This is a genomic window from Quadrisphaera sp. RL12-1S, from assembly GCF_014270065.1.
Lineage (GTDB): Bacteria > Actinomycetota > Actinomycetes > Actinomycetales > Quadrisphaeraceae > Quadrisphaera.
In genome coordinates this window covers 340,554-398,224 of record NZ_JACNME010000004.1, presented here as the reverse complement: position 1 = coordinate 398,224, position 57,671 = coordinate 340,554, and the positions used below count along the sequence as shown (strand labels likewise).

Here is a 57,671-nt window from a genome sequence, read left to right as displayed (position 1 = left end):
CCCTGCTCGACTTCGTGGTGGCGCACAGCAGCCGCAAGGACTCCGGCATCTGGGAGATGCGCGGTCCCGAGCAGTACTACGTCCACTCCCGGGTGATGGTCTGGGCCGCGCTCGACCGCGGTGTGCGCGCCGTGCGCGAGCGGGGCCTGGACGGCCCCGCGGAGCAGTGGGAGGCCCTGCGCGACCAGGTGCGCGAGGAGGTGCTGCAGCACGGCGTCGACGCGGGGACCCCCGACCGGCCCGGCCGCGGCTGCTTCGTGCAGCACTACGGCTCGCGGGAGGTGGACGCGTCGCTGCTGCAGCTGCCCCAGGTGGGCTTCGTGGAGGCCAACCACCCGGTGATGCTCGCCACGGTCGCGGCCATCGAGTCCGACCTGGTGCCCGACGGCCTGGTGATCCGCTACCGCACCGAGGCCTCCTCCGACGGGCTGCCGCCCGGGGAGCACCCCTTCCTGGCGTGCTCGTTCTGGCTGGTGGAGCAGTACGCGCGCAGCGGGCGCGCCGCCGACGGCCACGCGCTCATGCGCCGGCTCCTGGAGCTGCGCAACGACGTCGGGCTGCTCTCGGAGGAGTACGACGTGCGCGAGGGCCACCAGCTGGGCAACACTCCCCAGGCGCTCTCCCACCTGGCGCTGGTCAGGGCCGCCGACGCCCTCGCGGCGGCGGACCACCGGGACGGCGCGCCCGACGGACAGGAGCTGGTGCGCTGATGCTGGACCTGCGGACGGTCTCGGTGGGGCCGATGGACAACCGCTGCTACCTGCTGACCGACCCCGTGGCCACCGGGGGCAGCGGCGGGTGGCTCCTCGTCGACGCCGCTGCGGAGCCCGAGACGCTCCTGGCCCTGCTCGACGACGCCCTACCGGCGCGGGAGCGGGGGCGGGGCCTCGTGGTGACGACCCACCGCCACGACGACCACACCGGCGCGCTGGTCCGTGTCGCGGAGGTCACGGGCGCCACCACGGCAGCCGGGGACGACGACGCCGACGCGCTGCCGCTGGCGCCCGACCGCCGCCTGCGCCACGGCGACGTGGTCGGCGTCGGGCAGCACGAGCTGGGGGTCATCGCGCTGCGCGGGCACACCCCGGGGTCCGTGGCCCTGCTGCTGCCGGCGGGCGCCCTGTCCGGCGCCGACGGGGAGGTGGCCCACCTGTTCACCGGCGACTCGCTCTTCCCCGGCGGCCCCGGGAAGACGTGGTCACCGGAGGACTTCACCTCGCTCATGGACGACCTCGAGGAGCGGGTCTTCGCCGTCCTGCCGGACAGCACCGTGGTGCACCCCGGCCACGGGGAGACCACGACGATCGGCGCGGAGCGCCCGCGCCTGGCGGAGTACCGGGCCCGGGGCTGGTGACCGCCCGCTGAGGTCGGCCGACGTCGACCGCTCGGGTTGGCTCCGGCTGGCGTGGCGGGTGGGCCTCATGCCTGCCCGCGGCGCTCCAGCTGGCGGCTGCGGAGCAGGCTGGCGACCGTGGTGATGGCGAGCACGGCCACGATGAAGACCAGTGAGACCCAGATCGGGACCTCCGGCGCCCAGGAGAACCCCTCACCGCCGTTGAGGAAGGGCAGCTCGTTGGTGTGCAGCGCCTCCAGCACCAGCTTCACCCCGATGCCGCCGAGGACCACCGCGAGCCCGATCGACAGGTACACCAGCCGGTCCAGCAGGCCGCCGAGGAGGAAGTACAGCTGCCGCAGGCCCATGAGGGCGAAGATGTTGGCGGTGTAGACGAGGAACGGGTCCTCGGTGAGCCCGAAGATCGCCGGGATGGAGTCCAGCGCGAAGAGCAGGTCGGTGCTGCCGATGGCGAAGAACACGATGATCATGGGCGTGAACAGCTTCTTGCCGTCCACCTCGGTCCGGACCTTGGCGCCGTCGTAGGACTCGGTGAGGGGGAGCACCTTCCGCATGCGGCGGATCAGGGCGTTGTCCTCGTACTCCTCGTCGTCGTTCCTGTCGAGGACGAGCTTGACCGCGGTGTAGATGAGGAACGCGCCGAAGATGTAGAAGACCCAGCTGAACTGCTCGATGACGGCCGCGCCGAGCAGGATGAAGATCCCCCGCAGCACCAGCGCGATGAGGATCCCCACCATGAGGACCTTCTGCTGGTCCTCCGCGGGCACCGCGAACCTCGACATGATGATGACGAAGACGAAGAGGTTGTCGACGCTGAGCGAGTACTCGGTGATCCACCCGGCGAAGAACTCCGAGGAGGGCTCCGTCCCTCCTCCGGGGATGAGCAGCATCACCACGCCGAACACGACGGCGAGGGCCACGTAGAAGCCCACCCACAGGGCGCTCTCCTTGGTGGACGGCACGTGAGGCCGCCGCCCGACGACCAGCAGGTCGGCGAGCAGCAGCCCCACGAGCGCGACGAGGGTGCCGACCTCGAACCAGGTCGGCAGCTCCTGCACCGTCAGCCGTCCTGGCGGGTGGAGCCGGGTCCGGCTCCGGTGGTGCTGCTCACGGTGTTCCCCTCGCGGTCGGCGTGCTGGCTGTCGACGTCCTGCTCGTCCTTCTTCGACTTCCGCAGGCTCAGCACCGTGGTCAGTGCGAGCGCGACGACGATGAACCCTAGCGAGACGGGCGTGGAGATCTCCGGGATGGCGGTGATGTGCTCGCCGCCGTTGAGGAACGGCAGCTCGTTCTCGTGCATCGCGTGGATGATCAGCTTGGCGCCGATGAACGCGAGGATCGCGGCCAGGCCGTAGTGGAGGTAGACCAGGCGGTCGAGCAGGCCGTCGATGAGGAAGTACAGCTGGCGCAGACCGAGCAGCGAGAACGCGTTGGCCGCGAAGACCAGGTAGGCCTCCTGCGTGAGGCCGAAGATCGCCGGGATCGAGTCGACCGCGAAGATGAGGTCGGCGGTGCCGATCGCGATGATGACCACCAGCATCGGCGTGACGAACCGCTTGCCGTCGACCTTCACGGTGAACTTGTCGCCGTGGTAGTCGTCGGTGGTCGGGAGGATGCGCTTGGTGAAGCGCAGGACCGCGTTCTCCTTGTACTCCTCGTCGTGGTCGTTCTGGGCCCTGACCTGGGCGATCGCCGTGTAGATGAGGATGGCGCCGAAGATCCAGAAGATCCAGGAGAAGTTCTGGATGGCCGCAGCGCCCACGGCGATGAAGATGCCGCGCAGCACGATGGCGATCGCGATGCCGATGAGGAGCACCTTCTGCTGGTACTCGCGCGGCACGCCGAAGCTGGACAGGATCAGCACGAAGACGAAGAGGTTGTCGACGCTGAGCGCCTTCTCCGTGATGTAGCCGGCGAAGTACTCACCGCCGTACTGGCCGCCGTAGAAGACGAGGATGAGCAGGCCGAACACGACGGCGATGCCCACGTAGGCCGCCGACCAGACCGCGGCCTCGCGGATCGACGGGGCGTGCGGTGTGCGCACGTGCCCGATGAAGTCGTAGGCGATCATGGCGATGATGACGGCGAGGGTGACACCCCACAGCCAGAGGGGGACGTCCACGGGAACCTCCGGGTTTCGATCTGACGCGAAATGACCGGAGGTCTCTCCCACTGCCGGCGCAGGCCGGTCAGCCGCAGGCCCGGGTCCCGGCCGGGGCCGGGATCCGTGATGACGAACCTGCGCGCAGGGATACTCCCCTCACGTTCTCTTTACCGTACCTTGACCTTTCCACGCCCGCACGCCGTGGAGGCCGGGTGGCGAGCCGCCCGCGGCCGTCCTGATCTGCCGCCCTGATCTGCCGCCCTGATCTGCCGCCCGTCAGACGGTGGTGGCCCGCTGCATCCCCCGCAGCTCGCGCTTGAGGTCTCCGATCTCGTCACGCAGCCGCGCGGCGAGCTCGAACTGCAGCTCCGCCGCCGCCGCGTGCATCTGGTCGGACAGCTGCTGGATGAGGTCGGACAGCTCCGCCCCGGCCATGCCCGCGGTGGCGCGTCCCGCGCCGCCCCCGGCCGACGCCATGCCCGGCACGGGCGCCTTGCCGCGCGACTGCTGCCGCCCGCTGCCGCCCAGCAGCGCCGCCGTGTCGGCGTCCTCCCGGGCGATGAGGTCGGTGATGTCGGCGATCTTCTTGCGCAGCGGCATCGGGTCCACGCCGCGCTCGCGGTTGTAGGCGATCTGCTTCTCGCGGCGCCGGTTGGTCTCGTCGATGGCCTGCTCCATCGACGGGGTGACCCGGTCGGCGTACATGTGCACCTGGCCCGAGACGTTGCGGGCCGCGCGGCCGATGGTCTGGATGAGGGAGCGCGCCGAGCGCAGGAACCCCTCCTTGTCGGCGTCGAGGATGCTCACCAGGCTCACCTCGGGCAGGTCGAGGCCCTCGCGCAGCAGGTTGATGCCCACGAGCACGTCGTAGTCGCCCTGGCGCAGCTCGCGCAGCAGCTCCACGCGGCGCAGCGTGTCGACCTCGGAGTGCAGGTAGCGCACCCGCACGCCCTGGTCGAGCAGGTAGTCGGTGAGGTCCTCGGCCATCTTCTTGGTCAGGGTGGTCACCAGGACGCGCTCGTCCTTGGCGGCCCGCTCGCGGATCTGCCCGAGCAGGTCGTCGATCTGGCCCTTCGTGGGGCGCAGCACCACCTGGGGGTCGACGAGCCCGGTGGGGCGGATGACCTGCTCGACGAACTCGCCCTTCACGCGCGACATCTCGTAGTCGCCGGGGGTGGCCGAGAGGTAGACCGTCTGCCCGATCCGCTCGAGGAACTCCTCCCACGTCAGCGGCCGGTTGTCCATGGCGGACGGGAGCCGGAAGCCGTGGTCGACCAGGGTCCGCTTGCGGCTCATGTCGCCCTCGTACATCGCCCCGATCTGCGGCACCGTGACGTGCGACTCGTCGATGACGAGGAGGAAGTCCTCGGGGAAGTAGTCGAGCAGGGTGTGGGGCGCGGTGCCGGCGGCGCGACCGTCGATGTGGCGGGAGTAGTTCTCGATGCCGGCGCAGGTGCCCACCTGGCGCATCATCTCGATGTCGTACGTGGTCCTCATGCGCAGCCGCTGCGCCTCGAGCAGCTTGCCCTGCGACTCCATCTCCGCCAGGCGCGAGGCCAGCTCGGCCTCGATGGTGCCGATGGCGCGCTCCATGCGCTCCGGGCCGGCGACGTAGTGGGTGGCCGGGAACAGGTGCATGGTCGACTCGTCGCGCAGGACCTCGCCGGTGAGCGGGTGCAGCAGGTAGAGCTTCTCGATCTCGTCACCGAACATCTCGATGCGGATCGCGTGCTCCTCGTACACGGGGATGATCTCGATGGTGTCGCCCCGCACCCGGAAGGTGCCGCGCGTGAAGGCGAGGTCGTTGCGGGTGTACTGCATGGTGACGAACTGCCGGAGCAGGTCGTCCCGCTCGACGGTGTCGCCGACCTTCAGCGTCACCATCCTGTCGACGTACTCCTGGGGCGTGCCCAGGCCGTAGATGCACGAGACCGACGCCACCACGACCACGTCGCGGCGGGTCAGCAGCGAGTTGGTGGCCGAGTGCCGCAGCCGCTCGACCTCCTCGTTGATCGAGGAGTCCTTCTCGATGTAGGTGTCGGACTGCGGGACGTACGCCTCGGGCTGGTAGTAGTCGTAGTACGAGACGAAGTACTCGACCGCGTTGTTGGGCAGCAGCTCGCGGAACTCGTTGGCCAGCTGCGCGGCGAGGGTCTTGTTCGGCGCGAGCACCAGGGTGGGCCGCTGCAGCTGCTCGATCGTCCAGGCCGTGGTGGCGGACTTGCCGGTGCCGGTGGCGCCGAGCAGCACGACGTCCTTCTCCCCGGCCTGGATGCGGCGGGTGATGTCGGCGATGGCCGTCGGCTGGTCACCGGCGGGCGAGAACTCGGACTCGACGGTGAAGGGCGCGACGCGACGCTGGAGATCGGTGACCGGGCGCATGGTGACAGTCTGAACGCCGGGTCTGACACCCGCTGTTCCTGAGCGGCCCTGCACCGCTCGCCGCGGTCACGACGAGCGGGCGAGCACCTCGGCGATGAACTCCGTCTTGCCCGCCGCGTAGCCGTCGATGTCGTGGTGCTTGGCCGCCAGACCCCGCTTGAGCAGGGCGTACGCCTCGCGGGCGCGCGGGTCGGCGCGCAGCGCGTCGCGGAAGGCCAGCACCTCGCGCACCTCCGGGTTGGCGGCGTCGCGCACGTGGCAGTCGACGCGCCTGCCCGGGTCGGCGTTGACGGCGAACGCCTTCGGCACCCGGCGGTAGTCCTCGCCCCCCTGCCCGCGGCGCGAGGTCGGCTGGTCCCACCACTCCCCCGGGGGCGCCACCAGCCCGGCGGAGCGCAGGTCCCCGGCCACCTCCCGCGCCGTCACCAGGTCGGGGCAGACCACCTGCAGGTCGATGCAGTCCTTCGCGAGCAGCCCCGGCACCGCGGTGGACCCGGTGTGCTGCACGTCGAGGGCCCGGTCCCCCGCGGCCCGCGCCACGCGTGCCACGAGGCGCTCCCCCGCGGCCGCCCACGCCGGGTCCGGTGGGACGAGGACGGGGCGGTGGGGACGAGGGGCCTGCTCCCCGCGCCGCAGGTGCTCCTCGAAGGGCACCAGGCGCTCGGTCCACAGCGCCCGCAGCTGCTCGGCGAGCTGCTCCGGGGAGCCGGACCCGTCCAGGAGCACGTCGGCCGCGGCGCGGCGGGCGTCGTCGTCGGCCTGGGCCGCGACGCGGGCGCGCGCGTCGTCGTCGGACATCCCCCGGCCGCGGGTGAGCCGGCGCAGCCGCACCTCCTCGTCCGCCATGACGGCGAGCACCAGGTGGTACCTGTCCGTGCGGCGCAGCTCGACGAGCAGCGGGATGTCGTGGACGACGACGGCGGACGGGTCCTCCGCCTGCGCCCGGGCCACCAGCTGCTCCGTCCGCGCCAGCACGAGGGGGTGGGTGACCGCCTCCAGGGCCCGCCGGCGCGAGGGGTCGGCGAAGACCACCCGGCCCAGCGCGGGCCGGTCCAGCGCACCGTCGGCGCCCAGCACGCCCTGCCCGAACTCGGCGACGACGGCGGCGAGCCCGGGCGACCCCGGCGCGACCACCTCGCGGGCGATGGCGTCGGCGTCGACCACCACGGCCCCCAGGTCCCGCAGCACAGCGGCCGCCGTGCTCTTGCCCGCTCCCACACCGCCGGTCAGCCCCACGTACAGCACCCGGCGACCCTACGGCGGGGACAGCCGGACACGGACGAGGCCCCGCACCCCCCGGAAGGGGTGCGGGGCCTCGTCGTGCGTGAGCGAGCGCTCAGCGGCGCATCAGCCGCCGGTGAGCTTCTCGCGCAGGGCCGCCAGCGCCTCGTCGGAGGCCAGGGTGCCCTCCGCCGCGGGGCCGTTGGAGCGGCTCGAGCTGGCCTCGACCGGGGCCGAGCTGGAGTAGCTCGTCGGGGCCGACTCGCCCGAGCTCGCGGCCTCGGCGTCGCGGGTGCGCGCCTCGGCGACCTGCTTGCGGTGCGCCTCCCAGCGGGCGTGGGCCTCGGCGTACTGCCGCTCCCACTCCTCGCGCTGCGCCTCGAAGCCCTCGAGCCAGTCGTTGGTCTCGGGGTCGAAGCCCTCGGGGTACTTGTAGTTCCCCGCCTCGTCGTACTCCGCGGCCATGCCGTACAGCGACGGGTCGAAGTCGTCCGACTCGGTGTCGACGCCCTGGTTCGCCTGCTTCAGCGACAGGGAGATGCGGCGGCGCTCGAGGTCGATGTCGATGACCTTGACGAAGATGTCGTCACCGACGTTGACGACCTGCTCCGGCAGCTCCACGTGGCGCTCGGCCAGCTCGGAGATGTGGACCAGGCCCTCGATGCCCTCCTCGACGCGCACGAACGCACCGAACGGGACGAGCTTGGTGACCTTGCCGGGGACGACCTGGCCGATCGCGTGGGTCCGGGCGAACTGCTGCCACGGGTCCTCCTGGGTCGCCTTCAGCGACAGGGAGACGCGCTCGCGGTCCATGTCGACGTCGAGGACCTCGACCTTGACCTCCTGGCCCACCTCGACGACCTCGGAGGGGTGGTCGATGTGCTTCCAGGAGAGCTCGGAGACGTGCACGAGGCCGTCCACGCCGCCGAGGTCGACGAAGGCGCCGAAGTTGACGATCGAGGACACGACGCCCGGGCGGACCTGGCCGCGCTGCAGGGTCTGCAGGAAGTTCTGGCGGACGGCCGACTGGGTCTCCTCCAGCCAGGCGCGGCGCGACAGGACCACGTTGTTGCGGTTCTTGTCGAGCTCGATGATCTTCGCCTCGAGCTGCTGGCCCACGTAGGGGGCCAGGTCGCGCACGCGGCGCATCTCGACGAGGGAGGCGGGCAGGAAGCCGCGCAGGCCGATGTCGAGGATGAGGCCGCCCTTGACGACCTCGATGACGGTGCCGGTGACGACGCCGTCCTCCTCCTTCAGCTTCTCGATCGTGCCCCAGGCGCGCTCGTACTGAGCCCGCTTCTTGGACAGGATGAGGCGGCCTTCCTTGTCCTCCTTCTGGAGGACGAGGGCCTCGACCTCGTCGCCGACGCCGACGACCTCGCTGGGGTCGACGTCGTGCTTGATGGACAGCTCGCGCGAGGGGATGACGCCCTCGGTCTTGTAGCCGATGTCGAGGAGGACCTCGTCGCGGTCGACCTTGACGATGGTGCCGGAGACGATGTCCCCGTCGTTGAAGTACTTGATCGTCTCGTCGATCGCGGCGAGCAGCTCTTCGGCGGTGCCGATGTCGTTGATGGCGACCTGGGGAGCGCTCGACGTCGGGAGGGTGGCGGTCATGAAGGGGTGGGCTCCGATGCGGACAGGGAATGAGTGGTGGGCGGTTGACGGGAGCGTCGCGCGCACGAGCACCACGGGGACCAGCACCAGGGAGCCACCGGACCTCCGCCGGCGGACCAGCGTGCGGACCGGCGTGAGTCTCAGCCTCATCACCGCGGCGGCCGGCGCCGCTGGCCTCGGCCCCGGGGAACGGGACCTCCGACAGCGCACGACACACCCAGCAGAGAGACTACCGGAATGAGCGGACCCCTTTCCAGCGCGGGGTACGGCCCCGCGGGCGCCGACGAGAGCGTGCGCGCCAGCCGCAGCCACTGGGACGGCGCCTCCACCACCTACCTCGAGGACCACGGGGCCACCCTCGGCACTGACGTGCTGGTCTGGGGCCCCGAGGGCCTCACCGAGGACGAGGCGCACCTGCTGGGAGACCCCGCCGAGCTCGCCGGCGCCGTCGTGCTCGAGGTCGGCTGCGGGGCGGGACAGGGCTCGCGCTGGGTCGCCCGCCAGGGGGCGCGCGCGGTCGGCGTGGACCTCTCGGCCGGCATGCTCGCCCGCAGCCGGGCCCTCGACGCCGCCGGCGGGACGGCGGTGCCGGTGCTCCAGGCCGACGCGGGCCGCCTGCCGCTGGCCGCCGCCAGCGCGGACGTGGCCTTCTCCGCGTACGGGGCGCTGCCCTTCACCGCGGACGCCGCCGGGGTGCTGGCCGAGGTGCACCGCGTGCTGGTGCCCGGCGGGCGGTGGTCGTTCTCGGTCAGCCACCCGGTGCGCTGGGCCTTCCCCGACGACCCCGGGCCGCGCGGTCTCGTGGCCGACCGCTCCTACTTCGACAGGGCCCCGTACGTGGAGCGCGACGACGACGGCGCGCTCCTGTACGCGGAGCACCACCGCACGCTCGGCGACTGGGTGCGGCTCCTGCGCGGCGCCGGCTTCGGCCTCGTCGACCTCGTGGAGCCGGAGTGGAGCCACCCGGAGCAGCCCACCTGGGGCGGGTGGAGCGCGCTGCGCGGCGAGCACCTGCCGGGCACCGCCGTCTTCGTGTGCGAGCGGCTCAGCGCGTGAGGCCCGCCGCGGGGCGCTCCTCCGGGGAGGCCGCCGAGCAGACCCGGTCCCGTCCGTCGGCCTTGGCCCGGTAGAGCAGCGCGTCGACCTCGGCGACCGCGCCGCCCCACCCCGACCCCGCCGCCGCCCCTGCCGGGGGGACGGCGGCTCCCGCGCCGACGCTCAGGGCGAGCACGCTCAGGGGGTCGTCCGCCGGGACGCTCGTGCGCAGCGCCCGGACGTCCGCCAGGAGCGCGTCGGCGATCTCGCGGACGGCCTCCAGGGGGGTCCCGGGCAGCACCACCGCGAACTCGTCGCCACCCAGGCGCGCCACGAGGTCGCGGCCGCGCTGGGCGCGGGCGGACAGCAGCTGCGCCACGCGGCGCAGCACGTCGTCCCCGCCGGAGTGGCCGAAGCGGTCGTTGACCGCCTTGAACCTGTCGACGTCCACGAGCAGCAGGCCCACCGGCGAGCCGTCGCGCCCGCACTCCCGCCACGCGGCGTCGAGCTGCTGCTCCCACCGGCGGCGGTTGGCCGCCCCGGTGAGCGGGTCGGTGGTGGACAGGCGCTGGACGTGCTCGCGCTCGGCGAAGAGCATCCGCTCCCCCACCGCGGTCCGGTGCGTCGAGACCAGACCGATGGCGTTGATGATGACCATGAGGACGCCGCCCTCCACGAGGACGTCCCAGCCGCCGCGCGGGTCGCCCGCGGGGAGCCGGGCGATGGCCACGGCGATCGCCCCGGTGCTCACCAGCGTCCACAGGCCCGTGAGCGCGGCGGTCGCCGCGACCGGCAGCTGCGCGTGCAGGTACAGCACCGCCACCGACATCACCGCGATGAGGACGGCGGACTGCGGTGGGAAGACCTGCCCGACCACGCTCGCCACGTTGACGACCGTGTAGACCCCCACGCCGCAGACGAGCACCGCAGCGGCCCCGACCCAGGTGCGCACGCGCCGCACCACGAGGACGGCCGCCACGCAGGCGACCAGCAGGACGGCGTTGTTGGCGACCAGGCCCAGGCCCCCCGCGGAGGCCGGCGCGTCGAGCAGCTTCTCACCCGCCGACCACGCGTTGTAGGCGATGAGGGCCACGGCGACCACCTGCACGTCCCGCCGCATGACGTGGGCGCGGGCCGCGCGGAACCGCCGCTCCTGCCGGGCGTCGGCCAGGACCGCGGTCCAGCGCGTCACGGCGCTGCGCCGCGAGGGGGCGGCGTCCAGCGGCGCGGTGGTCTCCACACCCCTCCATCGACCGCGGCGACGCCGTCAGGAGGGGTGGGGGCCGCTGTCACCCCTCCGGGGGATCAGTGGCCGGCCTCGTGCCAGGACGCCCCGGCGCCCACCGACACGTCCAGCGGCACGCTCAGCTGCGTGCGCTCCTGGACGCGGGCCCCCATCTGCTCGCGCAGGAGGGCCTCCACCGCCTCCCGCTCACCGGGGGCGACGTCGACGACGAGCTCGTCGTGCACCTGCAGCAGCAGCCGCGAGCGCAGGTCCTGCTCGCGCAGGGCCCGCTCCACCCCCAGCATCGCCAACTTGATGACGTCCGCCGCGGAGCCCTGGATGGGCGCGTTCAGCGCCATCCGCTCGGCGATCTCTCGCCGCTGCCGGTTGTCGCTGGTGAGGTCGGGCAGGTACCGGCGACGCCCCAGGACGGTCTCGGTGAAGCCGGTGGCCCGCGCCTCCTCGACCACGCCGCGCAGGTAGTCGCGCACGCCGCCGAACCGGGCGAAGTAGTCGTCCATGAGGCCGCGGGCCTCGTCGACGGGGATGGTGAGCTGGCGCGACAGGCCGAACGCCGACAGCCCGTAGGCCAGGCCGTAGGACATCGCCTTGATCTTGGCGCGCATCTCGCCGGTGACGTCGGCGGGCTCCACCCCGAAGACGCGGGCGCCCACGAAGCGGTGCAGGTCCTCACCGGAGCGGAAGGCCTCGATGAGGCCCTCGTCGCCGGACAGGTGCGCCATGATCCGCATCTCGATCTGGCTGTAGTCGGCGGTGAGGAGGACCTCGGCGTCCCGGCCGACGACGAACGCCTCGCGGATCCGGCGGCCCTCGGCGGTGCGGATCGGGATGTTCTGCAGGTTCGGGTCGGTCGAGCTCAGGCGACCGGTGGCCGCGATGGTCTGCTGGAAGGTCGTGTGGATGCGCCCGTCGTCGGCGACGGCCTTGAGCAGCCCCTCGACGGTCTGGCGCAGCCGCGAGGCGTCGCGGTGCCGGAGCAGGTGGTCGAGGAAGGGGTGCGGCTGGCGGACGTTGAGGTCGGCGAGGGCCTCGGCGTCCGTGGTCCAGCCGGTCTTGGTGCGCTTGGTCTTGGGCATGCCCAGCTGCTCGAAGAGCACCACCTGCAGCTGCTTGGGCGAGCCGAGGTTGATCTTCTGCCCGCCGATGGCCGCGTAGGCCTCCTCGGCGGCGTCGGCCACCACCTCGGCGAACTCGCCCTCGAGACGCTCCAGCGCGGCGGTGTCGACGGCGATGCCGTCGGCCTCCATCTGCGCGAGCAGGGGCACCAGCGGCAGCTCGAGCTCGCCGAGCAGCTGGGTGCCGCCGCGCTGCTCGACCTGCTCGGCCAGCACCGCCGACAGCTCCAGGGCGGCGGCCGCGCGCACGCAGGCGAGCTGCCCCTCGTCGGGACCGGCGGCGTCGCCGTCCAGGTCGAGCACGCCCTGCTGCTCCCCGGCGCCGGCGGCGTCCTCGTCGACCTTGAGCTCGCGCTGGAGGAACCTCACGGCGAGGTCGGCGAGGTCGTAGCTGCGCTGGTCGGGCTGGCACAGGTACGCCGCGAGCGCGGTGTCGGCCACCAGGCCGGCCAGCGGCGTCCCCCGCTCGGCGAGGGCGTGCAGGGCGGGCTTGGCGTCGTGGAGGACCTTCGGGGCGTCGGCGTCGGCGAGCCACGCCGCGAGGGCGGCCTCGGCGTCCGGGGAGAGCTCGCGCAGGTCGAACCAGGCGGTGGCGCCGTCAGCACCGGCCAGGGCCAGGCCCCAGGCGTCACCGGACCCTCCGCTCCACCGGCCCAGCACGGCCACGCCGGAGGCGGGCCCGCCCGGGGCGGCGTGCGCGGCGATCCACGCGGCGGCGTCGGACCCGGCGGGGCGCTCGGCGCTGACGGCGAAGCCGCCGTCCACCTCGGGCTCGTCGGCGGACAGGGTCGCGAACAGCCGGTCGCGCAGGACGCGGAACTCCAGGCCGTCGAAGACCCGGTGGACCTCCTCGCGGTCCCACGGGCGCACGGCGAGGTCGTCGACGACGACGGGCAGCTCCAGGTCGCGCACGGGCGCGTTGAGGCGCTTGTTGCGCAGCACCTGGTCGAGGTGGTCGCGCAGGGACTGGCCGGCCTTGCCCGTCAGCGACCCGACGCCGGCGACGAGGCCCTGCAGGTCCCCGTGGGCGGTGAGCCACTTGGCGGCGGTCTTGGGCCCGACGCCGGGCACGCCGGGCAGGTTGTCGCTGGTCTCGCCCACCAGGGCGGCGAGGTCCCCGTAGCGCTCGGGGCGGACGCCGTACTTCTCCTCGACGGCCTCCGGGGTCATGCGGGCCAGGTCGGACACGCCCTTGCGCGGGTAGAGCACCGTCGTGGCCTCGTCGACCAGCTGGAAGGCGTCGCGGTCACCGGTGACCACCAGCACCTCGGCGCCCTGGGCGCGGGCGGCGCCGGTGAGGGTGGCGATGACGTCGTCCGCCTCGTAGCCCTCCTTGGTCACCACCGCGATGCGCAGCGCGGCGAGGACCTCCTTGACGAGGTCGACCTGGCCGGTGAACTCGGTCGGGGTGGCGGAGCGGCCGGCCTTGTACTCGGGGTACTCCTCGGTGCGGAAGGTGCGCTTGGAGACGTCGAACGCCACGCCGACGTGCGTGGGGGCCTCGTCGCGCAGGAGGTTGATGAGCATCGAGGTGAAGCCGTACACGGCGTTGGTGACCTGCCCGGTCGAGGTGGAGAAGTTCTCCGCGGGCAGGGCGAAGAAGGCCCGGTAGGCCAGCGAGTGGCCGTCCACCAGCAGGAGGCGGGGACGGGGCCCCTCCAGCACGGCGTCCACGCTGGTGGCGCTGCTCGTCGTCGTCACGTCTGCCAGCCTAGGCGGGGTGACCGACAGCCCCACCTCCCCGACCGGCGTCCCGGAGCACCTCACCGGCAACGCCGTCCTGTCCACCGCGGGGACGCTCATCGAGCGGATGGGCATCCGCCTGGACCTGAGCGACCCCGCCCGCCCCACCGGCACCATGCCCGTGGAGGGCAACACCCAGCCCTACGGCCTGCTGCACGGCGGCGCGTCGGTGGTGCTGGCCGAGACGCTCGGCTCGGTGGCCGCCGCCCTGTGCGCCGGCGAGGGCCGGGTGGCCGTGGGCGTGGACATCAACGCCACCCACCACCGGGCGGTGCGCTCCGGCGTGGTCACCGGACGCACCGAGCCGCTGCACCAGGGGCGCACCACGGCCACCTACGAGGTGGTCATCACCGACGAGCGGGGCCGGCGGGTGTGCACCTCCCGCATCACCTGCCAGCTGCGGGACGCCCCTCCGCGCTGACGGCGGCGCTCGGGGGCTGGCGCCGGGTCAGCCGGGTGCGCGGTCCAGCTGACGGCGGCGGCGGGCCACCAGCTCGTCCAGCGCGGCGCGGCGCCGGTCGCGCCGCCCGCCCCCCGCGGCTCCCGCGGCGGCCAGGCGGGAGCGCAGCACCGCCAGCGGCGCCGAGCGCACCACCACCGGCCGGGCGAACCCGAGCCGGGCCAGGAACCGCTGCACGTCGCGCTGCCCGCTCGCGGCGGCGGCCTGGACCTCCTCGGCCCCGGCGGCCTCGGCGGAGGCCGCCACGGCGGCCAGCAGCTGGTGCCCGACCCCGCGCCGGCGCCACGCGGGCGCCACCCACAGCTGCTCGACGTGGACGACGACGGCGGGGGCCGGCAGCACCACCCGCCCGCGGCGCAGCACCGCCAGCCCGACCGCCTCGGGGCGCTCGCCGTCCGGCGACACCGCCACGAGGACCTCGACGTCGGGGTGCGCCAGCAGCGCGGCGACGGCCTCGTCCGAGCCGCCACCAGCAGCCGGTGCGGCGGGGCCGGCCGGGTCCGCCGGCTCCAGGGCTGCCGGCGCGGCGGCCGCGAGCGGCTCCCGCTGGGCGGGCACGGGGGTGCCGCCCGGAGCCGAGGCCACAGCGGCCTGCAGGAGCGCGAGGTCCGAGGGGTCCGAGGGGTCCGCGCGGCGCACCACCACGGTCCTGCTGGCCACCGCGCCTCCTGCCCCTGGTCCGCTCCGGTCCGGTTCCTGCCGGGAGAGTAGCCCCGCGACCTGGGTGCGGACCCCCGGGCCGGGGCCCCGCAGGCGCCCGCCCGGGGCGAGCGCCGCCGCCGCGGCGGCGGCGGCTTCCATCACAGGCAGGTCACGGCTGGTCCACCACGCCGACCTGGAAGTTATGCTCGCCCGCCCCTGACAAGTGGCTGAGTGCACTGCACGACGACGTGCGCGCACCACCCGACGCAACACCACCTGGAGGTCCGCGCCGTGCGGAGAACACCCCGACGAGCAGCCCGGGTGGTCGTGGGCATCGTGCTCGCGGCGGCAGCCCTGGTGGCCGCGCTGGCGGTCGGCCTGGCCGGCGCGAGCCCGGCCGCCGCCGCCGCGTCACCGACGGCGAGCCCGTCCGCAGCGGACCCGTCCGCCAGCGCGAGCGCCTCCGACGGCGCCTCCGCCGCGAGCGGCCTGTCCATCACCGTGCGGGTGCGCACGGGCGACGGCGACGACGTGCCCGGCGCCACCGTCCAGCTGCTGCAGGGCGGCCAGCAGGTCGCCACCGCGCAGACCGACGCCCGGGGCACCGCCGCGCTCGCCGCGCCGTCCCCCGGCGACTACCAGGTCAAGCTGGACGTGACGTCGCTGCCCTCGGCCGCCAAGGGCCTGGAGCCGCGCAGCGACACCATCGCCACCACCGTGCAGGAGGGCCTGGGCCGCACCGTCGCCTTCCGCCTGTCCGAGCCCGGCAGCGAGCAGGCCGCCAGCGGCGTGTCCAGCAGCCAGGTGCTGCAGCGCGTCGCCACCGGGCTGCGCTTCGGCCTGGTCATCGCGCTCGGGGCCATCGGCCTGTCGCTGATCTTCGGCACCACGGGCCTGACCAACTTCGCCCACTCCGAGCTCATCACGCTCGGTGCGCTCACCACCTACCTGTACCAGGCGGTGGCGGGGCTCCCGTTCCTGCTGGCGGCGGCGCTCGGCCTGGTGAGCAGCGCCGTCTTCGGCTACGTCAACGACAGGGTGCTGTGGCAGCCGCTGCGCCGGCGCGGCACCGGGCTCATCGCCATGATGATCGTCTCGATCGGCCTGTCGCTGTTCCTGCGCTACGCCTACCTGTACCTGTTCGGCGGCGGCGTGCGGACCTTCCCGGGCTACGCCGGCCAGGCGGGCGTGCAGGTCCTTCCCGGGGTGCTGCTGCGCCCGCTGGACCTGTGGACGATGGGCCTGTCCGTCGTCGTCCTCGTGGCCGTGGCGCTCGCGCTGGTCAAGACCCGGCTGGGGAAGGCCACCCGCGCCGTCGCCGACAACCCGGCGCTCGCGTCGGCCTCCGGCATCGACGTCGACAAGGTGATCCGCACCGTGTGGATCGCCGGCTCCGCCCTGGCGGGCCTGTCCGGCGTCGTCCTGGGCCTGCAGCAGGGCATCAGCTTCCAGATGGGCTTCCAGATCCTGCTGCTGGTCTTCGCCGCCGTGACGCTCGGAGGCCTCGGCACCGCGTTCGGCGCGGTGCTCGGCTCGCTGGTCGTGGGGCTGTTCGTGGAGATCTCCACGCTGGTCATCCCGACGGAGCTCCAGAACCTCGGGGCGCTCGTCATCCTGATCCTCATCCTGCTCGTGCGGCCCCAGGGCATCCTCGGCCGCGCCCAGCGGATCGGCTGAGAGGCCACCATGGACATCTCGATCGTCAACAACGCCCTGGCCGCGGCCATCGGGCTCGACACCGTCATCTACGCCCTCGCGGCCCTGGGCCTGAACATCCAGTTCGGCTACGCGGGGCTGCTGAACTTCGGCCAGGCCGCGTTCGTGGCCATCGGCTCCTACGGCATCGCCACCATGGTGAGCATCGCCGGGCTGCCGTTCGGGGTGGGCGTGCTCGTGGGCCTGCTCGGCTCGGTGGTCTTCGCGCTGCTGCTGGGCGTCCCGACGCTGCGGCTTCGGGCGGACTACCTCGCCATCGCCACCATCGCGGCCTCCGAGGTGGTGCGCCTGCTGGCGCGCTCGAACAGCCTGGGCGCCTACACCGGTGGCTCCAACGGCCTCACCGGCTTCGCGAACGGCTTCTACGACCTCAACCCGTTCCCGCAGGGCACCTACGGCTTCGGCCCGTGGCAGAACAACGAGCGCACCACCTGGATCCTCCTGGTGGGGTGGCTGCTCGTCGCGTTCGTGGCGCTGGCCACCTGGGCGCTCATGCGCAGCCCGTGGGGCCGCGTGCTCAAGGGCATCCGCGAGGACGAGGACGCCGTGCGCGCGCTCGGCAAGAACGTCTACGCCTACAAGATGCAGGCGCTGGTGCTGGGAGGCCTCGTGGGCACCCTCGCCGGGTTCGTCTTCTCCATCGGCCGCGCCGCCGTGCAGCCGGACAACTACGCCACCGCGTTCACGTTCTTCGCCTACACGGTGCTGCTGCTCGGCGGCGCCGCCCGCGTGCTCGGCCCAGTGGTCGGCGCGGCGATCTTCTGGGTGGTCCTGTCCCTCACCGACGGCGTCCTGCGCGGCGCCATCGCCGAGGGCTGGGTGCCCGCCGGGCTCATGACCACCACGCAGGTCGGCCAGGTCCGGTTCATGCTGGTGGGGCTGGCGCTCATGCTGCTCATGATCTACAGGCCGCAAGGCATCTTCGGCGACCGGAGGGAGCTGGCTCTCGATGGCCGGTAAGTCATCCACCCCCGCTGCGGCAGGGGTCACCCAGCCCGACCAGCAGGGCACCCGCAAGGACGCGGCGACGCGCGCGCTGGCCGACGTCCCCCGCGTGCCCGGGGCCAAGAAGCCGGACCCGGTGCTCGTCGCCGACGGCGTGGTGCGCCGCTTCGGCGGCCTCGCCGCGGTGTCGGTGGACCACGTGGAGGTGCAGCGCGGTGCCATCACGGCGCTCATCGGCCCGAACGGCGCCGGGAAGACCACCTTCTTCAACCTGCTGACGGGCTTCGACAAGCCGGACGAGGGCACCTGGTCCTTCGACGGCACCGACCTCGCGCGGGTCCCCGCCCACAAGGTGGCGCGCCGCGGCATGGTGCGGACGTTCCAGCTCACCAAGGCGCTCTCGCGCCTGACGGTGATGCAGAACATGCTGCTGGGGGCCTCCGGGCAGAAGGGCGAGAGCCTCCTGAGGGCGGCCTTCGCCGGCATCTGGCGGAACCAGGAGAAGGCCAACACCGAGCGCGCCATGGAGCTGCTCGGACGGTTCAAGCTCGACGCCAAGGCCGACGACTTCGCCGGGAGCCTCTCCGGCGGCCAGCGCAAGCTGCTCGAGATGGCCCGGGCGCTCATGAGCGACCCGCAGGTGGTCATGCTCGACGAGCCGATGGCCGGCGTGAACCCGGCGCTGACGCAGTCCCTGCTCGGCCACGTCAAGGACCTGCGGGAGCAGGGCATGACGGTGCTCTTCGTCGAGCACGACATGGACATGGTCCGCGACATCGCCGACTGGGTGGTGGTCATGGCCCAGGGCAAGGTCGTCGCGGAGGGCCCGCCGGACTCGGTCATGGCCGACCCCGCCGTCATCGAGGCCTACCTCGGTGGCCACCACGACGTCTCCCTCGCCGACGACTCGGCGGCCGCGCAGCTGGAGGAGACCGTCGAGGCCGAGGTCGAGGCGGAGATCTCCGCCCAGCACGACGACGAAGCGAAGGGCAGGCACCACGCATGAGCGGCGCTCGCGCTGGGTCCACCACCATCGAGGACCGGTCGGTGCACGTGGCCGCCGCCGAGGGCGCGGTCCTGCGGGCCGACGAGCTGGTGGCGGGCTACTTCCCCGGCGTCAACATCCTCAACGGCACCGACCTGTACTGCCACGCCGGTGAGCTGGTGGGCATCATCGGCCCCAACGGCGCCGGCAAGTCGACGTTCCTCAAGGCCCTGTTCGGGCTGGTGAAGATCCGGTCCGGCAGCGTCACGCTCAAGGGCGAGGAGATCGCCGGCCTGCGCGCCGACAAGCTGGTCCGCCAGGGCGTCGGCTTCGTGCCGCAGAACAACAACGTGTTCCCCTCGCTGACCATCGAGGAGAACCTGCAGATGGGCTGCTACCAGGCGCCGTCGCGCTTCAAGGAGCGCTTCGACGTGGTCACCGAGCTCTTCCCCGCCCTCGGCACCCGCCGCGCCCAGCGCGCCGGGTCGCTGTCCGGCGGTGAGCGCCAGATGGTGGCCATGGGCCGGGCCCTCATGATGGACCCGTCGGTGCTGCTGCTGGACGAGCCCAGCGCGGGCCTGTCCCCGGCCATGCAGGACGAGGTGTTCCTGCGCACCCGGCAGATCAACAAGACCGGCACCTCGGTGGTCATGGTCGAGCAGAACGCCGCGCGCTGCCTGCAGATCTGCGACCGCGCGTACGTGCTGGACCAGGGCCGCAACGCCTACACGGGCACCGGCCGCGACCTCGCCAGCGACCCGAAGGTCATCGAGCTCTACCTGGGCACGCTCGCCAAGAACTGAGCGGCCCGCACCGACGACGAGGGGCGCCACCCGGCCGGGTGGCGCCCCTCGTCGTCGTCCCCGTCGTCCCCGACGTCCCCCTCCCCCGCACGAGCCCTCCGACGCAGCGAGGGCGCCGCCCCCGGGTGGGGAGCGGCGCCCTCGGCGCGGTGGCTACCTGCGGGTCACAGGGAGCCGGTGATGTAGTCGACGTTGGTGTACTTGTTGTCGTCGCCGTACTGGTAGATGCCGATCGTCGCCTTGGTCGGGTCACCCTGGGCGCTGAAGTCGATCGGGCCCGAGTAGCCGTCGTAGTCGATGTCGGTGCCCTTGTCCATGAGGTCCAGGCACTCCTTGTAGGAGGTGCACTTGGTGCCGCCCTCGGAGACCTCCTGCATCTTGGAGGCGATGCCGGTGCCGCTGTCGTTCTTGGCGGCGTGCGCGGCGAGGGCCACCAGCACGGTCGCGTCGTAGGACTCGGGCGCGTAGCTGAAGTCCTTCAGGGACGGGTCCACCTGCAGCAGGCGCTGGCGGAAGTCGTCGCTGGTCTTGGCGCCGGGCAAGGTGCCCTTGACGCCCTTCAGCTGGCCGGCGGAGAAGTTGCTGGAGTAGTCGGCCAGGTTGCCGTCCACGAAGTAGATCGGCATCTTGTCCGGGCCGATGCCCTGCGTGATCATCGCCTGGACGATCTGCACGGTCTGCTGGAAGCCGATGACGACGACGGCCTCCGGCTTCGCGGCGGCGATCTCGGAGACGTTGGAGTCGAACGTGGCGGCGTCCGGGTTGAAGACCGAGTTCTTGACGATCTTGCCGCCGCCGGCCTCGAGCGACTTGGCGATGTTGGTCTGCAGACCCGAGCCGTACGGGTCGTCCAGGGTGATGGTGGCGACGTCGAGGTGGTTGTCCTGCAGGAGCAGGTCACCCATGACGCGGCCCTGGAGGACGTCCGACGGCGCCGTGCGCCAGTACAGGCCGCGGTCGGGGTAAGTGGTGAAGTCCGGCGAGGTGTTGGCCGGGCTGATCTGCAGCACGCCGGCGCCGGTGATGGCGTCGATGACGTTCTTGGACACGCCCGAGGAGGCGGCGCCGACGATGGCGTCGGTCTTGGCCGACAGCAGCTTCTGCACCGACTGCGAGGCGATGTCGGTGGTGGTGTCACCGGAGTCCGTCTGGTTGTAGACGACGTCCTTGTTGTTGAAGCCGCCGGCCGCGTTGATGTCGTTGATCGCCAGCTGCACGCCGGCGAACTCCGGCGGACCGAGGAAGGCCAGCGATCCCGTCTGCGGGAGCAGTGAGCCGATGGTCAGCGTGCCGTCACCGGGCTCGACGGGAGCCTGCTCCGTGCTCTTGTTGCTGCTCGCGGACGCACTGGTGCTCCCGGACGCGGTCGAGCTGGCAGCGGGGTCGCTGCTGCCACCGCCGCACGCGGCGAGGGTGAGGGAGGCGACACCGAGCACGGCGAACACGCCGGCTCCGCGCAGGGATCGGATCATGGAGGTCCTCTCGGGGGTGCGGCGCTCACGTGCGGCGCCGCGCGGGTCTGGCGACCGTAGACGCCGTGGTGCCCGCCCGTGGAGGTGCTGACCTCGGTTGTTGTGCATCCGTGACCTACACGGACCTCAGACGCGACTGCGGGCGGCCTCCGAAGGTGCTGTGAGTTGCGCTCCGCACCCCCGGTGACCGCCCGTCACCGCGCGTCAGGCCCGGGTCAGCTGCTGACCTGGCTCAGCACGGCGTCCGCGACCTCGCGCATGGTGAGGCGGCGGTCCATCGAGGTCTTCTGGATCCAGCGGAACGCCTCGGGCTCGGACAGGCCCATGCGGGTCATGAGCAGGCCCTTGGCCCGCTCGACGCGCTTGCGGGTCTCGAAGCGCTCGGTCAGGTCGGCCACCTCCTCCTCGAGGTCGGCGATCTCCTGGAAGCGGGAGACGGCGATCTCGACGGCGGGCAGCAGGTCAGCGGACGTGAACGGCTTGACCACGTAGGCCATGGCGCCGGCGTCCCGGGCGCGGTCCACGAGCTCGCGCTGGGAGAACGCCGTGAGGAGGACGACGGGCGCCAGGCGCGCCTTGCCGATGCGCTCGGCGGCGCTGATGCCGTCCATGACGGGCATCTTCACGTCCATGACCACCAGGTCGGGCTGGAGCTCCTCGACGAGGCGGACGGCGCTCTCGCCGTCGCCGGCCTCCCCGACCACGTCGTAGCCCGCCTCGCGGAGGATCTCGACGACGTCGAGGCGGATGATCGCCTCGTCCTCCGCGACGACGACGCGCCGACGCGGCCCTGCGCCCGGCTCCGCCTGGGTACCCTGCTCACTCACGACCGGTACTTTAGTGGGCGTCGCGCAGCGCCATGACATGGTGATCCCGCGACAGACGCCGGGTTGGTGGAACGGCAGACACCGAGACCTCAAAAGTCTCTGCCCGAGAGGGCGTGCGGGTTCGAATCCCGCACCCGGCACGCAGGTCCTCAGGCACTGTCGGTGGTCGCGTGTTCGATCTTCCTGTGCCCGCCCCGACCCCCTGGCCCGTGCTCCAGGAAGCCGCCCGTCTCCGCGAGGCCGGCTCCACCGACGCCGAGGTCGCCCAGCAGCTCGGCATCTGCGTGAACACGATCCGGCGGTGGCGACGGCGCATCCGCCGGGAGGAGCTGACCAGCGCTCCAGGCCGCACCGGATCCGCTCCCTGCCCGCGCTGCGAGGGCGGCGCGCTGGACGAGTCCGCGTACGCCCACCTCCTGGGCTGGTACCTCGGCGATGGGCACATCGCGCTCGCTCGCGGGACGTCACGGCTCCTGGCGATCTACAACGACGACCGCTACCCCGCGCTCAACGAGGAGGTCGAGGCGTCCATCCGGGCGGTGAAGCCCGGCACGAGCGTCTGGCGGCGGCGCCTGAAGGGGTGCAGCGCCATCAGCGCCTCGTGGCACCACTGGCCGTGCGTCTTCCCCCAGCACGGGGAGGGGCGCAAGCACGACCGCCCCATCGTGCTGGAGCCGTGGCAGCAGGAGATCGTCGACGAGCACCCCGGGCGGTTGCTGCGCGGCCTGTTCCACAGCGACGGCTGCCGCGTGCAGAACTGGGCGGTCGGGGCGAACGGGCAGCGCTACGAGGGCTACCCCCGCTACCTCTTCAGCAACGCCTCGACCGACATCATCGGCATCTGCTGCGCCGCACTGGACCGGCTGGGGGCTGCGCACACGCACCCTCGCCGCGACGTGGTCTCCGTGGCCCGGAGGGCGTCCGTGGCGCTGCTGGACGAGCACGTCGGCCCCAAGAGCTGACCGCTCCCCCGCCGGGCCAGCCCCAACGCCCCTCGGCCGTCGTCGTCCTACTGGTTCTTGGCGTCGCCCACGCGGTGCACGCGGATGGCGTTGGTGGACCCGACCTTGCCCGGCAGCGACCCGGCCACGATGACCACGGTGGAGCCGTTCTCGACGCGGTGGATGTCGAGGAGGGCCTTGTCCACCTGGGCGACCATGTCGTCGGTGGTGTCGACGAAGGGCACCAGGAACGGCTCCGTGCCCCACGTCAGGGCGAGCTGGTTGCGCGTGGCGGCGTCGGGCGTGAACGCCAGCGCGGGGATCGGGGAGCGCAGGCGGGCCATGCGGCGCGCGGAGTCGCCCGAGACCGTGAACGTCACCAGCTGGCTGGCGCCGATGTTCTCGGCGATGGCCCGGGCCGCCCAGGTGACGGCGCCGCCCTGGGTGTGGGGCGTGGTGCCGAGGGGGCGGATCCGGTCCAGCGCCTCCTTCTCGGTGTTCGCGATGATCCGGGCCATCGTCTGGACCGTCTCGATGGCGAACTCGCCGACGCTGGTCTCCCCGGAGAGCATCAGCGCGTCGGCGCCGTCGAGGACGGCGTTGGCGACGTCGCTGGCCTCGGCGCGGGTCGGGCGCGGAGCGCTGATCATCGACTCGAGCATCTGCGTGGCCACGATGACCGGCTTGGCGTTGCGGCGGCACAGCTCCACGGCGCGCTTCTGCACGATCGGGACCTGCTCCAGCGGGAGCTCCACGCCCAGGTCGCCGCGGGCGACCATGACGCCGTCGAAGGCGGCGACGATGCCCTCGAGGTCGTCCACGGCCTGCGGCTTCTCGACCTTGGCGATGACGGGGCGGCGGACGCCCACCTCGTCCATGATCGCGTGCACGTCGACGATGTCGGCACCGGAGCGCACGAACGACAGCGCGATGAAGTCCACCCCGGTCTTCAGCGCCCAGCGCAGGTCGTCCGCGTCCTTGTCGGACAGGGCGGGCACGCTGACGGCCACGCCGGGCAGGTTGATGCCCTTGTTGTTCGAGACCGGGCCCGGCACGACGACCTTCGTGTGCACGCGGGGCCCGTCGACGGCGACGACCTCCAGACCCACGCGGCCGTCGTCGATGAGCAGCGGGTCACCGGGGGCCACGTCACCGGCGAGGCCCTTGTAGGTGGTGGAGCAGATCTCCTTGGTGCCCGGGACGTCCTCGGTGGTGATGGTGAAGCTGTCACCGACGGCCAGCAGGTGCGGGCCGTCCGTGAAGCGACCGAGGCGGATCTTGGGGCCCTGGAGGTCGGCCAGGATCGCGACCGCGTGGCCGGCGGCGTCGCTGGCCTTGCGGACGAGGTTGTAGCGACGCAGGTGGTCGGCCTGGTCACCGTGGGACATGTTGAGGCGGGCGACGTCCATCCCGGCCTCGATGACGGCTGCCATCCGTTCCGGGGTGTCCAGTGCAGGCCCCAGCGTGCAGACGATCTTCGCGCGGCGCATGGACCCAACCCTAGGCCCGCGCCGAGCGGCGCTGACCTCGGGGGCACCCACCACGGGTCCGGGTGTGAACGTTCACATCCCGTTCACCTGGGCCGGGCGCCGGGCGACTGGCGCCCGGCGGTGGGACCGTCGGTCCCACCGCCGGACGACCCGTCAGACGACGAGCGGACGGGCGGACGGGGTCACGGGCGCCGGCAGGGTGCTCGGGCGCCCCGTGAGGAACTCGTCGACCGCCGCCGCGCAGGCGCGGCCCTCCGCGATGGCCCACACGATGAGGCTGGCGCCGCGGCCGGCGTCGCCCACCACGAACGTGCCGGGCCGCGAGGACTGCCAGCCCGCATCGCGCACGAGGGCACCGTCACGGCCGACCTCGAGGCCCAGCTGCTCGACCATGGGCATCTTCTCGACGCCGGAGAAGCCCAGCGCCAGGAGCACCAGCTGCGCGGGCAGCTCGCGCTCGGACCCCTCGACCACCGTGTACGACCTGTCCGGGTGGCGCACGACCTCGACCATGCGCAGGGCCTTCACGCCGCCCTCGCCGTCGTCGACCAGCTCGGTGGTGGACGCGGTGTAGACGCGCTCGCCGCCCTCCTCGTGGGCCGAGGAGGTGCGGAACACCAGCGGGTAGGTCGGCCACGGCTGGTTGCCCGTGCGGTCCGGCGGCGGGGTCGGGCCGATCGCGAGCTGCGTCACCGACCTCGGGTTCTGCCGCAGCACGGTGCCCAGGCAGTCCGCACCGGTGTCACCGGCGCCGATGATGATGACGTCCTTGCCCTCGGCCGTCAGGCGCTTCTCCGCGGGCACCGAGTCGGGCACGGGCTGACCCAGGGCCAGCTTGTTGCCCTGCGGCAGGAACTCCATGGCCTGGAGCACGCCGCGCAGGTCCCGGCCGGGCACGTCGAGCTCACGCGGCTGCAGCGCGCCGACGGCCATGACCACGGCGTCGTACCGGTCGGCCAGGCGGGCGGCGTCGACGTCTCCGCCGACGTCCACCCCGGTGCGGAAGCGCGTGCCCTCCGCCTCCATCTGCGCCACGCGCCGGTCGATGTGGCGCTTCTCCATCTTGTACTCGGGCACGCCGTAGCGCATGAGGCCGCCCAGGGCGTCGTCGCGCTCGTAGACCGCCACGGTGTGCCCGGCGCGCGTGAGCTGCTGGGCGGCCGCCAGCCCTGCGGGACCGGAGCCGATGACGGCCACGGTCTTGCCGGTGAGGCGCTCGGGCGGCAGGGGCTGCACCCAGCCCTCGTCCCAGGCGCGCTCGATGATCGACTCCTCGACCAGCTTGATGGTCACCGGGTCCTGGTTGATCCCCAGCACGCACGCCGCCTCGCACGGGGCGGGGCACAGCTTGCCGGTGAACTCCGGGAAGTTGTTGGTGGCGTGCAGCTGCTCGATCGCCTCGCGGAAGTCGCCGCGGCGCGTGAGGTCGTTCCACTCGGGGATGAGGTTCCCCAGCGGGCAGCCGTTGTGGCAGAACGGGATGCCGCAGTCCATGCAGCGACCGGCCTGGCGGGACAGCACGCCCGGCTCGACCGGCTCGTAGACCTCGCGCCAGTCCTTGATGCGCACGGGCACCGGCCGGCGCGGGGCGTTCTCGCGGGTGGGGGTGGTGAGGAACCCTCGGGGGTCAGCCACGGACGGCCTCCATGATCTGCTGCCAGACGTCGGCGCCGTCGGGGTCGTTCCCCTCGGCGATGGCTGCCTCGCGCAGCGCGGTGACGCGCGCGAAGTCGCGCGGGACGAGTGCCGTGAACCTGCTGAGCGCCTCGCCCGAGAGCGCGCCGCCCTCCAGCAGCGACGCGGCGACGGCGGAGCCGGTCTCCTCGACGTGGCGGGCCAGCAGGCGGGCGACGAGCTCGCGCTCGGCGTCGCTCCCCTCGGCCAGGGGGCGCGAGGTCAGCTCACCGCTGCGGACGGCCGCGGCGTTGAGCTTGTCCGGCACGAGGTCGAGCACGTAGGCGGTGCCGCCGGACATCCCCGCACCGACGTTGCGGCCGGTCTGCCCGAGGACGACGACGACGCCGCCGGTCATGTACTCGCAGGCGTGGTCGCCCGTGCCCTCGACGACGATCGACGCGCCGGAGTTGCGCACGGCGAACCGCTCCCCCACCCGGCCGGACAGGAACAGCTCCCCGGAGGTGGCGCCGTAGCCGACGGTGTTGCCGGCGATGACGTTCTCCACGGCGCCCGCGCCCGCGAACGGCGCGGACTCGTGCGGCGTGACGACCACGCGACCGCCCGAGAGGCCCTTGCCGACGTAGTCGTTGGCGTCTCCGACGAGGCGCAGCGTGACGCCGGCCGGCAGGAACGCGCCGAACGACTGGCCCGCCGAGCCCACGAGGGTGAGGTCGATGGTGCCGTCCGGGGCGCCGTCGGGCCCGAAGGCCTTGGTCACCTCGTGCCCGAGCATCGTGCCCACGGTGCGGTTGACGTTGCGGATGGCGAACGTCGCGCTGACGTGCTCACCGCTGTCGAGCGCGGCCCGGCTGGCCGCGATGAGCTGGTGGTCCAGCGCCTTCTCCAGCCCGTGGTCCTGCGCGGACGTCTGGCGGCGGGCGGCGCCGTCGGCCACCTCCACGTCCGCCAGCACCGGGGACAGGTCCAGCCCGGAGGCCTTCCAGTGCTCCACGGCGCGGCGCACGTCGAGCGAGCCGACCTGGCCGACGGCCTCGTCGAGGCTGCGGAAGCCCAGCGCGGCGAGGTGCTCGCGCACCTCCTCGGCCAGGTACTCGAAGAACGTCACGACGAACTCCGGCTTGCCCGTGAAGCGCTCGCGCAGGACGGGGTTCTGCGTGGCGACGCCCACCGGGCAGGTGTCGAGCTGGCAGACGCGCATCATGATGCAGCCGCTGACCACGAGCGGGGCGGTGGAGAAGCCGTACTCCTCCGCACCGAGCAGCGCCGCCACGACGACGTCGCGGCCGGTCTTGAGCTGGCCGTCCACCTGGACGCTCACGCGGTCGCGCAGGCCGTTGAGCAGCAGCGTCTGCTGGGTCTCGGCCAGGCCGAGCTCCCAGGGGGCGCCGGTGTGCTTGAGCGAGGTGAGCGGCGCCGCACCGGTGCCGCCGTCGTGCCCGGAGATGAGGACGACGTCGGAGTGGGCCTTCGCCACGCCCGCCGCGACCGTCCCGACGCCGACCTCGGACACGAGCTTGGTGTGCACGCGAGCCGCGGGGTTGGCGTTCTTGAGGTCGTGGATGAGCTGGGCGAGGTCCTCGATGGAGTAGATGTCGTGGTGCGGCGGCGGGGAGATGAGGCCGACGCCCGGCGTCGCGTAACGGGTCTTGGCGATGTTCGGGTAGACCTTCGGGCCGGGCAGCTGGCCGCCCTCGCCGGGCTTGGCGCCCTGCGCCATCTTGATCTGCAGGTCGGTCGCGTGGGTCAGGTAGGCGCTGGTGACCCCGAACCGGCCCGAGGCGATCTGCTTGATGGCGCTGCGGCGCTCCGGGTCGAGCAGGCGGTCGACGTCCTCGCCGCCCTCGCCGGTGTTCGACTTGGCGCCGAGCTGGTTCATGGCGATGGCGAGGGTCTCGTGCGCCTCGGCGGAGATGGAGCCGTAGCTCATCGCCCCCGTGGAGAAGCGCTTGACGATCTCGCTGACCGGCTCGACCTCGTCCAGCGGCACCGGCTGGCGCCCCGTCGCGGCGGCGTCCTTGAAGGAGAACAGGCCGCGCAGCGTCATGAGGCGCGTCGACTGGTCGTCGACGCGCTCGGTGTACTGGCGGAAGACGTCGTACCGGCGCGCGCGGGTGGCGTGCTGGAGGCGGAAGACCGTCTCCGGGTCGAACAGGTGCGGCTCGCCCTCGCGCTTCCACTGGTACTCCCCGCCCACGTCGAGGCGGCGGTGCGCGGGCGCCGCGCCCTCGACCGGGTAGGCGCGGGCGTGGCGGGCAGCCACCTCGGCCGCGACCACGTCGATGCCGACGCCGCCCAGCTGGGTGGTGGTGCCGGTGAACCAGCGGTCCACCAGCTCCTGCGACAGGCCGATGGCCTCGAAGACCTGGGCGCCGCGGTAGGAGGCGACCGTGGAGATGCCCATCTTGGACATCACCTTGAGCACGCCCTTGCCGAGCGCGTAGATGAGGTTGCGCACGCACTGCTGGGGGTCGGTGCCCTCGAGCACCCCGTGCCGGGCGAGGTCCTCGACGGACTCCATGGCCAGGTAGGGGTTGATGCAGGCGGCGCCGTAGCCGATGAGCAGCGCGACGTGGTGCACCTCGCGCACGTCACCGGCCTCGACCACGAGGCCGACCTGGGTGCGGGTCTTCTCGCGGATGAGGTGGTGGTGCACGGCGCTGGTGAGCAGCAGCGACGGGATGGGCGCCCAGACGGCGTCGGAGTCGCGGTCGGACAGCAGCACGAACCGGGCGCCGTCGGCGATGGCGGCCGACACCTCCGAGCAGATCTGGCCCAGGCGGCGCTCGAGCTCCTCGCCGCCCCCGGCCACGCGGTACAGGCCCCGCACGCGGACCGTGGCGAAGCCCGTGCCGTCGCCGTCGGCGTCGAGGTGGGTGATCTTCGCGAGCTCGTCGTTGTCGATGACCGGGAACGGCAGCCGCAGCTGGCGGCAGTGCTCCGGGGTGGCGTCCAGGGCGTTGGACTCCGGGCCCATCTCCACGCCGAGGCTGGTGACGACCTCCTCGCGGATGGCGTCCAGCGGCGGGTTGGTCACCTGCGCGAAGAGCTGGGTGAAGTAGTCGAAGAGGAGGCGCGGGCGCTCGGACAGCACCGCGATGGGCGTGTCGGTGCCCATCGAGCCCACCGGCTCGGCACCGGAGGCCGCCATCGGCGCGAGGATGAGGCGCAGCTCCTCCTCGGTGTAGCCGAACGCCTGCTGGCGGCGGGTCACCGACGCGTGGGTGTGCAGCACGTGCTCGCGCTCGGGGAGGTCCCCCAGCTCGATGAGCCCCTCGCGCAGCCACTCCTGGTAGGGGTGCTCGGAGGCGAGCTGCCCCTTCACCTCGTCGTCGGGGATGATCCGCCCCGGCTCGGTGCCGTCGCCGACGTCGAGCAGGAGCATGCGCCCGGGCTGCAGCCGCCCCTTGCTGACGACCCGCTCCGGGGCGATGTCGAGCACGCCCACCTCGCTGGCGAGGACGACGAGCCCGTCGTCGGTGACCCAGTAGCGGGAGGGGCGCAGGCCGTTGCGGTCGAGCACGGCGCCGATGAGGCGACCGTCGGTGAAGGTCACCGCGGCGGGGCCGTCCCAGGGCTCCATGAAGCTGGCGTGGAAGGCGTAGAAGGCGCGCCGGGCCGGGTCCATCTGGGCGTGGTTCTCCCACGCCTCCGGGATCATCATGAGGACGGCGTGCGGCAGCGAGCGCCCCGTGAGGTGCAGCAGCTCCAGCACCTCGTCGAAGGACGCGGAGTCGCTGGCGCCCGGGGTGCAGATGGGGAACAGGCGGGACAGGTCGCCCTCGATGAGCGGCGTGGCCAGCTGGCTCTCGCGCGCCCGCATCCAGTTGCGGTTGCCCCGCACGGTGTTGATCTCGCCGTTGTGAGCGATGTAGCGGAACGGGTGCGCCAGCGGCCAGCTGGGGAAGGTGTTGGTGGAGAAGCGCGAGTGCACGATCGCCAGCTGGGTGGCCAGGCGCCGGTCGGACAGGTCCGGGAAGAACGGCTCCAGCTGCCCGGTGGTGAGCATGCCCTTGTAGACGAGCGTGCGGCTGCTCAGCGAGGCGAAGTAGACGTCCAGCTCGCGCTCGGCGCGCTTGCGCAGGACGAACGCGAGCCGGTCGAGCTCGAGGCCGCCCACGCCCTGGTGGGACCCGGCGCCGGCCACCACGAGGTGGCGGAACCGGGGCATGCACGAGCGCGCGGTCTGTCCCACGAGGGAGGCGGTGACGGGCACCTCGCGCCAGCCGACGACCCGCAGGCCCTCCTCGGCGGCGGTGGCCGCGATCTCCGCCTTGGCGATCGCCTCCTCGGCGTCGTCGTCGGGGAGGAACCCCAGGCCCACCGCGTACTGGCCGGCCGGCGGGAGCTCCACGCCGGACGGGTCGGCCTGCTCGGCCCACACGGCGCGCAGGAACGCGTCGGGGACCTGGAGCAGGATGCCGGCGCCGTCACCGGAGTCGACCTCGGCGCCGACGGCGCCGCGGTGGTCGAGGTTGCGCAGGGCGGTGAGCGCCTGCTCCACCACCTCGTGGGTGGCCCCCGACCGGAGGTTGGCCACGAAGGCCACGCCGCAGGCGTCCTTCTCCGCGGCGGGGTCGTACAGGCCCTGCGCACCGGGCTGCGCGGAGAAGCGCTGCAGTGCGCGGGATGTGTCGCGCGTGGGGGCCATGGTGACCGTCCTCGGGGCTGGCCGGCGGGCAGAGCCCGCCGGGTGTGGTCTCGGGGCTGGCGGCAGTGCTGCTGCTGATCGACTGGTGGTGACTGGGTCGTCGAGCGGGGACGGCGCTGGCCCGGCACGCTGACAGGGACGATAGCACCGGCGGGGGACGTCTCCGGTGCTCGCGATCGTGACTGCTATCTCACATCGCGAGACGCAGCGTCCCGCCCACCGGACTCTCCGCCGCGGGGAGCCCCCTCGGGGGGCTCGGTGGCCGCTCCACCGCCGCTGGCCCTCCCCGCGACGCGCACCGGCGCACCGGCGACCGTCGTCTCGTCGTCACGGGCGTCACCGTCGTCGTCGGCCGTGGTGTCCGCCTGGGCGTCCCGGTAGGCGGCCGAGCGGGCCGGCACGAGCACCGAGTCCTCGACGCCCGGGTGGCGGCGGGCGCTCACCACGAAGGCGACCACGCCGGCCAGGCCCACCACGAGGCAGGTCCAGATGTTGAGGCGCAGGCCGAGGACCTGCTCGGCGGGGTCGATGCGCAGCGCCTCGATCCAGACGCGACCGAGCGTGTAGAGCACGACGTAGCCGAAGAAGACCCGGCCGTGGCCCAGGCGGAAGCGCCGCTGCAGCCAGATGAGGACGCCCGCCGCGGCCGCGTCCCACAGGAGCTCGTAGAGGAAGGTGGGGTGGTAGGTGGCGACGTCCTCGAACCCGGGCTCGCGGTGCTGCGGGCTGATCTCCAGCGCCCACGGCAGCGTGGTCGGGCGGCCGTAGAGCTCCTGGTTGAAGTAGTTGCCGACCCTGCCCACCGCCTGCGCCAGCAGCAGCCCCGGGGCCAGGGTGTCCGCGTAGGAGGAGAACCGGGCGCCGACCTGGCGGCAGCCGATCCAGGCCCCCACCGCGCCGAGCGCCACCGCGCCCCAGATCCCCAGGCCGCCGTTCCAGATGTAGAGGGCTGCGACGGGGTCGCCGCCGGGGCCGAAGTAGGCGTCCGGGGACGAGACCACGTGGTAGAGCCGGCCGCCGACGATGCCGAACGGCACCGCCCACAGGGCGATGTCGGCGATCTGGCCGGGCAGGCCGCCGCGGGCGCGCCACCGGCGGTCGGTCAGCCACACGGCCAGCGCGATGCCCGCCAGGATGCAGAACGCGTAGGCGCGCAGCGGCACCGGGCCCAGGTGCCAGACGCCCTGGGAGGGGCTGGGGATGGAGGCGAGGACGCCCGAGGAGGCGATGGTGGCCAGCACGGCGCCAGTCATCGGGTCACCACGACCTCACCCGCGGGAGCCGGCGACACCGGCGGCGAGGTCGCGCACGACGCGCTCCAGGCCGGGGACGCCGTCCTCGGACAGGGCGCGCACCAGCGCGGACCCGACGATCACCCCGTCGGCGTAGGCGCCGACCTCCGCGGCCTGCTCTCCCGTGGAGACGCCCAGACCCACGCAGACGCGCTCGGCACCGGCACCGCGCGCGGCGGTGACCAGGCCCTGTGCGGCCGGCCCGACCGAGGTGCGGGCGCCGGTGACCCCCATGGTGGAGGCGGCGTAGGTCCAGCCGCGGCAGGCCGCCGCGGTCGAGGCCAGCCGGGCCGGGGTGGAGGAGGGGGCCACGAGGAAGACGCGCTCCAGGCCGTGGGCGTCGCTGGCAGCCAGCCACTCCCCCGCCTCGTCGGGGACGAGGTCCGGGGTGATGAGCCCGGCGCCGCCGGCGGCCGCGAGGTCGCGCGCGAAGGCGGCCACGCCGTAGCGCAGCACGGGGGCCCAGTAGCTCATCACGAGCACCGGGGCGCGCTCGCCCTCGGGGGCCGAGGACAGCTGCTCCACCGACTCCAGCACGTGGCGGATGCGGGTGCCGCCGCGCAGCGCCGTCTCGGCGGCGGCCTGGATCACCGGGCCGTCCATGACGGGGTCGGAGTAGGGCAGGCCCAGCTCGATGACGTCGAGCCCGGCGGCCACGGAGGCGCGCAGGGCGTCGACGCAGCCGGCCTGGTCGGGGAAGCCGGCCGGCAGGTAGCCCACCAGCGCCGAGCGGCCCTGGGCGCGGGCGGCGTCGAGCGCGGAGGCGCTGCTCAGGCCGGCCGCGGGAGCGGTGGCGGGCGCTCCCGCGCTCTCGACGGTGCTCACCAGCCGTTCCCCTCGGTCTCCTCGACGGGCCCGCTGACCCGCTCGGCCTCGGAGGCCACGAGGTCGGCGTCGCTGACCAGCCCGAACCAGCGGGCGGCGGTGTCGACGTCCTTGTCCCCCCGGCCGGAGAGGTTCACGAGCACGACGCCGTCGGGGCCGAGCTCGCGCCCGGCCCGCAGGGCACCGGCGAGCGCGTGGGCGCTCTCGATGGCCGGGATGATCCCCTCCGTGCGGCACAGCAGCCCGAACGCCTCCATGGCCTGGGCGTCGGTGACGGGCTCGTAGCGGGCGCGCCCGATCGAGGCCAGGTAGGCGTGCTCCGGGCCGACGCCGGGGTAGTCCAGGCCGGCGGAGATGGAGTGGCTGTCGAGGGTCTGGCCGTCGTCGTCCTGGAGGACCATCGAGCGGGCCCCGTGCAGCACGCCCGAGACGCCGCCGGTGATGGAGGCCGCGTGGCGACCGGTCTCCACGCCGTCCCCGGCGGCCTCCAGGCCCAGCAGCTGGACCTCGGGGTCGTCGAGGAACGCGTGGAAGATGCCGATGGCGTTGGAGCCGCCACCCACGCAGGCCGCGACCAGGTCGGGCAGGCGCCCCACGCGGTCGAGCACCTGGGCGCGCGCCTCCACGCCGATGGTGCGGTGGAAGTCGCGCACCATGGCGGGGAACGGGTGCGGGCCGGCCACGGTGCCCAGGACGTAGTGGGTGTCGTCGACGTGGGCGACCCAGTCCCGGAACGCCTCGTTGAGGGCGTCCTTGAGGGTGGCCGTGCCGGTGCTCACCGGCACCACCTCGGCGCCCAGCAGGCGCATCCGGGCCACGTTGAGGGCCTGGCGCTGGGTGTCGACCTCGCCCATGTAGACCACGCACTCCAGGCCCATGAGGGCGGCGGCGGTGGCCGTGGCCACGCCGTGCTGGCCGGCGCCGGTCTCGGCGATGACCCGCTTCTTGCCCATGCGCTTGGTCAGCAGCGCCTGGCCCAGCACGTTGTTGATCTTGTGCGAGCCGGTGTGGTTGAGGTCCTCGCGCTTGAGCAGCACGCGGGCGCCGCCGGCGTGCTCGGCGAAGCGCGGCACCTCGGTGAGGATGCTCGGGCGGCCGGTGTACTCGCGCTGCAGCCTGTCGAGCTCGGCCGCGAAGGCCGGGTCCGCGGCGGCGCGGGCGTACTCCTCGTCCAGCTGGTCGAGCGCGGCGATGAGCGCCTCGGGCACGAACCGCCCGCCGAACTCCCCGAAGTACGGGCCGCGCTCGCCGAAGCGCTCGAACAGCAGGTGCTCGCCCGGCGACGACGGCGAGGTGGGGGCGCTCACGGCTTGGCGCTGCGCGAGACCGCGCGCAGCGACGGGTGGGAGCCGGCGGCGACCAGGTCGGCCACCGCGGAGCGGGGGTCCTTGCCGGTGACCAGGGCCTCGCCGACGAGCACGGCGTCGGCGCCGGCCCGGGCGTGCTCGACGACGTCGTGGGCGGAGCGCACGCCGGACTCGGCGACCCGCACCACCGCGTCCGGGATGCGGTGGGCGCAGCGCGCGAAGGTCGCGGTGTCGACCTCGAGGGTCTTCAGGCTGCGGGCGTTGACGCCGATGAGCTGCGCCCCGGCGGCGACGGCGCGGTCCACCTCGTCCTCGTCGTGCGCCTCGACCAGCGCGGTCATGCCCAGGGAGTGGACCCGCTCGACCAGCGAGACCAGGGCCTCCTGCTCGAGGGCGGCCACGATGAGCAGCACCAGGTCGGCGCCGGCCGCGCGGGCCTCCCAGACCTGGTAGCTCGAGACCACGAAGTCCTTGCGGAGCACCGGGACGTCGACCGCGGCGCGCACGGCGCGCAGGTCGTCCAGGCTGCCGCCGAAGCGGCGGCGCTCGGTCAGCACGCTGATGGCGCTGGCCCCGCCGGCCTCGTACTCCCGCGCGAGGGCCGCCGGGTCCTCGATGGACGCCAGGGCGCCCTTGCTCGGGCTCGACCGCTTCACCTCGGCGATGACGGTCACCTGTCCGCGCTCGTCACCGCTCGGACGCAGCGCCTCCAGGGCGCTCCGCGCCGAGGGGGCCTTGCGCGCGGCCTCCTTCAGCTCGTCCAGCGACGTGGCGGCCTGGCGCTCGGCCAGGTCCTCCCTGACGCCGGCGAGGATCTCCTCGAGCACGCTCACGCCACCAGGGTAGTCGGCGCCGGGGACACCCCCGTCCGCTCGCCTCCGCGGACCCGACCGGCACCCGGCGACCTGCCTCCTGACCTGCGACGACGTGCGCCGCCCCCGACCGGGTGCTGATCGAGAGGCGGACCGCCGCATGATCGCTACGGTTGCTGGCGGAAGGCCGCTCGCCAGCGGCGCAGGAGACGAGGAGGCCCCCGTGAGCACGCAGGACCCCTACGGCACGTCCGACCAGCCGCACCGCACCGGCTCGAGCGCGTCGGGCTCGCCCGGCTCGCAGCCGTCGTGGCAGCAGCAGGCGCCCGCCGCCCCCCAGCAGGGCTACCAGCAGCCCGCGCCCTACCAGGACGCCCCGCCCGCCCAGGGCGGCTACCCCGCCTACGCCGGCCAGGGCGGCTACGACCGCCCGGCGCCCAAGAACGGCGTGGGCCTGGCGGCGCTCATCCTCGGCATCCTCGGGCTCGTCGGCATCCTCGTCTTCGGCCTCGGCGGACTGCTCGGGCTCGTCGCCGTCATCCTGGGGTTCATCGGGGTGCGCCGGGTCAAGCGCGGCGAGGCGACCAACCGGGGCGCCGCCATCACCGGCATCGTCCTGGGCCTCATCAGCGTGGTCCTGGGGATCGTCGTGCTCATCGGGCTCGTGTTCCTCGGGTCCAAGGTCTCCGACTGCGCCACCTACCTGCAGAACGGCGACCAGGCCGGCTACCAGACGTGCATCGAGAACGGCCTCGGCGCCCAGGGCGCCACGAACTGACCGCTCGGGGCCCAGGCTCCGGCCGGCACGACGAGGGCCCGGTCACCAGCGGCTGCTGGTGACCGGGCCCTCGGCGTCGTGAGCTGGGGTCAGCGCACGGGCGTCGGCGAGCCGTGCTGCTGCGGGTGCTGCTTCTGGCCCTTGCCGGCGCGGCTGAGCGCCCAGCCGACGGGCAGGCCGAGCAGCATGACGACGATCCCGACCCAGAAGAGCCACACCATCGCGAGGACGACGGCGACGGAGGCGATGCCGGAGCCGAGCAGCCCCAGCCCGGCGCCCGCCCAGCCGGCCACCGAGTGGCCGTGGTCGATGTGCTGCTCGACCTCCTCGCGGCGTGCCTGCACGATCGGGTTGCTGTCGGCGTCGGTGCTCATCTCGCTCCTCGTGCTGCGGGCGGGCCCTGCGCCACCTGGCTGCGGCTCCGGTCCGGGACGTCGCGGCTCATTCTGCCCGGTCCCGCGGCGGCGCGTCGGACGACCCGTCGGCGGGTCCGTCGGTGGGGTCCTCGCCGCGGCTGAGCCCGTCCCACAAGCCCGCCCGGCTGGGGGCGGCGGGGCGGGCCGCAGGGCCGGGCGCACCCCCAGCGGCGCCGGCACCCCCAGCGCCGGCGGGGCCGGCGGCGGTCGGCGCCTCGAAGCGCTCGGAGGTCCCCCACGAGCGACCCGCCACCAGGGCGAGCACGCCGGACGCGGCGACACCCAGCGCCGGCAGCAGGGCCACCAGCGGCCAGGCGGTGGTCCGCGCGCCGTCGACCTCCCCGACACCGGTGGCGGTCCGCGCTGCCGCCACCGCGGCACCGACCGGGTCCACGAGCAGGGCGACCGCGCCGGCCCCGGCCGCCAGGCCGGCCAGCACCAGCAGCGCACCGGCGGCGACGCGGCCGGCGCCGCGCAGGGTGGACAGGGCCAGCGAGCCCGCCACCGCCACCACGCCCACGGCCGGCACCGCCGCCGCGGCGGTGCGTCCGGCCACGGGCAGGTCCGGGGCGCTGCCCCCGGGTCCCACCGGCAGCGCTGCGAGCACCCACGGCTGGGTGCTGACGGCCAGCAGGAGCCCGCCGGCCACGAGGCCCAGCAGGACGACGGGCGCCCGGCCCCGCAGCCGGCGCCGGGGCCGCGGGGCCGGCGCGCCCGGCTCAGGCACCGGACAGCGGCCGCAGCGCGCCCGCGCGGGCGACGGCGGCGAGCACCGCGGCCGCCTTCGCGCGGGTCTCGGCCTCCTCGCTGGCGGGCACCGAGTCGGCCACCACGCCCGCACCGGCCTGCACGCGCGCGACGCCGTCGCGCAGGACGGCGCTGCGGATGGTGATGGCCATGTCCAGGTCCCCCGCCACGTCGAAGTAGCCGGCCGTGCCGCCGTACAGGCCGCGCCGGACCGGCTCGAGGGAGTCGATGAGGGCCAGCGCGCGCGGCTTGGGCGCCCCGGAGAGCGTGCCGGCGGGGAACGTCGACTGCAGCACGTCGAACGCCGTCCGCCCCTCGCGCACGTCGCCGGTGACGGTGCTCACCAGGTGCATGACGTGGCTGTAGCGCCAGACCTCCATGAACTCGACCACCTCGACGGTGCCCGGGCGGCAGACGCGGGCGAGGTCGTTGCGGGCGAGGTCCACGAGCATGAGGTGCTCGGCGCGCTCCTTGGCGTCCGCGAGCAGGTCCGCGGCGAGCGCCGCGTCCTGCTCGGGCGTGGCCCCGCGCGGACGGGTCCCGGCGATCGGGTGGGTCATGGCGCGCCCGTCGGCGACCTTGACCAGCGACTCCGGGCTGGAGCCCACCACGTCGTAGCGACCGCCGTCGGGGTCGGCGAAGCGGAACAGGTACATGTACGGGCTGGGGTTGGTGGCCCGCAGCGCGCGGTAGACGTCGAGGGCGTCGGCCGGGCAGTCCACCTCGAACGTCTGCGAGGGCACCACCTGGAACACCTCGCCGTCACGGATGGCCGCCTTGGCCGCCTCCACCGCCGCCTCGTACTCGCCGGCGGTGGAGGTGCGCCGGGGCTGGGCGGCGGCCGCCGCCGAGGCCACCGCCGGGTCGAGGGTGGAGACGGTGGACGGCGCCGGCTCGGCGAGCCTGCCGGCCATCGCGTCGAGGCGGGCCACGGCGTCCGCCCAGGCCTCGTCGACGCGCTGGTCGGTGCCGTCGAGGTTGACGGCGTTGGCCACGAGCAGCACCGAGGAGTCGACGTGGTCGACCACGGCGAGGTCGGTGGCCAGGCACAGCGCGAGCTCCGGGGGCTCGGTGCCCTGGGAGCGCGGCGGGCTGGGGAGCTTCTCCCAGCGGCGCACCACGTCCCAGCCGAGGACGCCGACGAGCCCGCCGGTCAGCGGCGGCAGGCCCGGCAGGCGCGGTGTGCGCAGGGCCGCGAGGGTCTCGCGGACCGCCACCAGCGGGTCGCCGTCGAGGGGCACCCCCGCCGGCGGGGTGCCGAGCCAGTGCGCCTGGCCGTCGCGCTCGGTGAGCACGGCCGCCGAGCGCGCGCCGACGATGGAGTAGCGCGACCAGACGCCGCCGTGGTCGGCGGACTCGAGCAGGAACGTGCCCGTCGCCTCCCCCGCGAGCTTGCGGTAGACGCCGACCGGGGTCTCCGCGTCCGCCAGCAGGCGTCGCACCACGGGGATGACGCGGCGGTCGCGCGCCAGCGCGCGGAAGGTCGGCAGGTCGGGCCAGGTGGTGCCGATGCTGAGGTCGGGCGCCGGCGCAGCGGCGCCACCCCCGGCCGCGGGGTCCGTCGTCGTCGTGGTCGTCGGGGTCTGGGCGGTGGTCACGGGGCCGGCTCCTCGAGCAGCGGGCGGGCGTCGAAGCAGGTGCGGTCGCCGGTGTGGCACGCACCGCCGGTCTGGTCGACCGTGACGAGCAGGGCGTCGCCGTCGCAGTCGAGGCTGACGGTGCGCACGCGCTGCACGGCGCCGGAGCTGTCCCCCTTGCGCCAGTACTCCGAGCGGCTGCGGCTCCAGAACCAGGTGCGGCCCGTGGTGAGGGTGCGGTGCAGCGCCTCGTCGTCCATCCAGCCGACCATGAGCACCTCGCGGGTGTCGTGCGCCTGCACGACGGCGGCCACGAGGCCGGCGGCGTCGCGCTTCAGGAGCCCGGCGAGGGCGGGGTCGAGCGGGGAGCCGGTGGTCTCACCGGTGGTGGCGCTGCTCACGCCGCACATCATCCCAGTCCGGTGCGCCGCGCCGGGCTGGGCTGCGGGCGGTCGGCCAGCCGGTCGGCCAGCCGGTCGGCCAGCCGGTCAGCCAGGCGGTCGCTCAGGCGGTCGCTCAGGCGGTCGCGGCCAGGGGCTGCGCCGCGGCGGCGCCCCTGCCCCGCTCGTCGTCCTGCTCGTCGAGCTCCGCCTCGCGCTCGGTGACGGCCTCGGCGCGCTCGTCGGCCGCGCGGCGGCGCTGGCGCTGGCTGGCCTGCACGGCGAAGCGGACGCCGTGGTGGGGGTCCTCGGCCATGGAGCGCAGCACCTCGGCGCTGGTGGTCTCGTTGCGGGCCACGGCGGCGCGCACGTCGGAGCTGGAGTCCTGGCTGAGCTTGGACAGCAGCTTCTTGGGCGCGTCGGTGCGGCGCGCCACCTGCTCGCGGACCTCGGCGTCGTCGTCGCGGCTGAGCACCCAGAGGGCGTCCGTCTGCGCGGAGGGGTTCTTGGCCACGCGCAGGCGGGTGGCGGCGTCACGGCTGCGGGCCAGGGCGTCGAGCTGGTACCAGGCCGTGCTGCGCCGGCCGGCGAGCACCTGCTCACGGGTGATCCAGAGCACCGCCGTCCTCCTCCTGCTGGTGCGCCGCCCGCACGGACGACTGGTGACATCCTGCTCAGGTGCAGTCACTCTGCGCGAGGGCCGGGAGGGCGGACCACCCGTTCGCGCCAGCGCGCCGCCCCACCGCACCGGTGCCAGGGTGGCGGTGTGGACGACCGAGCAGACCAGGGCGGGCTGCCGGCAGCCCGCCCCAACGCCGCCCTGACCGCCGACGTCGTGGCGCTCCACCGCTCCGGCGGCGTCGACCGGGTGCTGCTGGTGCGGCGCGGGTCCCAGCCGTTCGCGGGCCGCTGGGCGCTGCCGGGCGGCTTCGTCGACCCCGACGAGGACCCGCAGGTCGCCGCGCTGCGCGAGCTGGCCGAGGAGACCGGCCTGGACCTGGCCGACGTCGCCCTGCGCGAGCTGGGGCTCTACGGCGCCCCGGGGCGCGACCCCCGGGGCCGGGTGGTCAGCAGCGCGTGGTGGGTGCGCCTGCCCGAGGCGGACGCGCCGGCCGAGGTGGTCGGTGGGGACGACGCCGCGGAGGCCTCGTGGGTGCCCCTGCGCGAGGTGCTCGGCGGCCCGGACCAGGACGACGACGGCGGCGGCCGCGGCCAGCTGGCCTTCGACCACGCGGGGGTGCTCCGCGACGCCCTGCGGCGGGACGCCGCCGCGGCCCCGGCACGCTCGATCGCCGTGCGCTTCGACCTGCCGGACGCCGCGGCGCTGGCGGCGTTCGACGCGCTGGTGGCGGACGTGCTGCCGGGGTTCGCCGCCGACGAGCCGGGCACGCTCACCTACGTCGTCCACGCGGTGGAGGGCGAGCCGCTGGCCCGCGTGTTCTTCGAGGAGTACGCCGAGGGCGGCCACGCCGCGCACGAGGCCCGCCCCGCGACCGCCGCCTTCCTGGACCGCGTGCGCGAGCTGACCGGTGGGGCCATCAGGGCCGAGCTCCTCGTGCCGGTGGGCGCCGTCCGCCCGTGACGGGGGCCGAGTGGTCGCGGGCCTGGCGCAGGGCGCTGCGCAGAACGCCCATGATCACGGCTGGTGGTGCGCACGACGCCCATGATCACGGAGGGGTGTTCTTGTCGGGGTGACCCGAAGTGGTGTTAGTGTCGCGCTGACCTGAACGACCAGGCAGCGCGCCGGCCCCCTGCCGGCGGCACGAGGAGCGGGGGTGCGCAGGTGGGCGCGTCGCTCGACCTCGCCGTCTCCACGGTGATCCTCGCCCTGCTGCCCGGCACCGCCGCGGGCTGCGGGGACGAGACCCTCCAGCTGCACCTGCCGCTGGTCCGGCGCACCCGTGAGCCCTTCGACGGGCGGTGGGCGCTGCCCGGCGGCTGGGTGACCCCCGACGAGCGGCTCAGCTCCGCCGCCCGCCGCACCCTCGCCGAGACGACGGGCCTGCGCCCCAGCTACCTCGAGCAGCTCTACACCTTCGGCGCGCCGCACCGCTCCCCCACCGGGCGGGTGGTCTCGGTGGTCTACACCGCCCTGGTCCGCGCCCCCGAGGCCGCCGCCGTCGAGGTGGGCGAGAACGTGCGCTGGGCCCCGGCGGACCGGCTCCCCGACACCGTCGGCGAGCTGGCCTTCGACCACGCCGAGATCGTCGACTACGCGCTGTGGCGGCTGCGGACCAAGGTCGGCTACGCCGCCATCGCCCAGCACTTCCTCGCCGAGGTGTTCACCCTCGCCGAGCTGCGCGGCGTGCACGAGGCCGTGCTCGGCAAGAGCCTCGACCCCGCCAACTTCCGCCGGTCCGTGGCCGCCTCCGGAGCCGTGGAGGCCACCGACGAGGTCCGGGCCGGGGCCGCCCACCGCCCCGCCCGCCTCTACCGCGCCGTGCTGCCCCCCGGAGGGGCGACCGGCGGCTACCCGCCCTGGCAGTCCCGTCCCGAGCTCGGCTGAAGCCGTCCCGTCCGGAGGAACAGAGAACATGGTCTCCGTCGCCGTCACCCTCGGCCGCACCGCGCCCGGCAGCACCGCGCCCGCCAGCGCGCCCGTGAGCTCCTGCGACGCCCGGCTCGCCGCCGAGCCGTTCGCCCTGGACGCCCTCCCCGGCCTGCCCGCCCCCGCGCCGGAGTACGGCCCGGGCGCCTCCGTGGTGGACACCGCGCCGCCGCACACGCCCGTGCAGGAGCAGATCCCCGAGCGCTACCGCCGCATGGAGGCCGACGAGGTCCACGAGCGGATCCGCGCCGCCAAGGCCGAGCTCGGCAGCGCCGTCGTCGTCCTGGGGCACCACTACCAGCGCGACGAGGTCATCGCGCACGCGGACGTCACGGGGGACTCCTTCCTCCTGGCCCGGCGCAGCCTGGAGCGGCCGGAGGCGAGGTACGTCGTCTTCTGCGGCGTGCACTTCATGGCCGAGACCGCCGACCTGCTGACCCGGCCCGACCAGGCCGTGGTGCTGCCCAACCTCGCCGCGGGCTGCTCGATGGCGGACATGGCCGACCTCGACGCCGTGCAGGACTGCTGGGACCAGCTCGAGGCCGCGATCGGCCGCCCCCTCGACGTCCCCGCTGACGGACCCGGCGACGACGGGCTGGTCGAGGTCGTGCCGGTCACCTACATGAACTCCTCCGCCGCCATCAAGGCGTTCTGCGGGGAGCACGGCGGCATCGTCTGCACCTCCTCCAACGCCACCGCCGTGCTGGAGTGGGCCTTCGCGCGCGGTCGCCGGGTGCTCTTCGTGCCCGACCAGCACCTGGGCCGCAACACCGCCGCGGGAATGGGGGTCCCCGCGGACCTCATGCCGCTGTGGGACCCGCGCAAGCCGCTGGGCGGCAACAGCGCCGCCGCGCTCGTGGACGCCCGCGTCCTCCTGTGGCGCGGCTGGTGCTCGGTGCACCAGCGCTTCACCACCGCCCAGATCGACGCCGCCCGCGCCGCCGACCCGTCCGTGCACGTGGTGGTGCACCCCGAGTGCCCGCAGGCCGTGGTCGACGCCGCCGACCAGGCCGGCTCGACGGAGTTCATCATCAAGGCGGTGGAGGCGGCGCCGGCCGGGACGAGCCTGGCGATCGGCACCGAGATCAACCTCGTGCGCCGCCTCGCCGACGCCCACCCCGACAAGACCATCACCTGCCTCGACCCGGTGATCTGCCCCTGCTCGACGATGTACCGGATCCACCCCGGCTACCTGGCGTGGGTGCTGGAGTCGCTCGTCGAGCGGGAGCGCGCGAGGGCCGCGGGGGTGCCCGAGGCCGAGCTGGGCCCGGTGGTCAACCGCGTCGTGGTCGACGACGACGCCGCCGCCCACGCCCGGACCGCGCTGGAGCGGATGCTGGCGGTCGTCCCGTGACCAGCCCGACGACGACGGGCGCGCCAGCGGTCCCGGTGGAGCGGCTCGCCGTGGACGTGCTCGTGGTCGGGTCCGGCATCGCCGGGCTGACGACGGCGCTCGAGGTGCTGCGCCTGGCCCCCGGAGCCCGCGTGGCCGTGGCGACGAAGGCGGCGCTCGGCGACGGCGCGACCGCGTGGGCGCAGGGCGGCATCGCCGCGGTGCTCACCGACGACCAGCCGGCCGGCGCCGAGCGCGCCGGCAGCGCCGATGCTGTCTCCCTGCACGTGGCCGACACGCTCGCCGCGGGCGACGGCCTCTGCACGGCGGACGCCGTCGCCGTGCTGTGCGCTGCCGGCGCGGACGCCGTCACCGCCCTGGAGCGGCGCGGCCTGGTGCTCGACCGCCGCGTCGACGGCACCCGCGCGAGGGGCCTCGAGGCCGCCCACTCCCGGCCCCGCATCGTCCACGCCGGAGGCGACACCACCGGCGCCCACGTCGCCGCGGCCCTGGGCGCCGCGGTGAGGGCCTCCCGCGCCGCGCTGCTCGAGCGGACCTCCCTCGTGGCGCTGGTCACCCCGGCCGGCCCGGGGACCCCCGTCACGGGAGCGCGCCTGCGCGGCCCCGGCGGCGAGGACGTGCTGGTCAGCGCCCGCGCCGTGGTCCTCGCGACCGGTGGGTACGCCCAGGTCCACGCGCACACCACCACGCCCGCGGTCGCCACCGGTGACGGCCTCGCGGCCGCCGTGCGCGCCGGGGCGGTGGCCCGCGACGTCGAGATGGTCCAGTTCCACCCGACGGCCGGGGCGGGTCCCGACGGCCGCGCCTTCCTGGTCTCCGAGGCCGTGCGCGGTGAGGGCGCGGTGCTGCTCGACGCCACCGGCCGCCGGTTCACCGACGAGCTGGCCCCGCGCGACGTGGTCGCCCGCGCCTGCGCCGCCGCGATGGCCGCCCAGGGCGGGGCTCCGGTCCTCCTCGACGCCACCGGGATCGCAGGCCTGAGCGCCCGCTTCCCCGGCATCGACGCCCTGACGCGCGCCGCCGGGCTGGACTGGACGCGCGAGCCCGTGCCCGTCACACCGGCCGCGCACTACGCGATGGGCGGTGTGCTGACCGACCTCGACGGGCGCACCACGCTGCACGGCCTGTGGGCGGTCGGCGAGGTCGCCTCGACCGGCGTCCACGGCGCGAACCGCCTGGCCTCGAACTCGCTGCTGGAGGGCGCGGTCTTCGGGGCGCGCGCGGCGGCCGCGATCACCGGGCACAGCGCCTCCGACGGCGTCGTCGACGGCGCCTCCGACGGCGGCGCCGTGCCCCTCGACGTCGAGCTGCCCGCGGGGGTGCTCCCCCGCGCGGAGCTGCGGGAGCTGGTGTGGGAGCACGCCGGGCTGCTGCGCGACCGCGCCGGCCTGGAGCTGCTCACCAAGACCCTCGCCGGTGCGGTGCCCCACCAGCGCACCACCGACGCCGCCGACGTCGCCGACCTCGAGGTCCGGGCGCTCACCGACGTCGCCGCCCTGCTCGCCGCAGGTGCGCTGGCCCGCGAGGAGAGCCGCGGCGCCCACGCCCGCACCGACCACCCCAGCCGGTGCGAGCCCGCGCGCCACGTGCTGCTGCGCGCCACCGCCGGCGGTGCCGCATGACCGGGTCGGTCGCCGGGTCGGTCGCCGGGTCGGTCACCGGGCAGCTGGCCGACGTGGTCGCCCGGGCCCTCGCCGAGGACGCGCCCTGGGGCGACGTCACCAGCGAGTCGCTGCTGGACGCCTCCACCGCCACCACGGCCGTGCTGCGCGCTCGCCAGGACGGCGTGCTCGCCGGAATCGGGGCCTTCGCCGAGTCGCTCGCGCAGGCCTCCCGCCTGGTGGGCGTCCCGCAGGACGGGCCTGGTGCCGTCGTCGTCGAGGTCCTGGCTGCTGACGGTGACCGCCTCGCCCCGGGGCAGGTGCTCGCCCGGGCGCACGGCAGCGCGCTGGCGGTGCTGCGCGCCGAGCGCGTCGCGCTCAACCTCGTGCAGCACCTGTCGGGGATCGCGACGGCCACGGCCGAGCACGTGGCGCTGGTCGCCGCAGCCGGCGGCAGCGCCCGGGTGGTCGACACCCGCAAGACCACCCCGGGCCTGCGCGCGCTGGAGCGGCACGCCGTCCGCTGCGGCGGCGGGAGCAACCACCGGTGGTCGCTGTCCGACGCAGTGCTCGTCAAGGACAACCACCTCGCCCTCGTCGGCGGTGACGTCACCGCGGCGCTCGCGGCCGTGCGGGCCCGGGTGCCGCACACCACGTTCGTGGAGGTGGAGGTCGACAGGCTCGACCAGCTGCCCGCGGTGCTGGCGGCCGGCGTGGACGGTGTCCTGCTCGACAACTTCACCCTGGACGACCTGCGCACGGGCGTGGCCGCCGTGCGCGAGCACGAGCGCGCCCACGGCGGGCGGGTGCTCGTCGAGGCCAGCGGCGGCGTGCGGCGGGAGACGATCGGCGCGATCGCCGCGACCGGGGTGGACCTCGTCTCGGTGGGCGGGCTCACGCAGGCGTCAGCGGCGCTGGACGTGGGGCTGGACGTCGGGGACGACGCCGCGGTGGCGCCCGTCCGCACCCGCACGGGCTGACCGCGGCCGGCGCAGGGGACCTCCGCGATGACGCACTACCTCGACCACGCCGCCACCTCCCCGCCCACGCGGGAGGTGCTGGAGGCCGTCTGGCCCTACCTCGTGCAGGTCACGGCCAACCCGGCATCCGTGCACACCCCCGGCCAGCAGGCGAAGGAGGGGCTGGAGCGTGCGCGCGCGACCGCCGCCTCGGCCCTCGGGTGCCGGCCGGGTGAGGTGGTCTTCACCTCGGGGGGGACCGAGTCCGACGGGCTGGCCGTGCTGGGGATCGCCCCCGCGGTGGTGGCGGCGCGCGGGCGCGAGCGGCACCTCGTCACCACCGCCGTCGAGCACTCCGCGGTGCTGGAGCCGGCGCGCGAGCTGGAGCGGCGCGGGTGGCGGGTCGACGTCGTCGGGGTCGACGCCGAGGGCCGCCTCGACCTCGCGCAGCTGGACCGGGTGGTGACCGAGCGGACGGCGCTGGTCTCCGTCATGCACGCGAACAACGAGGTCGGCACCGTGCAGCCGATCGCCGGGCCCGGCGGGGCGGCCGCGCTGTGCGCCGAGCGCGGGGTGGCGCTGCACGTGGACGCCGTCCAGAGCGCCGGGGTGCTGGACCTGCGCGAGCTGTGGGCCCTGGGGTCCGCGCGCGGGGGTGTGGCGGCGGTGAGCGTGTCGGCGCACAAGCTGGGCGGGCTGCGCGGGTCGGGGCTGCTGGCCGTGCGGTCGGGGACGCCGCTGGAGCCAGTGGCCCTGGGCGGCGGCCAGGAGCGCGGGCGGCGCTCGGGCACGGTGGACGTGGCGTCCGCGGTGGGGCTCGCGACGGCGCTGGCGGGGGCGGCGGCGCGGCGCGAGCACGAGGTGGTGCGGCTGGCGGCGCTGCGCGACCGGCTGGTGGCCGGGGTGCTGGCCGCGGGCGCCGCCGCGGGCGTCGAGGTGGCGCTGACGGGCGCCGCGCCCGGTGCGGGGCGCCTGCCGGGGCACGCGTCGTTCGTGCTGCCGGGGCTGTCGGGAGAGGTGGTGCTGGCCGAGCTGGACCTGGCGGGGGTGGCCTGCTCGTCGGGGTCGGCGTGCTCGGCGGACAGCGACGACGCCTCGCACGTGCTGGTGGCGATGGGGCTGGACGGCGGCCCGGCCGGTGCCGCCCGCAGCGCCGTGCGCGCCACGCTGGGGTGGAGCTCCACCGACGCCGACGTCGACGCGCTCCTGGCGGCGCTGCCCGTGGCTCTGTCACGATCACGCCTGTGACCAGCGATCCCGCGCCCCGCCGCGGTCCGGCAGGACCCGCCGTGGCCCTCGGCGTGCTCGGCGCGGTCATCGCGCTCGCGCTGGTGGTGGCCGTGCTCGCACCGGGTGCGGGGTACCTCCTCCTCGGCGTCGTCCTCCCCCTGCGCGTGCTGGGCCTGCTCGCGGGGGTGGCCGCCGTCCTCTTCGGAGCACGCGTGCTGCAGGTGGCGCGCCGAGGCGCCGGAGGGCGCGGGGCCGGCCTGAGCGCGGTGGCGCTGGGACTGCTCGCTGCGGTGGGGGTCCTGGCCGTCGTGCCGCTGCTCCTGCGGTCCGCGGCCGCCGACCACCGGGAGGGCCGGGAGGCCGCTGCGGCCGCCGGACCAGAACGGCCCGCGGAGCAGGACGTGCGGATCGACAGGTGCGTGCCGTCGCGGGACGACGAGGCGGCGTACCTCACCGTCCACAACTCGACCGACCGCGCTGCGCGGTACTCGGTCTACGTCGAGGTGCTCGACGCCTCGGGTGGGTCACGGGGCCTCCTGCTCTCGGCGGGGGAGCCGCCCGTGGAGCCGGGCCAGAGCGTGCAGGTGGTCGCCACGGGCAGCGTCGCCCCCGGGACCGCGGGCAGCTGCCGCGTCGCGACGGCCGAGCGCGGCTGACAGGAGGCGGCCCGCGGACCCTGCCGGCGGCCGGCCGGGGTCTGACATCAGACTGGGTGGGCGCCGCTGCCGCCGACGCGGTTGGATGGGGGCATGGAGTTCAGGAAGCTCGGACGCAGCGGTCTCAAGATCTCGGAGATCACCTACGGCAACTGGCTGACCCACGGCTCGCAGGTCGAGAACGACGTCGCCACGCAGTGCGTGCGCGCCGCGCTCGACGCGGGCATCTCGACCTTCGACACCGCCGACGTGTACGCCAACGGCGCCGCCGAGGTGGTCCTCGGTGAGGCGCTCAAGGGCGAGCGGCGCGAGTCCCTCGAGGTCTTCACCAAGGTGTACTGGCCGGTCGGCCCGAAGGGGAAGAACGACGTCGGCCTGTCGCGCAAGCACGTCCTCGAGGGCATCGACAACAGCCTCGAGCGGCTCGGCATGGACTACGTGGACCTCTACCAGGCCCACCGGTACGACCACGAGACGCCGCTGGAGGAGACCATCTCGGCCTTCGCGGACGTGGTGGCCGCTGGCAAGGCCCTCTACATCGGCGTCTCGGAGTGGACCGCGGACCAGATCCGCGCCGGCCAGGCGCTCGCCACCCAGGCGGGCTTCCGCCTGGTCTCGAACCAGCCGCAGTACTCGGCGCTGTACCGCGTCATCGAGGGGCAGGTCGTGCCGACCTCGCGGGAGCTGGGGCTGTCGCAGATCGTCTTCTCCCCCGTGGCGCAGGGCGTGCTCACGGGCAAGTACCTGCCCGGCCAGCAGCCGCCGGCGGGGAGCCGCGCGACGGACGACAAGGGCGGCGCGCAGATGATCTCCCGGTGGATGCGCGACGACGTGCTCGCCGCCGTCCAGGAGCTCAAGCCGGTGGCCGCCGACCTCGGCCTGTCGATGGCGGCCCTCGCGGTGGCGTGGGTGCTCCAGAACGACAACGTGGCCGCGGCGATCATCGGCGCGTCCCGGCCGGAGCAGGTCACCGACAACGTCAAGGCCTCGGGCGTGCGCCTGCCCGCCGAGGTCATGACGAAGATCGACGACCTGCTCGGCGGCGTCGTCGCCTCCGACCCGGCCCTCACCGCGGCCAGCGCTCCCTACCAGCGCCCCGCCTGACCGCCAGCCCCGGAACCGCAGCCAGCGCTCGGCTGCGGTTCCGGGTGGGCGGGTCAGACGTGCTGCGCGGTCCAGGCCGCGTGCAGGCGCGAGTACGGGCCCCCGGCGTGCGCCAGCTCGGACGCCGGCCCCACCTCCACCACCCGACCGGCGTCGACGACCACCACCGCGTCCGCCGCCTCGGCCGTGGACAGCCGGTGCGCGATCGCCACCGACGTGCGCCCGCTGAGCACGTGCTCCAGCGCCCGCTGCAGCCGCACCTCGGTGGCCGGGTCCACCGAGGAGGTCGCCTCGTCGAGGACCAGCAGGTCTGGGTCGGCCAGGTGCGCCCGTGCGAGCGCCACGAGCTGGCGCTCCCCCGCGCTGAGCCGCTCACCGCGCTGGCCGACCGGGGTGTCGAGCCCGTCGGGCAGCTGCTCCAGCCACCGCTGCAGGCCCAGCTCGGCCAGCGCCTCGAGCGCGTCGGCGTCGGTGGCGCCGGGACGGCCGAGCCGGATGTTCTCGCCGACGCTGGTGTCGAAGAGGAACCCCTCCTGCGGCACGGCGACCACCCGGCGGTGCAGCGACGCCTCGGGCACCCGGCGCGCGTCGACGCCGGAGAGCAGCACGCGACCGGCGTCGGGGTCCACGAGGCGTGTGACCAGCCGCGCCAGCGTCGTCTTGCCGGACCCCGTCTCCCCGACCACCGCGATGCGCGAGCCGGCGGGCAGCACGAGGTCGACGTCGGCCAGCACCCGCGCGGTGGTGCCGGGGTAGGTGTACCCGACCCCCTCCAGGCGCACCTCGACGGGCCCGGCGGGCAGCGCTGCGGCCTCGGCCGGTGACGGGTCGGGCACCACCACGGACGTGTCGATGAGCTCCACCACCCGGTGCCACCCGGCCAGGGCGTTCTGCAGCTCGTTGAGCACCTCGGTGGCGGCCTGCACCGGCATGACGAACAGCCCGATGATGAACAGGAAGGCCAGCAGCCGCCCGAGGGTGATGTCGCCGTCGACCCCCAGCAGGGTCCCCGCGACCACGACGAGCGCCAGCACGAGCCCGGAGACGAAGACGCCCACGGAGAACGTGGAGGCGGTGGCCACCTGGGCCCGCACCGCCTGGGAGCGGTGGGCCTCGACGGCGGCGTCGACCGAGCGCCAGCTGCGCTCGGAGGCGGCGTGGGCGCGGATGACGTCGGCGCCGACCACCGTCTCCGACAGTGCGCCGAGCAGCTCGCCCATCCGCAGCCGCACCTGCTGGTAGGCCCGCGTCACCGGGCGCTGCAGCCGGCCCCGGAACGCCAGCACCGGCACGAAGCAGGCCAGCACCAGCAGCGCCAGCTGCCAGGAGTAGACGAACATCAGCACCGTGGCCAGCAGCAGCTGCCCGACGGCCAGCACCAGCACCACCATGCCGGTCTGCAGGAAGGTGGAGATGGTGTCGACGTCGGAGGTGACGCGGCTGACCAGCGACCCGCGCCGCTCACCGCTCTGGGTCAGCACCGCCAGGCGGTGCACGTGCGCGAACGCCCGCGTCCGCAGGCTCGCCAGACCCGCCTCGGTGGCGCGGAAGAGCCGGTAGTTCACCAGCCACGACGTCCCCATCGTGAGCAGGACGACGACGGCGGCCGCTGACGCGACGAGCGCGACGCGCCCGGCGTCCACCCCGCCCGGGGCCCGCAGGCCCGTGTCGATGGTCTGCTGCACGGCGACCGGGACGACGATGCGCCCCAGCGTGGTGATGCTCGCGAACACGAGGGTGAGGCCGAGGCCCTGCGCGACCTCCGGGGCCAGCTCCCGGGCGCGGGCCACCACCCCCTGCGGCTTCGGCGCGGGGGCCACAGGGGCCGAGGTGGCCGGACGGGGGACGGCGGTGGTGCTCACGCGACGCTCCCCTCGCTGCTCGGGCTGCTGGCGGCGGCCCGCTCCCGGGCCGCCCGGGCGTACGCCGAGACCAGCTCGCGGTAGCCCTCGTCCCGCTCCAGCAGGTCGGCGGCCGTGCCCCGGTCCACCACGCGGCCGCGCTCGAGGTGCACCACCTCGTCGGCCAGGGCGATGGTCGCCGGCCGGGAGGCGACCACCACCACGGTGGTGCCCTGCTCGCCGTCGAAGGAGGCGCCGAGCCCGTCGAGCACGGCGCGCTCGACGGCGGGGTCGAGGGCGGAGGTGGCGTCGTCCAGCACGAGCAGGCGGGGCCGGCGCACCAGAGCCCGCGCCAGCGCGAGCCGCTGGCGCTGGCCACCGGACAGCGACGCGCCGCGCTCCCCCACGCGCGTGTCGAGCCCGTCGGGCAGGGCCGCGACGAAGCCCTCGGCCCGGGCCAGGCGCAGCGCGGCCCACACGTCGTCGTCGGTGACCCCCAGGCCGAGGGCCACGTTGCCGCGCACGGTGTCGTCGAAGACGAACGTGGACTGCGGCACCAGGGCCGCCACGCCCGCCAGCTCCCCCTCGGCGAGCTCGCGCACGTCGACGCCGTCGAGCAGCACCTGGCCCGACGTCGGGTCGACCAGCCGCACCAGCAGCCCCGCCAGCGTGGACTTGCCCGACCCGGTGCCGCCGACCAGCGCCGTCGTGGTGCCGGCCGTCAGCTCGAGGTCGACCCCTGACAGCACGGGCCGGGGCGCCCGGGGGGCGCGAGGAGCACGGGTGGCGGGTGCAGCGGGCGCAGCGGCCGGCGTGCGGCCGCGCCCGTCGTCGTCGTGGTCGTCCTCGGAGTCGGCGGGGTCGGGGACGGGCACGGGGTGGTGGTGCTCCAGGCCCTGCGTGGCGGGGGCGGCCGGGGCCGCGGAGCGCTCCGGGTGCAGCGTGCCCCACGGCGTGGTGGCGTCCTCGCGCAGCACCCCCTGCAGGCGCGCGTCGCCGGCGACGGTGCGCGGCAGCTCGGCGAGGGTCCAGCCGATGGCCCGCACCGGGAACGCGAGCAGGCTCAGCATGTACGCGACCTGGACGATGTCGCCGACGTCCGCGGAGCCGCCCGCGGCCCGAGCCGCGCCCACGGCCAGGACGAGCAGCGTGCCGAGCTGCGGCAGCGCCTCGATGACGGGGTCGAAGGCGCCGCGGGTGCGCCCGGCGGCCACGTTCGCGTCCCGCAGGCGCCCGGCCTCGGTCGCGAAGCGCTCCACCTCGCCGTCGGCCAGGCCGAGGGTCTTCACCACGAGCGCGCCCTCGAAGCTCTCGTGAGCGACGGCGGAGACCTCTCCGCGCAGGCGCTGCACGCGGCGCACCTTCGGCGACATGGCCCGCGAGTACGCGGCGTTGGCCACCACGAGGGCGGGCACCACGACCAGCCCGATGCCGCCCAGCACCGGGTCCGCGGCGACCATGGCCGCCCCCGCCACCCCGATGAGGACGACGACGCCGAGCGCGAACGGGAGCACGGCCATGGCCTGCCAGGTCGCCTCGACGTCGGAGGCGGCGGTGGCGAGCAGGCGGCCCGCGGGGTGGGAGTGGTGCCAGCTCAGCGGGAGGTCGAGGTAGCGGCGGGCGAGCGCGCGGCGGTAGCGCGCCTGCAGGCCGTACATGGTGGCGCCGGCGAAGATGCGCCGCAGGAGCACACCCCCCACCGTGACCAGCGTGATGGCCAGCAGCGTGGCGCCGGCCAGCCACACGTCCCCCGTGGTGACCCGCGCCCCCGAGCCGGGGGTGAGGGCGGGGACGACCACGTCCTCGGTGACGCGGCCGACCATCCAGCCGCTGCCGGCCGTGCCGACGCCGTAGACGACGCTGCCGAACACCGCCCACGCGAACAGGCGCGGCTCCTCGCGGGCGCCGCGCGCGAGGACGGCCAGGCCGGGCAGGAACGTGCCGCTGGGTCTCACAGGGAACTCACCTGGTGTATCGAAACACGAGGCACCGACAGCCGCTCCCGCGCTGCCCCGCGACGCGGCGCGCGGAAGGATGTGCGGCGTGACCGGACCCGACCGCGCTCGCCTCGCCGACCTGCTCACCGCCGCCGGCCCCGGCGCCCCGACCCTGTGCGCCGGGTGGGACGCGCGCGAGCTGGCCGTGCACCTCGTGGTGCGCGACGGACGGCCCGACGCGTTCGTGGCGCGCCAGCTGGGCGAGCGGCTCGGCGACCGCCTCCCCGCGCTGGCCCGCGCCGCCGGCCACGCCGACGCCGTGGAGGCCCAGCTGCGGGCGCTGCCCTTCGCCGAGCTGGTGGAGCGGTTCCGGTCCGGGCCGCCGCGCTGGACGCCGCAGGCGCTGCCGCCCGTGGAGGCCCTGGCCAACGGCCTGGAGTTCTACGTGCACGGGCAGGACGTGCGCCGCGCCGACCCGGGGTGGGACCCGGCCGACCCGGCGAGCGCCGAAGAGCTGCGGCCGGGCCAGCGCGAGGCGCTGTGGCGCAGCCTCAAGGGGCTGGCGCGGCTGGTCTACCGCCGCTCGCCCGTGGGCGTGGTGCTCGTGGTACCGGCCGGGCCGCAGCTGGTGGCGGTGCGGCGCGAGCGCCAGGTGGTGGTGACCGGTGAGGTGGAGGAGCTGGTGCTGCACGCCACCGGCCGCCGCGGCGCGGCGCAGGTGGAGGTCAGCGGCCCCGACGACGCGGTGGCGGCGTTCGCCGGCGTGGTCCAGCAGATGTGACCCGCCCCCGTCCGTGATCATGGGCGTCGCGCCCATGATCACGGACGGGTGGGGGGCGGGGGTCAGGCGCGGGCCAGCGGCGGGTCCGCGGGCAGCACGTGCTCCCCGGTCCGGTCCGTGGACAGGCACAGCGAGCAGACGACGGCGGAGTGCGCCGCGCAGGCAGCAAGGTCCGGGCGCTCGAAGCCCTGGTGGCAGACGTGGCAGGTCATGACCTCGCCGGACGGGTTGCCGTCGTCGTCGACCAGCGGGGCGTCGAGGCCGTCGTCGGTGCGCCGCAGGTAGTAGCGGCCCTTCGTGGCGATGGCCAGCACGGGCGGCAGCACCGCGGCCAGCACGACGGCCACCAGCGGGCTGAAGGGGGCCAGCGCGGCTCCGAGGCCGCCGAAGAAGCAGACGATCGAGACCCCGGCCGCCGCGAGCATGGAGACGAAGCCGACGGGGTTGACGTCGTAGAGCATCCCGCGGCGGAACTCCGGCTGCTTCGGCGAGATCCCGAGCACGTGCTTGTTCACCGCGATGTCGACCGCGACGACGACGATCCACGCGATCCCGCAGTTGGCGTAGAACCCCAGGACCGTGTTGAGGACGTCGAACATGTTCAGCTCCATCAGCGCGAGCGCGATGGCCAGGTTGACGCCCACGAACACCAGGCGTCCCGGGTAGCGCTTGGTGAGGCGCGTGAAGGAGTTGGTCCACGCCAGGGAGCCGGAGTAGGCGTTGGTGACGTTGATCTTGACCTGGCTGATGACCACGAGGACGACAGCGAGAGCCAGGGCGGCCCAGGCGGGCATCCAGTCGCGGTAGATCTCGAGGAACTGGTGCACGGGCTGGTTGGCGATGGCGGCGCCACCGTCGGTGGCGGACGCCAGGATGTAGACCGCCAGGAACAGCCCCACCACCTGCTTCGCCGCACCGAACAGCACCCAGCCCGGGCCGGCGAGCAGCACCGCGGCCCACCAGCGCCGCCCGTTCTCGGCGGTCTTGGGCGGCATGAAGCGCAGGTAGTCGATCTGCTCGGCGATCTGCGCGATGAGGCTGAGGCACACGCCCGCTGCCAGCATCACCGCCCCGAAGCTCGGGCGGCCGTCGCCGTTCTCGCCCTGGTAGGCGAAGAAGTCGCCGACCGAGTCGGGGTGGCTGATGAGGAGGTAGGCGAACGGGGCGACCATGAGCACGAGCCACAGCGGCGTCGTCCACAGCTGGAGGGTGCTGAGCACCTTCATGCCGTAGACCACCAGCGGGAAGATGATGACGGTGGAGACGGCGTACCCGAGCCACAGCGGCACGCCCAGGCCCAGCTGCAGGCCCTGCGCCATGATCGAGCCCTCGAGGGCGAAGAAGATGAACGTGAACGTCGCGAAGATGACGTTCGTGACCACCGACCCGTAGTAGCCGAAGCCGGCGCCGCGGGTGATGAGGTCGAGGTCGAGGTTGTAGCGGGCGGCGTAGTAGGCCAGCGGGAACCCGGTGGCCAGCACGACGACGGCGAAGACGCCGATGCCCCACAGCGCGTTGGTGGTGCCGTAGGAGATGCCGATGTTGGCGCCGATGGCGAAGTCGGCGAGGTAGGCGATGCCGCCGAGGGCCGAGACGGCGACGACGCCGGTGGACCAGCGGCGGTAGGAGCGCGGGGCGAACCGGAGGGTGTAGTCCTCCAGCGTCTCGCTGGCGGCGTGGGCGACGCTGAGGTCGCCGTCCGACGGGCTGCCGGAGCTCGGTGGCGTCCCGGGCTGGGCGGGGATGCGCGGCGCGGTCGAGGGCGTCGTCGCGCGCGAGGTGTCCTGGGTCACGGTGGGTGACCGTAGGGACGCGGTGTTACGCGGAGGTGACCCTGCGTTTCAGCCCGCCGCCCCCTCCGTGATCATGGACTTCCCGAGCACTTTCCGCCCGTGATCATGGACGTCGCGAGCGCGGGGCCAGCGCACGGGGTCAGCGCACGGGGTGACCCGCGGCGGCCAGCGAGGCCTTGACGTCGCCGACCGTCATCTGGCCGAAGTGGAAGACGCTGGCCGCCAGCACCGCGTCGGCGCCGGCGGCGACGGCCGGGGCGAAGTGCTCCACCGCACCGGCGCCTCCGCTGGCGATGACCGGCACACCGACGCGGGCGCGCACCGCGGAGAGCATCTCCAGGTCGAAGCCGGCCTTGGTGCCGTCGGCGTCCATGGAGTTGAGCAGCAGCTCCCCCGCGCCGAGCTCGGCGACGCGCTCGGCCCACTCGACGGCGTCGACGCCCGTGCCGCGGCGCCCGCCGTGCGTGGTGACCTCGTACCCGGACGGCGTGGGCGGCTCGCCCTCCGGCGTGCGCCGCGCGTCCAGGCTCACCACCAGCACCTGGTTGCCGAAGCGCTGCGCGATCTCGCGGACCAGCTCCGGCCGGGCGATGGCGGCGGTGTTGACGCCCACCTTGTCGGCGCCCGCGCGCAGCAGCCTGTCGACGTCGTCGGGGGTGCGGACACCGCCGCCCACCGTGAGCGGGATGAAGACCTGCTCGGCGGTGCGGCGGACCACGTCGTAGGTGGTCTCGCGGTCACCGGAGGAGGCGGTGACGTCGAGGAAGACCAGCTCGTCGGCGCCCTGCGCGTCGTAGCGGGCCGCCAGCTCCACGGGGTCGCCGGCGTCGCGCAGCTCGCGGAAGTTCACGCCCTTGACCACGCGGCCGGCGTCGACGTCGAGGCAGGGGATCACGCGCACGGCCAGGCTCACGTCGGCCCAGCCTAGGCGGCGCGCGGCCCCGGCTCGACGGCCGTCCACCTCCGTGATCATGGACTTCCCGCACAGCGCCTGGGACATCTGCTCGGGAAGTCCATGATCACGGGCGGAAAGTGCTTCGGACGCCCATGATCACGGAGGGGTGGGGGCGACCTGGCTAGCGTGACGGGGTGCCCGACCCGGTCAGCGCAGACACCAGCGAGGCGGCTGAGGCCGCCGCCGACCTCGTGCTCGGCCGTGCCGCCGGAGCGGGCGGCGTGCGCGTGCTCGCCGTGGACGGGCCCAGCGGCTCCGGCAAGACCACCCTCGCCGCCGCCGTCGGCGGCGTCCTGCGGGGGCGCGGGGTCAGCACCGCCGAGGTGCACATGGACGACCTCTACCCCGGCTGGGACGGGCTCGCCGAGGCCGTGGGCCTCGTCACCGCCCAGGTGCTCGAGCCGCTGACCAGCGGCGCCCCGGCGGCGTTCCGCCGCTGGGACTGGGTGGCGCACACCTGGGCGGAGCGGGTGCCGGTGCCCACGGCCGCCGTCGTCGTCGTCGAGGGGGTGGGGTGCGGCTCGCGTCCGTGCGCACCGCACCTGACCGCACTGGTGTGGGTGGAGGCCGACGACGACGAGCGCATGCGGCGCGGCATCGAGCGCGACGGCGAGGCGTACCGGCCGCACTGGGAGCGGTGGGCGGTGCAGGAGCGGGCCCTGTTCGCCGCGGAGGGCACCCGGGACCGCGCCGACGTCGTCCTGCGCACGTGAGACCCCCCCGGGCAGGATGGGGCCTGTGAGCCGGGTGGAGCTGCTGTCGCGCCTGGACCGGCTGCGCTCGTACGCGCCGCACGTGGTGCTGTGCGCGGTGGGCGCGGGGATCGCGTACCTGCTGGCGCGGCACGTGCTGGGCCACTCCCAGCCGATCTTCGCGCCGATCGCCGCGGTGCTGGGGCTGGGCGTCTCCTACGGGCAGCGGCTGCGGCGGGTGGGCGAGGTGGTGGTCGGCGTGGCCATCGGGGTGCTCATCGGGGACCTGCTCGTGCGCGCGTTCGGCACCGGCTTCTGGCAGATCGCGCTGGTGGTCGGGCTGGGGATGTCGGTGGCGATCCTCCTGCGGGCCGGAACGCTGATGATCAACCAGATCGCCATCCAGGGCGTCTTCGTCACGCTCTACCAGCAGACCACCACGGGCGCGATCGTCGGGCGCTGGACCGACGCCGCCACGGGCGGGGTGGTGGCGCTGCTCCTGGCCACCCTCGTGCCGCGCCGCCAGCTGAGGCGGCCGGTGGTGCTGGCGCAGGAGGTGCTCGCCACCGTGGCGGACCTGCTGCTGGAGGCGTCGTCCGCGGCGCGCGACGGCGACGTGGAGCGCGGACGGGACGCCCTGGCCCACGCCCGCGGCACCCAGGAGCGGCTCGACAGGCTGCGCGCGGCCGCCGCGGAGGGGCTCGACGTGGCGCGGCTCACGCCGTTCCGGCGCCACCACGCCGTGCGCGCGCAGACCGTGCAGGCCCTGGCGGTGCCGCTGGACCGGGCCGTGCGCAACGTGCGCGTGCTCTCCCGGCGCCTGGCGGTGGCCACCGAGCGGATGGAGGTGGTGCCCGCCGAGCTGCTCGTCCTGGTGGACGAGCTGGCGGCGGCGGCCCTGCGCCTGTCCGAGGACCTGGGCGCCGGGCGAGCGCTGGACGACGCGGTCGACGCGCTGGCCGCCGTGGGGCTGGCCTCGGTGGTGGTGCCGCGCTCGTCGCTGTCCGCCGACGTGGTGCTGGCCCAGGTGCGCTCGGCCACGGTGGACCTGCTGCAGGTGGCGGGCCTCGACGGCGAGGCGGCGCTGGCGAGGGTGCCGGCGCGGGCCGGGGAGAACTTCGGCTGAGCGATGTGATGACACGCCGCTCCGCAACCATCACTTAGCGGTGGAAGTGAAGGTAACGTCCCACCGTGCCTTCAGATCGAGCGGTGACCGCGGACGCCGCCGCCTGGCCCTCGCTGGGCAGCCGCGAGGTGCCGTGGACGCCCACCCTGCCGCCCGACCTCGTGCCGCGCTCGGTCCGCGAGCGCCACCGCGGGCCGTACGCGGCGGCGGTGGTGCCCTTCATCGCCCGTGCTGCGCCGAGGGTGTCCGCGGGGGCGGCGGCGCTGGCGGAGGAGGCTGCCGCGGAGGTGGCGCGCTTCGACGCGGAGCAGGCCGGAGCAGCCGCAGGAGCCGACGACGGCGGGTCGGGTCCACTGCCGTTCCTGCTGCTGCGCAGCGAGTCGGCGTCGTCGTCGCAGATCGAGGGGCTGACCTCGGGGGCGCGGGCCATCGCGGTGGCCGAGCTGGGCGGGAGCGCGACGCGCAACGCCGAGCTGGTGCTGGGGAACGTCCGGTCCATGCAGGCGGCGCTGTCGCTGGCCGACGACCTCACGCCGGACGCCCTGCTGGCCATGCAGCGGGCGCTGCTGGAGGCGA

General features: G+C 74.4%; 48 protein-coding genes and 1 tRNA gene (2 of these 49 cut by a window edge). 23 read left to right on the top strand and 26 right to left on the bottom strand.

What is annotated here, in order from left to right:
* Positions 1–710 carry the end of a glycoside hydrolase family 15 protein gene (locus H7K62_RS10450; protein ID WP_255480078.1) on the top strand. Its footprint begins 1,147 nt before the window's first position, so 710 of the gene's 1,857 nt are visible here — the last part of the coding sequence; its start codon lies beyond the left edge, outside the window; its stop codon occupies positions 708–710.
* Positions 710–1,354: an MBL fold metallo-hydrolase gene (locus tag H7K62_RS10445; RefSeq protein WP_186717850.1), complete on the top strand. Its 645-nt coding sequence runs from the start codon at positions 710–712 to the stop codon at positions 1,352–1,354. The genes H7K62_RS10450 and H7K62_RS10445 overlap by 1 nt, the downstream gene beginning before the upstream one ends.
* Before the next feature lie 65 nt (positions 1,355–1,419).
* On the opposite strand, the gene H7K62_RS10440 is transcribed toward H7K62_RS10445, so the two are convergent.
* The 5 genes from H7K62_RS10440 to rpsA all read right to left on the bottom strand — a co-directional run bounded on the left by H7K62_RS10440 (position 1,420) and on the right by rpsA (position 8,678).
* Positions 1,420–2,412 (bottom strand): TerC family protein, encoded by a 993-nt coding sequence (locus tag H7K62_RS10440; protein WP_186717849.1) that lies wholly within the window; start codon positions 2,410–2,412, stop codon positions 1,420–1,422.
* A 2-nt stretch (positions 2,413–2,414) separates the two neighbouring features.
* The gene (locus tag H7K62_RS10435; protein ID WP_186717848.1) at positions 2,415–3,476 is read right to left on the bottom strand and encodes a TerC family protein; all 1,062 of its coding nucleotides are present in this window, start codon (positions 3,474–3,476) and stop codon (positions 2,415–2,417) included.
* Positions 3,477–3,734: 258 nt separating this feature from the next.
* A complete protein-coding gene (gene uvrB, locus H7K62_RS10430) occupies positions 3,735–5,840 on the bottom strand; it encodes an excinuclease ABC subunit UvrB (RefSeq protein WP_186717847.1) in 2,106 nt (701 codons plus the stop codon).
* A gap of 66 nt (positions 5,841–5,906) precedes the next feature.
* Entirely contained in the window at positions 5,907–7,085 is a 1,179-nt protein-coding gene (gene coaE / locus H7K62_RS10425) for a dephospho-CoA kinase (protein WP_186717846.1), read from the bottom strand.
* 102 nt (positions 7,086–7,187) lie between these two features.
* Entirely contained in the window at positions 7,188–8,678 is a 1,491-nt protein-coding gene (gene rpsA, locus H7K62_RS10420; protein ID WP_186717845.1) for a 30S ribosomal protein S1, read from the bottom strand.
* Between the two features lie 237 nt (positions 8,679–8,915).
* Between rpsA and H7K62_RS10415 the strand changes: the two genes are divergently transcribed.
* Positions 8,916–9,734: a class I SAM-dependent methyltransferase gene (locus H7K62_RS10415; protein ID WP_186717844.1), complete on the top strand. Its 819-nt coding sequence runs from the start codon at positions 8,916–8,918 to the stop codon at positions 9,732–9,734.
* Here H7K62_RS10415 and H7K62_RS23805 read toward each other — a convergent pair.
* Together H7K62_RS23805 and polA are read right to left on the bottom strand one after the other, a co-directional pair.
* A complete protein-coding gene (locus H7K62_RS23805; RefSeq protein ID WP_186717843.1) occupies positions 9,724–10,953 on the bottom strand; it encodes a GGDEF domain-containing protein in 1,230 nt (409 codons plus the stop codon). The two genes, H7K62_RS10415 and H7K62_RS23805, sit on opposite strands and share 11 nt — an antisense overlap.
* Before the next feature lie 65 nt (positions 10,954–11,018).
* Positions 11,019–13,775 carry a DNA polymerase I gene (polA, locus tag H7K62_RS10405; protein WP_370591702.1) on the bottom strand — a complete coding sequence of 919 codons (2,757 nt, stop codon included), beginning with the start codon at positions 13,773–13,775 and terminating at the stop codon, positions 11,019–11,021.
* Between the two features lie 19 nt (positions 13,776–13,794).
* Here polA and H7K62_RS10400 point away from each other — a divergent pair, with 19 nt between their 5' ends.
* Entirely contained in the window at positions 13,795–14,238 is a 444-nt protein-coding gene (locus tag H7K62_RS10400) for a hotdog fold thioesterase (protein WP_222437361.1), read from the top strand.
* A gap of 27 nt (positions 14,239–14,265) precedes the next feature.
* On the opposite strand, the gene H7K62_RS10395 is transcribed toward H7K62_RS10400, so the two are convergent.
* Positions 14,266–14,937 (bottom strand): GNAT family N-acetyltransferase, encoded by a 672-nt coding sequence (locus tag H7K62_RS10395; protein WP_186717841.1) that lies wholly within the window; start codon positions 14,935–14,937, stop codon positions 14,266–14,268.
* 303 nt (positions 14,938–15,240) lie between these two features.
* Here H7K62_RS10395 and H7K62_RS23800 point away from each other — a divergent pair, with 303 nt between their 5' ends.
* The 4 genes from H7K62_RS23800 to H7K62_RS10375 are packed head-to-tail and all read left to right on the top strand — an operon-like array spanning position 15,241 to position 19,368.
* Positions 15,241–16,596, top strand: a complete 1,356-nt coding sequence (locus tag H7K62_RS23800; protein WP_222437360.1) for a branched-chain amino acid ABC transporter permease — start codon at positions 15,241–15,243, stop codon at positions 16,594–16,596.
* Between the two features lie 9 nt (positions 16,597–16,605).
* Positions 16,606–17,595, top strand: coding sequence for a branched-chain amino acid ABC transporter permease (locus H7K62_RS10385; protein WP_186717840.1), 990 nt, complete (start codon positions 16,606–16,608; stop codon positions 17,593–17,595).
* The gene (locus tag H7K62_RS10380; protein WP_186717839.1) at positions 17,585–18,586 is read left to right on the top strand and encodes an ABC transporter ATP-binding protein; all 1,002 of its coding nucleotides are present in this window, start codon (positions 17,585–17,587) and stop codon (positions 18,584–18,586) included. Before H7K62_RS10385 ends, H7K62_RS10380 begins: the two co-directional genes overlap by 11 nt.
* Complete coding sequence (locus tag H7K62_RS10375) at positions 18,583–19,368, top strand: ABC transporter ATP-binding protein (protein WP_186717838.1); 786 nt, start codon at positions 18,583–18,585, stop codon at positions 19,366–19,368. Before H7K62_RS10380 ends, H7K62_RS10375 begins: the two co-directional genes overlap by 4 nt.
* Positions 19,369–19,532: 164 nt before the next feature.
* Here the strand turns inward: H7K62_RS10375 and H7K62_RS10370 are convergent, their stop codons facing one another.
* Positions 19,533–20,840, bottom strand: a complete 1,308-nt coding sequence (locus H7K62_RS10370; RefSeq protein ID WP_186717837.1) for an ABC transporter substrate-binding protein — start codon at positions 20,838–20,840, stop codon at positions 19,533–19,535.
* A 215-nt stretch (positions 20,841–21,055) separates the two neighbouring features.
* Positions 21,056–21,667, bottom strand: a complete 612-nt coding sequence (locus H7K62_RS10365; protein WP_139712863.1) for an ANTAR domain-containing response regulator — start codon at positions 21,665–21,667, stop codon at positions 21,056–21,058.
* A gap of 57 nt (positions 21,668–21,724) precedes the next feature.
* On the opposite strand from H7K62_RS10365, the gene H7K62_RS10360 reads away from it, so the two are divergent.
* Both H7K62_RS10360 and H7K62_RS10355 read left to right on the top strand, forming a co-directional pair.
* Positions 21,725–21,807, top strand: a tRNA-Leu gene (locus tag H7K62_RS10360).
* Between the two features lie 45 nt (positions 21,808–21,852).
* Positions 21,853–22,629 (top strand): helix-turn-helix domain-containing protein, encoded by a 777-nt coding sequence (locus H7K62_RS10355; protein WP_222437359.1) that lies wholly within the window; start codon positions 21,853–21,855, stop codon positions 22,627–22,629.
* Between the two features lie 47 nt (positions 22,630–22,676).
* Here H7K62_RS10355 and pyk read toward each other — a convergent pair whose 3' ends face one another.
* The 7 genes from pyk to trpC all read right to left on the bottom strand — a co-directional run bounded on the left by pyk (position 22,677) and on the right by trpC (position 34,641).
* A complete protein-coding gene (gene pyk / locus H7K62_RS10350) occupies positions 22,677–24,098 on the bottom strand; it encodes a pyruvate kinase (protein WP_186717835.1) in 1,422 nt (473 codons plus the stop codon).
* 153 nt (positions 24,099–24,251) lie between these two features.
* Positions 24,252–25,733, bottom strand: coding sequence for a glutamate synthase subunit beta (locus H7K62_RS10345; protein ID WP_186717834.1), 1,482 nt, complete (start codon positions 25,731–25,733; stop codon positions 24,252–24,254).
* Positions 25,726–30,384, bottom strand: a complete 4,659-nt coding sequence (gene gltB, locus H7K62_RS10340; RefSeq protein ID WP_186717833.1) for a glutamate synthase large subunit — start codon at positions 30,382–30,384, stop codon at positions 25,726–25,728. Before gltB ends, H7K62_RS10345 begins: the two co-directional genes overlap by 8 nt.
* A gap of 185 nt (positions 30,385–30,569) precedes the next feature.
* Positions 30,570–31,637, bottom strand: coding sequence for a prolipoprotein diacylglyceryl transferase (gene lgt, locus H7K62_RS10335; protein WP_186717832.1), 1,068 nt, complete (start codon positions 31,635–31,637; stop codon positions 30,570–30,572).
* A 15-nt stretch (positions 31,638–31,652) separates the two neighbouring features.
* Positions 31,653–32,504 (bottom strand): tryptophan synthase subunit alpha, encoded by an 852-nt coding sequence (gene trpA / locus H7K62_RS10330; RefSeq protein WP_370591722.1) that lies wholly within the window; start codon positions 32,502–32,504, stop codon positions 31,653–31,655.
* Entirely contained in the window at positions 32,498–33,769 is a 1,272-nt protein-coding gene (trpB, locus tag H7K62_RS10325) for a tryptophan synthase subunit beta (RefSeq protein ID WP_186718015.1), read from the bottom strand. The genes trpA and trpB overlap by 7 nt, the downstream gene beginning before the upstream one ends.
* A 35-nt stretch (positions 33,770–33,804) precedes the next feature.
* Complete coding sequence (trpC, locus tag H7K62_RS10320) at positions 33,805–34,641, bottom strand: indole-3-glycerol phosphate synthase TrpC (RefSeq protein ID WP_186717831.1); 837 nt, start codon at positions 34,639–34,641, stop codon at positions 33,805–33,807.
* Between the two features lie 202 nt (positions 34,642–34,843).
* Here trpC and H7K62_RS10315 point away from each other — a divergent pair, with 202 nt between their 5' ends.
* On the top strand, positions 34,844–35,398 hold the full coding sequence (locus H7K62_RS10315) for a DUF4190 domain-containing protein (protein WP_222437357.1): 555 nt from the start codon (positions 34,844–34,846) through the stop codon (positions 35,396–35,398).
* An 89-nt stretch (positions 35,399–35,487) separates the two neighbouring features.
* On the opposite strand, the gene H7K62_RS10310 is transcribed toward H7K62_RS10315, so the two are convergent.
* The 5 genes from H7K62_RS10310 to H7K62_RS23795 all read right to left on the bottom strand — a co-directional run bounded on the left by H7K62_RS10310 (position 35,488) and on the right by H7K62_RS23795 (position 39,137).
* Positions 35,488–35,772 (bottom strand): HGxxPAAW family protein, encoded by a 285-nt coding sequence (locus H7K62_RS10310; protein ID WP_186717829.1) that lies wholly within the window; start codon positions 35,770–35,772, stop codon positions 35,488–35,490.
* Positions 35,773–35,839: 67 nt separating this feature from the next.
* The gene (locus tag H7K62_RS10305; protein ID WP_186717828.1) at positions 35,840–36,541 is read right to left on the bottom strand and encodes a Trp biosynthesis-associated membrane protein; all 702 of its coding nucleotides are present in this window, start codon (positions 36,539–36,541) and stop codon (positions 35,840–35,842) included.
* Complete coding sequence (locus H7K62_RS10300; RefSeq protein ID WP_370591721.1) at positions 36,534–38,072, bottom strand: anthranilate synthase component I; 1,539 nt, start codon at positions 38,070–38,072, stop codon at positions 36,534–36,536. The genes H7K62_RS10305 and H7K62_RS10300 overlap by 8 nt, the downstream gene beginning before the upstream one ends.
* Before the next feature lie 83 nt (positions 38,073–38,155).
* Positions 38,156–38,539: a phosphoribosyl-AMP cyclohydrolase gene (hisI, locus tag H7K62_RS10295; protein ID WP_370591701.1), complete on the bottom strand. Its 384-nt coding sequence runs from the start codon at positions 38,537–38,539 to the stop codon at positions 38,156–38,158.
* A gap of 115 nt (positions 38,540–38,654) precedes the next feature.
* Entirely contained in the window at positions 38,655–39,137 is a 483-nt protein-coding gene (locus tag H7K62_RS23795) for a hypothetical protein (protein WP_186717825.1), read from the bottom strand.
* Between the two features lie 147 nt (positions 39,138–39,284).
* Between H7K62_RS23795 and H7K62_RS10285 the strand changes: the two genes are divergently transcribed.
* From H7K62_RS10285 to H7K62_RS10250, 8 genes are all read left to right on the top strand, one after another.
* A complete protein-coding gene (locus tag H7K62_RS10285) occupies positions 39,285–40,100 on the top strand; it encodes an NUDIX domain-containing protein (RefSeq protein ID WP_222437356.1) in 816 nt (271 codons plus the stop codon).
* A 201-nt stretch (positions 40,101–40,301) separates the two neighbouring features.
* Positions 40,302–41,024, top strand: coding sequence for an NUDIX hydrolase (locus H7K62_RS10280; protein ID WP_186717824.1), 723 nt, complete (start codon positions 40,302–40,304; stop codon positions 41,022–41,024).
* 28 nt (positions 41,025–41,052) lie between these two features.
* Positions 41,053–42,420 (top strand): quinolinate synthase NadA, encoded by a 1,368-nt coding sequence (nadA, locus tag H7K62_RS10275; protein WP_186717823.1) that lies wholly within the window; start codon positions 41,053–41,055, stop codon positions 42,418–42,420.
* Positions 42,417–44,042, top strand: coding sequence for an L-aspartate oxidase (locus H7K62_RS10270; protein ID WP_222437355.1), 1,626 nt, complete (start codon positions 42,417–42,419; stop codon positions 44,040–44,042). Before nadA ends, H7K62_RS10270 begins: the two co-directional genes overlap by 4 nt.
* On the top strand, positions 44,039–45,001 hold the full coding sequence (gene nadC / locus H7K62_RS10265) for a carboxylating nicotinate-nucleotide diphosphorylase (protein ID WP_186717822.1): 963 nt from the start codon (positions 44,039–44,041) through the stop codon (positions 44,999–45,001). The genes H7K62_RS10270 and nadC overlap by 4 nt, the downstream gene beginning before the upstream one ends.
* Positions 45,002–45,028: 27 nt before the next feature.
* Complete coding sequence (locus H7K62_RS10260; RefSeq protein WP_186717821.1) at positions 45,029–46,228, top strand: cysteine desulfurase family protein; 1,200 nt, start codon at positions 45,029–45,031, stop codon at positions 46,226–46,228.
* Positions 46,225–46,866 (top strand): hypothetical protein, encoded by a 642-nt coding sequence (locus tag H7K62_RS10255; protein WP_186717820.1) that lies wholly within the window; start codon positions 46,225–46,227, stop codon positions 46,864–46,866. The genes H7K62_RS10260 and H7K62_RS10255 overlap by 4 nt, the downstream gene beginning before the upstream one ends.
* A gap of 93 nt (positions 46,867–46,959) precedes the next feature.
* Positions 46,960–47,970 carry an aldo/keto reductase family protein gene (locus H7K62_RS10250; RefSeq protein ID WP_186717819.1) on the top strand — a complete coding sequence of 337 codons (1,011 nt, stop codon included), beginning with the start codon at positions 46,960–46,962 and terminating at the stop codon, positions 47,968–47,970.
* A 53-nt stretch (positions 47,971–48,023) separates the two neighbouring features.
* Here H7K62_RS10250 and H7K62_RS10245 read toward each other — a convergent pair whose 3' ends face one another.
* Both H7K62_RS10245 and H7K62_RS10240 read right to left on the bottom strand, forming a co-directional pair.
* Positions 48,024–49,832, bottom strand: coding sequence for an ABC transporter ATP-binding protein (locus tag H7K62_RS10245; protein ID WP_186717818.1), 1,809 nt, complete (start codon positions 49,830–49,832; stop codon positions 48,024–48,026).
* On the bottom strand, positions 49,829–51,766 hold the full coding sequence (locus H7K62_RS10240; protein ID WP_370591700.1) for an ABC transporter ATP-binding protein: 1,938 nt from the start codon (positions 51,764–51,766) through the stop codon (positions 49,829–49,831). Before H7K62_RS10240 ends, H7K62_RS10245 begins: the two co-directional genes overlap by 4 nt.
* A gap of 88 nt (positions 51,767–51,854) precedes the next feature.
* Between H7K62_RS10240 and H7K62_RS10235 the strand changes: the two genes are divergently transcribed.
* Positions 51,855–52,529 (top strand): TIGR03085 family metal-binding protein, encoded by a 675-nt coding sequence (locus H7K62_RS10235; protein ID WP_222437354.1) that lies wholly within the window; start codon positions 51,855–51,857, stop codon positions 52,527–52,529.
* 62 nt (positions 52,530–52,591) lie between these two features.
* Here H7K62_RS10235 and H7K62_RS10230 read toward each other — a convergent pair whose 3' ends face one another.
* Both H7K62_RS10230 and hisF read right to left on the bottom strand, forming a co-directional pair.
* Complete coding sequence (locus tag H7K62_RS10230) at positions 52,592–54,322, bottom strand: purine-cytosine permease family protein (RefSeq protein WP_186717816.1); 1,731 nt, start codon at positions 54,320–54,322, stop codon at positions 52,592–52,594.
* Between the two features lie 139 nt (positions 54,323–54,461).
* A complete protein-coding gene (hisF, locus tag H7K62_RS10225) occupies positions 54,462–55,235 on the bottom strand; it encodes an imidazole glycerol phosphate synthase subunit HisF (RefSeq protein ID WP_186717815.1) in 774 nt (257 codons plus the stop codon).
* Between the two features lie 176 nt (positions 55,236–55,411).
* Here hisF and H7K62_RS10220 point away from each other — a divergent pair, with 176 nt between their 5' ends.
* The 3 genes from H7K62_RS10220 to H7K62_RS10210 form a co-directional block, all read left to right on the top strand.
* Positions 55,412–55,990, top strand: coding sequence for a nucleoside/nucleotide kinase family protein (locus tag H7K62_RS10220; RefSeq protein ID WP_186717814.1), 579 nt, complete (start codon positions 55,412–55,414; stop codon positions 55,988–55,990).
* 25 nt (positions 55,991–56,015) lie between these two features.
* Positions 56,016–57,095 carry an FUSC family protein gene (locus H7K62_RS10215; RefSeq protein ID WP_186717813.1) on the top strand — a complete coding sequence of 360 codons (1,080 nt, stop codon included), beginning with the start codon at positions 56,016–56,018 and terminating at the stop codon, positions 57,093–57,095.
* 65 nt (positions 57,096–57,160) lie between these two features.
* Positions 57,161–57,671, top strand: partial view of a Fic family protein gene (locus tag H7K62_RS10210; protein ID WP_222437352.1) — the 5' end (the start) only. The gene runs 731 nt beyond the window's last position; the window shows 511 of its 1,242 coding nt (coding positions 1–511); its start codon is at positions 57,161–57,163; its stop codon lies off the right edge, out of view.

Excerpts from the sequence above, each read along its gene's own strand:
- H7K62_RS10445 (WP_186717850.1), top strand. The coding sequence starts at position 710 with ATGCTGGACCTGCGGACGGTCTCGGTGGGGCCGATGGACAACCGCTGC.
- H7K62_RS10375 (WP_186717838.1), top strand. The coding sequence starts at position 18,583 with ATGAGCGGCGCTCGCGCTGGGTCCACCACCATCGAGGACCGGTCGGTG.
- rpsA (WP_186717845.1), bottom strand. The coding sequence starts at position 8,678 with ATGACCGCCACCCTCCCGACGTCGAGCGCTCCCCAGGTCGCCATCAAC.
- H7K62_RS10370 (WP_186717837.1), bottom strand. The coding sequence starts at position 20,840 with ATGATCCGATCCCTGCGCGGAGCCGGCGTGTTCGCCGTGCTCGGTGTC.
- nadA (WP_186717823.1), top strand. The coding sequence starts at position 41,053 with ATGGTCTCCGTCGCCGTCACCCTCGGCCGCACCGCGCCCGGCAGCACC.
- H7K62_RS10310 (WP_186717829.1), bottom strand. The coding sequence starts at position 35,772 with ATGAGCACCGACGCCGACAGCAACCCGATCGTGCAGGCACGCCGCGAG.
- H7K62_RS10260 (WP_186717821.1), top strand. The coding sequence starts at position 45,029 with ATGACGCACTACCTCGACCACGCCGCCACCTCCCCGCCCACGCGGGAG.
- pyk (WP_186717835.1), bottom strand. The coding sequence starts at position 24,098 with ATGCGCCGCGCGAAGATCGTCTGCACGCTGGGGCCTGCACTGGACACC.
- nadC (WP_186717822.1), top strand. The coding sequence starts at position 44,039 with ATGACCGGGTCGGTCGCCGGGTCGGTCGCCGGGTCGGTCACCGGGCAG.
- H7K62_RS10415 (WP_186717844.1), top strand. The coding sequence starts at position 8,916 with ATGAGCGGACCCCTTTCCAGCGCGGGGTACGGCCCCGCGGGCGCCGAC.
- H7K62_RS10380 (WP_186717839.1), top strand. The coding sequence starts at position 17,585 with ATGGCCGGTAAGTCATCCACCCCCGCTGCGGCAGGGGTCACCCAGCCC.
- H7K62_RS10250 (WP_186717819.1), top strand. The coding sequence starts at position 46,960 with ATGGAGTTCAGGAAGCTCGGACGCAGCGGTCTCAAGATCTCGGAGATC.
- lgt (WP_186717832.1), bottom strand. The coding sequence starts at position 31,637 with ATGACTGGCGCCGTGCTGGCCACCATCGCCTCCTCGGGCGTCCTCGCC.
- uvrB (WP_186717847.1), bottom strand. The coding sequence starts at position 5,840 with ATGCGCCCGGTCACCGATCTCCAGCGTCGCGTCGCGCCCTTCACCGTC.
- H7K62_RS10385 (WP_186717840.1), top strand. The coding sequence starts at position 16,606 with ATGGACATCTCGATCGTCAACAACGCCCTGGCCGCGGCCATCGGGCTC.
- gltB (WP_186717833.1), bottom strand. The coding sequence starts at position 30,384 with ATGGCCCCCACGCGCGACACATCCCGCGCACTGCAGCGCTTCTCCGCG.